Below are 57,671 nucleotides of genomic sequence, written 5' to 3'. Positions count from 1 at the left end.
AAACGCCGTGCACCGTTTCCTGGCTAATAAAGGCTTATCGCTTGAGCAAATCCACAATCAAGCCTGCTATGTCGGCGATTCAATGAATGATCAGCAGATGTTCGAATCACTTCCACTTACCGTTGGCGTGGCAAACATTCAACATTATTGGGATAAGCTAGAGCACCATCCAAGCAGGGTCATGTCGCAGCCTGGTGGCTATGGGTTTGCAGAATTTGTGGATGCGCTGCTGAGGCTTAAAAGTGAAGTAATTTAGATAATCGCTCAGACTTTGAAGCAAAAATCGCACAAGTTTTCACTCATACGATTTCATTCATGTCATGTCCATCGATTAAACGGGCTCAACGAACTTAGAGAATAATCATCCCATCTCGATAAGTCAGTGATGGTGCTACATCTTGACCAAGTAAGACTGGGCCATCGAGGTCGACGATTTCAGATTGAACGGCGATAGGCAGAGCTGCACGCATCGCCAGCGATGTACCGAGCATACAACCCGACATCAGCGTAAATCCTAGCCTTTGAGCTTCTTCAGCAAGTACCAATGCTTCGGTCAAACCACCTGTTTTATCGAGCTTGATGTTGACCATTTCATATTTGCCTAACAAAGATGAAAGTTGCGAAGTGGTATGACAGCTTTCATCAGCACACAGTGGTATCGGGTGCTTGATGTGCGCCAATGAGGCATCGTGCTGTTGGGGTAACGGCTGCTCGATCATCGCAATATCAAATTCTACCAGTTGATTGAACAACTCTTCGAGATTCAATCCTGTCCACGCTTCATTCGCATCCAATACAATTTGAACATCTGCCGCAGCTTCTCGTACCGCGCGAACACGCTCTACCACCTGCTCGCCGTCAAGCTTCACTTTCAGAAGTTTCGCACCATTCGCGACATAGTCTCGAGCCTGAGTCGCCATGGCTTCTGGCGTGCCAATCGAGACTGTCATTGCAGTCACGATTTGAGCAGGCAACTCAAACAAGCTATTCGGAAACGTCTGGTCGTTCTGCTGAGCTTCAAAATCCCAAAGCGCACAATCGACCGCATTGCGCGCTGCCCCTCCGGTCAATAAAGACTGAAGATGATCTCTTAGCTCTGCCGGATCAGTAACGCCTCGTTCAAACATAGCTTCAAGTGCGCTAGACGCTTGTTGGATTTGCGCTAACACAGACTCCGATGACTCGCCGTATCGTGGGTAAGGCGTGCATTCGCCCTGAGCTCGTTTGCCACCATGTTCAATGTAAACACGAACAACGTGACACTCAGTTCGACTGCCACGAGAGATGCGAAAAGGCGTTTGCATCGCGATAATAATGGGTTCAGCTGTAATCTTCATAATTTCACTCGGTTGATGTTCACTTTAACAAATGGAAACGTAGAAATGATGAAGTCGTTAAAGTGAATGTCGCAAATGATCAGTAATGTGTTGTACACCAAAGCGCACTGGGTCCGTCACTGGCACTTGATAGAGTGTGGTCCATTCTTGGCACAATGTCTCAGCCTCTTCAATGCTAATCGCCGACGTGTTCAAGCAGATACCCACCAGCTTCGCGTCTGGATTAGTCAGTCGCGCCGCTTGCAAGTTGGCTTCAATCGTCTGTTCTATGCTTGGTAATTTAGCATGAGGAAGGTTACGAATATGTGGTCGCCCAACTTCATGACACAGCACTAAGGCATCAGCTTGTGCGCCATGTAAAAGACCCAAACTCACGCCTGCAAACGAAGGGTTGAACAAAGAGCCTTGCCCTTCAATGATGTCCCAATCGTGGTCGGTAAAATCAGGGCTAATCGCTTCAACTGCGCCAGAAATAAAATCCGCAACCACCGCATCAATCGAAATACCGCTGCCTTCAATCAAAATACCTGTCTGCCCTGTCGCTTTAAACTGAGCGGATGTTCCCGCTTGTTTAAGCGACTTTTCAATCGCTAATGCCGAGAACATTTTGCCTACTGAGCAATCAGTTCCGACAGTAAGCAGGCGCTTACCTTGACGAAGCTTACCGTTACCAACATTAAGAACACCGTCAAAATGGCGCACATCATGAAGCTTAGTCAATCCTTGTTGCTGCATGTCAGCAAGCGGTGAAAATTCACTCAATCGTTGGTGCATGCCAGATGCAATCTCATATCCCATTTCTGCAGCGGCCATAATGGTTGACTGCCAAGAATCAGGAATAACACCACCCGGATTTGCGGTACCAATCACTAGCGTCTTCGCGCCCTGCGCTTGCGCCTCTTGCAGGGTCATATCCGTTAAGCCCAGTGAAACGGTATCACCCGTTAAACGCAGTTGACCTAGGCAGATTTCTGGTCGCCATTGATGAATACCGCGAGCTGTTTTTGCAGCGAGTGGGTCAGTAACATCCCCAAGAAAAAGAAGGTAAGGTTGAGCGATCGACATGAGTATTCCTAATTAATAAGCCCTTGTATGGGTTTACTTTAATTAAGAACTTCGAAGCTGCCGAATGCCTATTTATGGCGAGCCTATAACCTTAAGTTATAGGGTGAGTATGGATTTTCAATGAAGCGATAAATTGCTTAACGGAAATCGACTGAGGGGTGTGCTCTGCGCAAAGCATCGATACCGAAAATTGGATGTCTGGTTGAAGCGGCAACACACAGACCGCATCGTCATTTTGATATTGCTCTGCCGTCCACGGATCAACAATCGCAAACCCCGCTTGGTGCTTGACCAGTTCCGCAGCGGCGCTATACCCACGTACAGATATCGGGTGGTGATAATGCTGCTCACGTGCAATAAGGCGTTGATGTAACAGGAGGCCTAATGGATCGCGGCTATCGAGCCCGATGATTGGCAGCGGATAATTGATCAGATCATCTAACGTTAATTCCGCGGGGAAATGATCAACCGTATTGGAAGGAACCAAAACCTTTAGTGATTCGGTTAATAGCGTTTCACTTAATATCGCAGGCGGTGCTTCATCGCCAAACGCGATAGCAATATCAAGCTCATGCTTTAATAACCCAGCACACAGCTCATCACGGTTTGCAGTCAGCAACTCAAAAGAGAGCTCTTGTTCCCGAGACATTTGGGCTATTACCTGAGTTAGTAATTTAGTCGCCAGTATCGGCGGCGCACCAATGCGTAAATGCTGATGGCCTTGCTTCACTTTGTTGGTCAGAGATCGAAATTGCCCCAATTGCTGATACACCTTTTCCGCTTCTGGCAGTAAGGTTTTTGCCTCAACCGTTGGCACCAACCGCCCTTTAACTCGTTCGAATAAGCCAAACCCAAGTTGTTGCTCCGTGTGCGCCAAAATACGGGTCACGTTTGGTTGCGACACATGCAAGCTGCGCGCGGCTCCAGATACGGTTCCGGTCTGCATAATGGCGTAAAAGACTTCCAATTGTCTTAGGTTCACATTGATGTCCTTATGGTTCGCGAAACAAATCTAGGGTTTGGCTTTTCTTGTATTAGCTAAGCTGTTTATCGGTCTAGCTAGCGTTTTGCGTGAGTCTATTTTAGTAGCTCAGCTATCGTAGGTTGAAGTATCTCAGCCCAAGTTTGATAAGCCTTCGCATTCAAATGCAGATCATCACACGAGTACTTGTTCGACAACAGCTTATTAGGCGACAATACTGAATTCACATCTAAGAACGCAATGCCTTGCTGTGTACAGTACTCGCTTAGCTTGCTATTGAGCAGTTCAACCGACGGATTTAAACCTTGCAGTTTAGAGCCAACATAAAGCGTTGATTGCACCAATATGCGAATCTCATTTTCTTGCCACACCTTAAGCATATCAATGTAGTTCTGGTAGATATGGTCGACATCATAACCCTGAGCTAAATCGTTTATCCCTGCCATAAAACACACCAGCTTTGGCTTCACATTCAACGTGGTATCAATACGGCGCAACATGCCAGTTGTGGTGTCACCCGCTAAGCCACGGTTGACCATCGAGATATCACGGAAAATATCCGCCCACGGTGCCCACTCGGTGATCGAGTCACCAAACATAACTAAGTCTGCACTTGGAGAAAAATGGCGGTGATTATCTGATGTCATGATGTAACGACTCATACTGTGGCCTCGTTGCTGAATCTCAGACTGAAGAGCGACTGCCTTGAGGATCTCGCTATCTGGCGTGGCGCTATCAAATTGAGCTAGCAATCCTTCGATATGAGGCTTAAAAGGGCTAAGACGAGTACTCAGTTGATGATGTTCTTTAAGGGAAGATAACCTCTCTAGTAATGCATACAAAGAGCAGTTTTGACCAACTTCTTGGAATAACTGATAGAGATCGAGGACAGAGTGTTGCTGTAGCGCGGCAAGTAATTGCTTGTCTTCCATGGTGTTATCTAACCCTTCAATTATCTGATGATGAGCTCAAGATAATATCCGATTGCGTACGGGATAGATAACACTAGAAGCAGAGAATTACTTTTCTTTGATCAGCAGGTGATTACGGTTATCGCGGCTTTTCTTAATCAGCTCGTTGCTCTCATCCATTTCATCTGACTTAGCAAGGCGATCATAAAGCAGCACGTTAACTGTTGCAGCCAAGTTCATGCAGCCAACCGTTGGTACGTACACAACATGATCGGCTCTGTCGGCGACATCTTGAGAAATAGAGCCGTCTTCAGGGCCAAAGATATAAATGGCATTTTCTGGGTGTTTAAAACGCGGTAGTGGTGTTGCACCTTCTGCGAGTTCTACGCAAACGATCTTCGTTTCTGGATCAAGATTGTCTAAAAACGACTCAACACCAGTCAACGGGATAGTACGCGCAGCACTCTTAGTATCGGTGTGGAATTTTGCGGCTTTTTCGTAGCGTTGCCCTGTGTATTTAACTTCGTCGACTTGGTAACAACCAGCCGCACGCATAACAGCACCAACGTTTGTCGGGCTCTTTGGGTTAGTTAAACCAATAGTCACATGGCTTTTGTTCATGAATCTTTCTCACTTAACGAATAGACATAGCAGGGTGCTACAAAGCGTCGCATTCTAACAAAGCAGCGTCGAATTCAAAAGCATCGATACAAACTCACTTTTTCTCGCTTAAGCCTCTAGTTGCAAGGCTTCTCACCCCAAAAACCTAACCGTCATCATATTTATAAAACAAAAACACTCTAGGATAACAATTAAACAACAAGCCCATTTACATTTTGAAACCACATTAATAATGTGTTGAAAATTGCATGAGACAATCACACAGGAAGCGTGACATGACCCTAACCATCAAAAACCGCCTTTATATTCTCTCTTTTATTCCACTGCTACTGATGGCAATTGGGATGATGAGCGTGACGTATATGAAGAGCACCGAGCTAACCGCACAACAAGTAGAATCGACGCGTAGCAATATGATGGCGATGAAAGAAAAGGAACTTAAAGCGTATCTGCAAATGGCTCAATCTTCTATTAGCCCGTTCTTGGAAAGAGGTGCAACATTAGAAGAAGCCTTACCGACATTAAGAACTCTCGAATATGGCGAGTCTGGCTACATCTTTGGCTACGACTCTAAAGGCGTTCGAGTAGTTGTTGGGCAAAATAACGATGGCATTGGTAAAAACTACTACGACCTGCAAGACAAAAAAGGCAACTACCTGATTCGTGACTTGATCAAGAACTCAAAGCTTGGTGAGTTCACCACCTACTACTTTCCAAAACTTGGTCAATCAGAAGCTCTACCGAAACTGAGCTACTCGATATTCGTTCCCCAGTGGGACTTGATGCTAGGCACAGGTTTCTATACTGACGACATCGATGCTGTAATCGCAGAGATGAAAGAGAGCTCGAATGTCGCGTTACAAAGCTCATTGACGGCGATCGCTATATTCTGTGGTTTGATTGCCCTAGTAGTTGCTGCGTTTGCCGTTGCCGTCAACCGCACAATCATGCGACCACTCGAGCAGTTTGATCGTTCAATCAGCGCATTCGCGAGTGGCGAAGCCGATTTAACCGCTCGAATGGAAACATTTAAAGCGCCTGAGTTCACTAAGCTCAGCGAGAACTTCAACGCCTTCGTGGCAAGCCTTCAAACCATCATTCGCAGCGTAAGCGATGTCGGTCAGCAAGTCGTAGCCGAGACATCTAGCATGTCTTCTCGCGCTGCGCAGGTCGACGAGATTGCTACTGGGCAACGTGAAGAGACTGAACAAGTTGCAACGGCGATGACTGAAATGACCACAACGGCGCAAGAGATCTCGAGCAACGCTAGCCAAGCGGCGGATTCCGCTAAACTTGCAGAGGGCAATGCCAAAGAAGCGCAACAGATAGTAAACGCCGCTGCAGATTCGGTGGCAGGCCTAGCGAGCGAAGTATCAGAAGCCAACACTGTCGTGTCTCGTTTAGAAGGTGATGTGCAGAATATCTCCTCTTCGTTGGCGGTCATCCAAGACATTGCCGAGCAAACTAACCTACTCGCGTTGAATGCCGCGATTGAAGCTGCACGTGCAGGCGAACAAGGTCGTGGGTTTGCTGTGGTTGCCGATGAGGTTCGTAAACTGGCAAGCCGTACTCAAGAAAGCACTGGCGACATTCACAAGATGATTGAGCAACTTAAAGCTGCCTCAGATGCTGCTGTGAAAGCGATGGATTCAAGTCAAAACCGAAGTGCGCAAACCGTGGAAGAAGCGAATGCCGCAGCCAAAGCACTGGCGAAGATCCAAGCGTCGATTGATACCATCATGGACATGAACTCGCTTATTGCGACAGCCACTGAACAGCAAAATATTGTAGGACAAGAAATATCTCAACGCATCGTGGTGATTTCTGACCAAAGCTCACAATCGGCAGAACTCGCGAATCAAAACCGTACAGGTAGCCAAAACCTCAACAGTCGTGCAAATGAGCTGTATCACTTGGTGGATCGCTTCACCGTCTAATACATTTTCGGTCTAGTAAGCCGTAATCAAACGATAATTAATCCTAAAACACGTCGGGCTTCAGAATCTCTATTCTGAAGCCCGTTTTTATCGGTGGAGGTTTTAAGCCATACACTAATCCAATTGCTCAGAAAGGAAGTCCACCAGCAGGCGAACCTTTGAAGATAAGTTGCGGTTCTGAGGATAAAGCGCCCAGATCCCTTCTTTGTCATCTCGATAATCGGACAGCACCTCAACCAACTCACCAGAATCAAGGTCTTCACTCACATAGTATTCAGGCAACTGCACCAAGCCAATGCTCTGCTTAGCTGCGTCTAACAAGGCTAAACCACTGTTGCACTTAATGCGTCCGTTAACACGAACTGAGCGAGGGCGTCTATTTTCTTTGAAACGCCAATGTTCAAATCCACCGACTAAACATTGGTGATTATTTAATTCTGATAATGTATGCGGCTCGCCATAACGTTCAATATATTCAGGGCTTGCACATACATAAAGTTGGCGTTGAGACAGCCTCTTTGCCACAAGGCTTGAGTCTTCCAAGCGGCCAAGACGAATCGCAACATCAACACCCGAATCGATAAGATCGAGCTTTTGATTGGTCAGCATCAGCTCAAGCTCTACTTGCGGGTGAAGCTTTAAGAATTGATGCAGTATTGGGGCGAGTTGGCGCTCACCATAAGTCACAGGCGCGGTGACTTTCAGTAAGCCTTTGGGTGTGGATTGCATCTGCGTGACCGCAAGCTCAGCAATTTCTAAACCTTCGACCAACAACTTACATTGTTGGTAATAGAGTTGCCCAGCCTCTGTAAGAGACACCTTTCGAGTCGTTCGATTGAGCAGTTTCACTGCGAGTCGTTCTTCGAGGTTTGCTACTCTACGACTGATTTGAGCCACCGACGTAGCGAGCTTCTGCGCCGCACCAGTAAAGCTTTCACGCTCTGCCACTGCAACAAACTCACTTACCCCTTCCCAATTGGCCATGCCTTTACCTTATGCTGAACTTTGGTTACCCATACAGTGTATTGAAGTTAGATATCAGTGTCACCTTGCTTGATATGCGCTGTGCATTAATCTTCGGCACCTATAGTCATTCCCTTACAGAACCATATTTTTGTCCTAACATTAACCTCATCCCCTATTGCTAGGGTGAGAATCTCTAAAACACTGGTACAACAAAGTAAGGTATCCCTTTGAAGAAGTTAATCATACTTGCATCAACTCTTGTACTCAGCACCACTGCGTTTGCAGCAACTAAAACAACAATTCAAGAAACAACGCTAGAATCTGACACATATGCTAGTGAAGTCGAAGCATACGATGCAGGCACCAACCTTATGGATGAGTTACGCGCAAAAACACCTTTTGAGCTTTCAAGAGAACTGCCACAGTTCCAACAGACAACCAAATACGATTCGTTCAAGATTGATGATGCAAATATGGAAGTGAAAAAGATCACTAACATGAACGGCGACATCCACTACCAAGCGAACGTAAAAGTGGACTACCGTTACACATACAAAGACGGTCTTAGCAGCTAACACTGAGTGATTGATCAGGTCTAAAAACTGATCACCTAGTCAAAAGACTGATCACCTAGTCAAAAAGAAAGCCCGCACTCATAGAGTGCGGGCTTTTTGTCGTTCACCGCTGATTAATGGGACTCAATACGAGCAACCATTATCAGCTCATATTCGTCTGTCTAATTTTGAAAATTACACTTCAAACTGAGACACAAGGCTATCTAGCGCTTCACACTGTTCAGCCAATGCCATACATGCATTTTCTGCGCTGCTTGCCATCTCAACCATTTGCATGGTGCTTTCAGCGATGCGTTGAACATTCTTATTCACTTCTTCAGACACTTGAGACTGTTGCGAAGCCGCCGTAGCAATTTGTGTGTTCATGTCATTCATCTTGCCAATTGAGTTACGAATCTCACTCAGTGAAGATGCTGCAGTTCCTGCTTGAACAATGGTTTTCTCGCCACTCACTTTGCTTTCAGTCATCACACCAACCGCGTGTTTAGCACCCACTTCTAAGCGTTCAATCATTGATTGGATTTCGCCAGTGCTGTCTTGAGTTTTACTCGCAAGCGCTCGAACTTCATCAGCCACAACCGCAAAGCCACGACCTTGTTTACCCGCTCGTGCCGCTTCAATTGCCGCATTCAAAGCAAGTAGGTTGGTTTGCTCTGCAATGCCTTTGATAACTCCCAAAATAGAGGCAATGTTCTTCACGTCTGTGTCCAGCTCTTGAACAACACCGCCCGCGTTCTCGATATCTTGCGCAAGGCGTTCAATCGAAGTCACGGTCAAGCCAAGCGTGGTGTCTGCCGATTCCACTTCATGATTGGCAACATTACTGGCGGTTGCCGCATCTAATGCATTACCACTCACCACTTCACTGGTTGCTTGCATCTCATGAACCGCCGCCGCGACTACTTCACTTTCACGCTGTTGGTTCGATGAAAATTCAGCAACACTTTGCGTTAACGATTTAATGTTTTCCATCTCAGCGCGTACCGCATTCGATGTAAAAATAACTTGTTCGACGGTGACATGGATCTTGCCAACAAACTGGTTGAAAGCAGAACTTAAACGAGCGATCTCATCATTACCTTCGACCTTCATACGTTGAGACAAGTTACCGTCACCCGATGCGATCTCATTCATCGCTTTCTCTACGTTCTGGATTGGCTGAACGATAAAGCGATTGGATAACCACATAGCGAAAAGTGCAGCGAAAACAGCAACGGCCATACCCACTTCAATGATCAACTTACTCGATTCAATAGAGTCATCGGCTTGCTGGCGAAGCTCTTTCTGTTTCAATTCGATCAGAGTTCGGATATCGCGCAGTTGAGTACGAATGATCGCAAACTCTGCGTCAAGCGCTGGCGAGTAATCAATATTGTATTGGTCTGCGTTTGCTGGATCAGCGAACATTGGCTCGTGCAGTGCCACCCACTTGCTCATCGCGTTAACAAGCTTTGCTAACTCGCCACGTGAAGATGGGTCCAACACGCCCGCTTGATACAAGGTTTCGACACTTTGAAAACGAGGAACCGCTTTGTAAGCATTGTCTTTAAATTCAAACTTTTGGTACTCAATCGCCGCTTGGTCTTTCGAGAGTAATAGACCTTGAGCAGAAGCGATAACTTGATAAATGTCACGATACCCATCTTCCAAATTGTCTAACACGGGCTGAACCACATTATTGAGCTCATTATTAATCGCAGCTTGAGCATTTGATCTGATAACGTTGAGCACAGTAACGGTAGAAAAAACAATCACAATCACCAACAGCGGGATCGCGATTTTACTCTTAATCGAAAGATTATTGATATTCATTGGGATTAATAACCACACTTCAAATAGGGATGCGCGCGCAATATACAGCACACATATAAAATCCCGCTAAGCTTTTGTGAGCTTCATCTCATAGAAAACGATACCGTAAATTCGTGTGATGTTTTTTCAATCAAAGGTTAACTTTCGGCGACTAAAATACTCTCTGATTTAGACTTATTTGCTGCTGATACGCGCAAATACTGGAGAAGTGTTAGAAATAACACCATAATGTAGGGCTCTAAAATAAGTAGGTAAGAACATGAAAATTTGTGGTGTTGAAATCAAAGGTAACGATGCAGTCATCTGTCTTCTTTCTCTGTCAGACGGCGTATTTAACATTCCTGATTGCCGAGTTTCTAAGGTTGCGATTAGCGACGCAAACGACACACAGAATATGAAAGACTTTCAATTCTCTTTTGCAAAGTTAATGGAAGATTACCAAGTAGAAAAAGTTGTAATTCGCCAACGTCAGACTAAAGGCAAATTTGCTGGCGGTGGTTTCGGCTTCAAACTTGAAGCAGCAATTCAGCTAATCGACGGCCTAGATGTAACCGTTGTGTCTCCAGCTGAAATCAAAGAAAGCCTTAAGCGCAACCCTCTTATGATGAAGTTCAAAGAGACCGGCCTTAAGCAATACCAAGAAGCACCGTTTACAACGGCTTACGCTTGTTTGATGAAACGCTAATCAAAAGTCGCTAGCCAATATTTTATATAGAACGAGCCTGAATATTCAGGCTCTTTTTTGTTTCTAGTCATCGATTTTTAGTAGGATGAGTTTTGGTATACAAACTACCGCTCTAACACTGTTCGACTGCGAGCCTTAATCCATTCTGGCTTCCTCACCACCAAATAAACTGCAGCTGCCGACAACGCAAAGCCCATTGCACCATAGATATCGAATGATTCACCGAAAATAAGCCACGCTTGGATTGCTGTCGTCGGTGGCACCAAGTAAAAGACCGAAGCCACACTTGAAGATGCACCGTGCTCTACCATGTAAAGCAGCAAGAGGATGGCAACGCAAGACAGAACGACCACCAGCCAAATTAGAGTCAACGTGAATTCTATCGTCCAGTTTACTTGCATAGTTTCGTAACGCATTGCGAACGGCAGAAACAACGCGGCAGAAGCCAAATATTGCACCATCGCACCGCCGACCATATCTGTCCCCTGACAGAAGCGCTTCTGATACAAAGTGCCGCAGGTAATACCCACCAAAGAAACCAAACACAATAACGTTGCCAAACCCTTTTGGTCGTCAGACTGCCATTCAATATTGCCCATCAACACCAAGCTAATACCCGTAAAACCGAGCGCTAATCCCAACCACTGTGCAAAATTAAAACGCTGTGAAGTACAGCTGATCATAATCAATGCGGTAAGAATCGGTTGTAAGCCAACCAGTAAAGAACTCAACCCGGCAGGCATACCCATATCAATCGCCAGATAGGTGCCACCAAGATAAAAACCATGAATCAAGATGCCGACCACACAAGCATGGAAGAATGCGCGACCACGAGGGATACGACGCTTAAGGATTGCAATCAAGACTAAGAACAACGCCACGTTGGCTACCATCCTCAATGAAAGTAATGTTGCGGGTTCGGCATATTCAACACCAAGACGTGCGCCGACAAAACCTGACGACCACAATATTACAAACACAAACGGAATCATTTTAATCAGCATTACAAACCTCTGGTCAACTCTTCATCAATGCTGTTACCTTAGTTGGGTACAGATAACTAATAAAGATACAGATATAACACTTTGAATGGTTACAGATTGAGAGTGAGCAACGAGGGAGAAAAACGTGGAAGCAGGCCTCAGCGGCAATAAATACCTTGCTACCGAACAACATATTAAGGCTCAGATCGATAAGGGACTCTTTCATCCAGACGATCGTCTTCCCTCAATCCGTCAACTAAGCGAACAGCTTGGCGTGAGCAAGAACACCGTGATTCGCGCCTACCAAGAACTGGAAGCGACAGGCTGGGTATATTCAGTACCTAAATCTGGCTATCGCGTGAAAGCACCGAACACCACCAGCTGGGATGCATCAAGCCAACCTCAAAAAGTCGATCTGTTGTCTGTCACCAAATCGGTACTCTCTCGTCCAAAAGGTCGCCTGAAACTGTTGGCAGGCTCCGCGCACCCGAACATCAACAATCCTGCGATTCGTAGCTTGTATGCCGAGATTGGCCGTCACAGTCGATTACAAACTCAGCTTCCCGGTTATTACCAATTACCCCCCGGCGACGAGCAATTAGTAAAGCAATTGTTAAAGATCACTCATGATCTTGGTGTGCCTGCGGGATCTAAAGAGATTGCGATTACTCATGGTGCTCAACAGGCTATCAGTTTGGCTTTACGTGCGCTCACCAAGCCCGGTGACATCGTGGCGGTCGAGTCACCGTGTTACTTCGGCAATCTACTTTTACTTGAATCGCTTGGCTTACAAGCCCTTGAAATACCAAGCAGCGTTAGCCACGGTATTGACATTCCTTCGCTACAAAGTGCACTGGATAAATGGGAAGTGAAAACCTTACTGCTAACACCAAACTTTACCAACCCAACCGGCTCAAGAATGCCATTGGCGAATCGAAAAGCATTACTGGAGATCACCGGATGTTTGCCAATTATCGAAGACGATGTGTTCGGTAGCTTGGCATTCGATACACCAATCGCTAGCCTCAAAGAGCTTGATGACCAAGATAGAGTCATCTACGTCAATTCATTGTCTAAAACCTTAGACTCACGCTTGCGAATCGGCTGGTTACTATCGGGTCGCTACCAACCTTTAGTCGAAAAGTACCTTTTATGCGACAACATGGGCAGCTCAAACCTGATGCAATCCGCGGTGGGGCAATTCCTCACTACCGGTAAATATCGCAGCCACTTATCCAAAATGAAACGGCTCTACCAAACCAACCAAAAGCAATTCCAAAGCCTGTTAATACAAGCACTAGATAGCCACCCACACCTTGTCGGGCAATACCACCTATCAAAACCGGAAGGCTCTTTTTTAAACTGGATAACACTGCCTGAATCGGTCGATAGCTACGCGGTCTATCAAGACTGTTTAAAGCATAAGTTGGGGATTTTACCCGGAACAGTATTTGGCACCAACGACCAATATAAACACTGCTTGCGCTTTACTGTTGCCAACATTGAAGAGAGCAAAGAGTGGAAAGAAGGGGTTGTGACACTAGCGAAGATAATCGCTAAGCACGTGCGTTAGGTTACCTTTCTAATTACCATTTAGACCAAAACAACAAAGCCCCATTCAACTGAGTGGGGCTTTCATCATTATCATATCTTGAGTTGCTTAAATACGATGGTTAGTTAAATACGATTACCCTTGCCAAGCGAACTGTTCAAAAACTTTGTCGACTGGCGTTTTAGCAACGTGGTTTACGTAATTACTGATCACTTTCTGAGACAGGCCAAGAATCACTTCTAGCACTTGTTGCTGACCGTAGCCCGCTTCGAAAAATGCTGCCATTTCACTTTCAGGCACATTGCCGCGGTTACGTACCATGCTCAGCGTAAAATCATGCAGGGCTTGCAGCTTTTCAGTGGGTAAAGCTGTGCGATTACGCAGTGCTTCGGTGATTGCAGGATCAACCTTCATTGAATGTGCAATGCCAGTGTGTGCAGGAACGCAGTAGTGGCATTCGTGTTCAACGTTGATGGTTTGCCAAACAACCGTTAGCTCTTCAGCATCGAAAGATGAGTCACTAAACGCCTGATGAAGCTGAGTGTAAGCCTTAAGTGTGTTTGGAGATTCAGCCAACACACCAAACAAGCCCGGCACTCTGCCCATCTGCTTTTTAGCGCCCTCAAGAATAGGTTGGCTTTGCTCTGGCGCGGATTCTACTGAGTGAATTTTGAAGTTGCTCATTGCTCTATCCCTATCAATTTTCGGTTCTAAAGTTATTCAATCACGGAGCAATTAATGAATGTTCTCCGTTGGTGTAAAAACAATATAGATCAAACAAGAACGATCGTTCAAGTGTTATTTTGAACAGTTGTTCAATTTATACATTGAAGCCAGAAGAATGTCTTCGTTCATAACAAGAAAGCCCAACAGGCAACACCTGATGGGCTTTCTCTTTTTCTCAATTTTTTTGCAAGCGGCTACCAATATTCTGCGTGGGCCAAGCCTTTAACACAGCTCGACTTGCCACTTGTTACTTTAATTTCACCACCAGTCAACGATTGAGCCAACCAACCGTGAGAGAAACTCAATTCAAAGGGCGCAGGGATTTGCTCAACGGTAATTTGCTCAAAGCCCACTTTTGAATAGTAGTTAGGATCACCGTACGTCACTGCAAGCTCAATACCCTGCTCTTTTAGGAGCTGCAAACCGGAGTTAATCAGGCGCTGACCAATACCACGCTTTTGTACCTGAGTGCTCACCGCGACTGGCGAAAGCAAATATGCCTTGGTTTCATCGTCAAATGAAAGCGACGTAAAGATAATCGAGCCTACAATCGTACTATCCGCATCCGACTCACTAGAATCATCTTCAACAACAAAGCAAAATAGCTCTGTCGGAGCTGTGGTCGTTAAAAGATCGTTGGCAAGCTCACCCAAAGTTTTACCTTCGTTCTCACCTTCTGAATCCGTAAAGGTTTGAGTGAAAACTTGAGTGATCGTTTCGATTTCATTTGAATTATATTGCCTAAATTTCATGGTGTTACTCATTTACTTTAATTTCTTGAGCACAAAGAACTGATAATCAAAATCACGTTGTTCAGAACCTTTCGAAGGCTCTTGACCCAAACCGTTCTTTGATGTGCTGCTATCGAAAAATTGTTTAACTTCATTGTCGCAATCGACGAGCGCTTTTGAGTTCGGCATCGTTGCTTTAAGCGCTTCTATTCGCTTTTGAAAGGGCTGGTAATACGCAAGCCAACCAGCGTCACTCATTGCAAAGTGATCCAAAACTTCATAACCCGCTGCTTTTGCCTGTTTAATACGCTCGGAAACCGTCGTCATGTCCGGGTACTCTTTCTGCCAGAACGCTTTGCTCGATTCGTTAGGTTGTTCGGTATTCCACACCAAATCATTAACGACCAATATGCCGTCATCACTGAGTAAATTTCGCCACTGCTTTAGCGCCTTTTCAACACCCATGATGTAAGCGCTGCCTTCCGACCAAATTAGGTCAAACGACTTAGCTTCAAACGGCAGATCCATCATGCTCGCGCATACGGTTTTGACGTTGCTTTCTAAGCCAAGAACCTGTGCTTGCTGAGTCAGAACATCTAAACTCGGTTGATCATTATCTACCGCCGTTATTTGCACATCCACTTGATGTTCTACTAAGGCTTTCGCTAACACAGAGGTGGCAATACCTTTACCACAACCGATCTCAAGCACACGTTTAGGAGAAACCGAAACGTGTACCAACGCCGCTAAAGTATCTTCCGCTGTTCCTGGCCCTAAACGCTGTAAACCCTCAAAGATCACCTCAAAATCCGCCATGTACTGGTCATGATCGTTCATGTCTTTTGAAAGCCATTTCAGTCGCAGTGCTTGCTTCTCATCAAAGCCTTGCTTAATGAGCCAATCGAGATGCGCATCAGGCGCCACCTTGTCCATCGATTCATGCCAATCTTGCAAACCACTCTCGCCTAACAAGGCCGATAAAAGATCTCTCGAACGCTGTTTCTGAGCGATCTCTTCGTCCAATTGTTCGAGTCGGTTTTGTAACAAGGAGCGGTCAACCTTGGCATCCAAACACGCCTGACACTCTTTCAACGTCAGTCCACCCGCTTGTAACTGCTGCAACAATTTCACACGCTGCAAGTCGCGTTCGGAATAACTTCGATAACCATTATTGGTGCGTTGAGCTTCTATCAAACCCAACTTTCCATAGTACAAAAGCGTTGAACGGCTCAGGCCAACGAGCTCCGCTAATTCAGATATGCGATACATCCACTTCTCCCTCATTTCAGTAGTAAAGATAAACTATGAAGTTGTAATCAGGTCAACAGAATTTTCGACACTTTTCTCGTTCTTTACCTATTTACCTTCAAATTGATAAAGCGATCTGAGCGTGTCTTTTACCCATAGAACGGTTAGTCATCGACATTGCCTGAACGGGATTCAGGAAAGGAGAAGTATTAAACTTGATGAATTGAAAACAATTAGCTCATAAACATACTTCTTTTTAACTGAATTTTGCCAATTTCTAAATCATTCAATAATGGACGAACGTTAACTAAACGATAAATAAACTCACCGAGTGAATACTTAAATCAACCACACATATACACCAGAAATTCCTGCTTAAATTTTTTAGAAAAATTCAAAATTTATTAGAAATTAACCCCTAACTTTACTGAGTAATTTGTTAGGCTTGGCAACAAATATTTACAATCCAACAAAAAATTAATTGGATACTTTGAGGTTGCTTTCTTGAATATGAAATTATTCGGCAGTTCTTTGATTCTGTCAGGAACTGCATTAGGGGCTGGCATGCTTGCTATTCCCATGGTGTTGGCTCAATTTGGCTTCATGATCAGCTCAGTGCTGATGCTACTTATCTTTATCGGCACCACTTACTCTGCACTCCTACTGGCAGAAGCGTGTACTAAAACCAAAGACAACAGTGGCATGAGCAGTGTTGCTTACCTCACTCTGGGCAGCAAAGGTAAACACTTTATCAATGCACTTTTTTACCTACTGCTGGTGTGCATGCTCATCGCTTATATCTTGGGTGTCGGTGACATCATCCACAAGCTACTGCTCGATGTTGGTATTGATGTATCGACCTCTGCAGCTTACACAGCTTTTAGCCTATTAACGGGTGTAATTGTAGTGGCGGGCAAGTCTTACATAGACAAACTTAATCGTGGCTTATTCATCATGATGGTGGTGATGCTGTTTATTGTTATCGCGTCGTTGTTTAGCAACATTCGCCTTGATTACCTTACTCAAACCAGCCAATACACAGCCAATGATGTGGTGCAATACAGCGCGGTTATCTTTACCAGCTTTGCCTCTATGGTGGTGATCCCATCACTGGTGATCTACAACCGTGAAGCGACTCAAAAGCAGATCCGCAATATGATTCTGCTTGGCTCAGTGATTCCATTAATTTGCTACCTGACTTGGTTATTCGCGATTATCGGCAACCTCGGCACAGACGCGATCAGCCAGTTCCACAATATCTCTGAGTTGATCTCTGCGTTCAGCGGCCAATCTGCTTGGTTGAAAGTGGTGATCGCTCTGTTCTCTGCTCTGGCCTTGGTGACTTCTTTCCTCGGCGTGTCGATGGCGCTTTACGACCAAAACAAAGATGCGGTGACCAACAACAAAGCGTTGGCTTATGCGCTAACCTTCATCTTACCTTTGGTATTAGCTGAGCTGTTCGCTAGCCAGTTTGTAAGCATGCTGGACTATGCAGGTATGGTGCTGGTGTTCCTAGCTATCTGGGGCCCACTCGCAATGGTAGTTAAGGTTCGCAGACCTGACTTCCCTCACCTACAAACCGAAGGCAGCTACACAGCAGCCGGTGGCGACACGGCATTAATGGCGACATTTGGTTTTGGTGCGTTGATTTTCGTGTCTTGGTTTATGGGGTAGATCACCATTGAATGGACTATCTGTTGCCATTTAGAAGACAGCAGATACAAATAGCCCGTTAGTCCTGCTATTAAAAGTAGAGACTAACGGGCATTTTACTTCTTATTGGAGTGCTTGCTAGTTAGCTCTTAAACGTACTCGCAATATCTTTCAATGAAGCTGCTAACTGAGCTTGTTCTTTGGCTGTTGCAGCTATTTGCGTTGCACCTGTCGTAGATTCTGTCGACTTCTGCTCTACTGCCATGACGTTTTGAGCAATATCTTGAGTCACTACCGCTTGCTCTTCGGTAGCGGTTGCGATCTGCTCAGTCATGCTAAAGATCTCGCTCACCGATGCTGAGATACCTTGTAAGGTGTGTTCCACCTCTTTTGAATCCTCAACCGCTTTAGACGACATCTTCTGACTGTTATCAATCACATTAAACGCGGTTTGCACATCAGACTGTAACGAGCTGATGAAACCTTCAATTTCAGCTGTCGACTGCTGAGTACGCTGTGCTAACGTGCGAACTTCATCAGCCACTACCGCAAATCCACGACCTTGCTCACCCGCTCTTGCCGCTTCAATTGCCGCGTTCAATGCTAACAAGTTAGTCTGTTCAGCGACGGACTTAATCACATCAATCACACTGTTGATGTTATTACTGCTCTCGTGTAAGTGCGTGATCTTTTCCGCTAGATCATTAATTTCAGATGCCAGTTTTTCGATAGAGTGGTAAGAGTTTTGAACCGTACTCAAACCTTCTTGAGACTGCTCATCGACCAGTTTAGCGGAACTTGCTGTCTGCTGAGTTTTAGCCGCCACCTCATTTACCGTTGCTGATAACTCTTCTGTCGCCGTCGCAACCAAGCCAATTTGGTCTTGTTGTTGCACTAGCGTGTTCGAATTGTAGTGACAGGTTTGTGAGGTTTCTTCAGCGGCTGAAGCTAAGGTCAGACTCGACTGAGACAGGTTGTCGATAACGTTTGAAAACTTCTCTAGCGTTTCGTTGAGTGCCGAAGAGATCTGTCCAAGCTCGCTGTTGCCAACGAACTTAGCGCGAACTGTTAAGTCGTTGTCATTACGAACCTTAGACAACATCACTGTAAGATCTTTTACTCTCATCGTCAGGTCGCTGATCGCCTTATAGCTCACGAAGGTCGCGAACAAGGTTATCAAAGCAAACAGACCAATACTCATCATCATCGCAGACTGCGCCTCTGACATTTTTTTCTCTGTCAGTGCGATAAGCGACTCTGCTAGGCGGTTTTCTGTTTTCTTTAGCTGAACAATACGAGCGGTAGATTGCGAGAACCAGTACACAGGATCAACATCAAAACCGCTCATCTTAGATTCAGCCAAACCACGAAGCTTTTCTACTTCTGCCACCGAACGATCATTCAATTGCTGTTCAAAGAAACGAACGTTAGCTGGGTTACTCAATACCTCAAAGTTTGAGAAATAGGTATTTTGCTCAGTCACCAAAGAGATGAATTTAACCAACATGCCTGGGCCAAATTCATTTTTAGAGAAGGTATTATTTAGGACAGCACGCTCGATACCCGCTCGCTCTTTACCTTGTAAAAAGTTGTAGTAAGCGATGGTTTCAGTGGTGATGGCAGCATCAGAGCTAAGCTCAGCAATTAACGCCGATACGCTCAGCAGCTTTGCATTCAGTTTGGTGTAGTAACCCAAAGCTTCAGACAGAGGAATCGATTGAGAATCCACTCGATTTCGAATAGAAGTAATTTGATTTAGGCTTTGGCTTATTTCAGTGTTCAGCCGAGTGATCTGCGGTAAATCGATTTCAGCAGATTGCCAGTATTCGGTTTTCAGATTACGTCTATTATCTGCACTGGCTCTTTGTGCACGTAGTTCACTGACAAACTTAGTGCCCTGTGAGCCGATAAACCCAGCCGTCATTCCACGCTCTTTTTGTAACTCATGCACAAGTTCACTGTACACAACCGACAAACGGGTAAGTTGGTTTAATGAAGACAATTCACTGGTGGTTTCTACGCCTTTTGAAATCGCAGAAACGCTAAGCCATAGAAATCCCAAGATCGGTAAAATAAGCAAAGCGATGATTTTTTGCTTAAAAGACATATCGGTTAATTTCATTATCATTTCCCTAGCAGCTAACAAATCTTTTCAGTCATCTAACTCGCACACCCTTAATAAGATGCGCCTCAATTGTGACTGTATAATTATTCAACTTGATCAATGTGCATCAATTACCGTGCCACACAGATCGCGATGCGATGAAGGTAACATTTAACCTTACAAAATTCATTGATTTACCGATAAAACTGTTAGCTAAGCGACCTAACGATACCCAAAACACATGCGACAACATTTTATTGACGTAAGCGACTGAAATCTGACACACTTTAACTACCCAAAAGGGGTAGGCCTGCACCAATTATGTGCTCAGAGAAAACGATATATTCAGAACTAACTATAGATTCAACGCTCACCAGCGATTGATTCACAACTAATCAACTCCCTATTCTGCGCTGATTAACTGTCTATTCCTCGTTAACTAAATATGTATAATGCCGAATTATCAAAGTAGAGATTCGCAATAAATATGCGACAACAACTGAGAGATATTGTATGGATTGTCCCGCTTGCGAAGAACATATCGGTTGGGAATGGGTAGAAGAAGCGGCTATTGAACCCAATGAGGAATTCGATTGTCCAGAGTGCGAAGCAACATTGATGTACACCATCGATGAAGGCACCTACTACGGCGCTCAGCACAAGACCGTAGAAGTTATTGATGATTAAGATTATTTCCTGATGATCTGGATGTTTTATTAACTCTTTGATGTTCTAAGCCTGCGCAAAGCAGCTAAACACACCTTTACTAGAACGGGCGTTCAGCATAAAATATTGAACATATGTTCAGATTAATGAAGTAGATGTTATGGCTAAGACCGCTAAGTTCGATAGACAAGACGTAGTAGATAAAGCAACGAACCTGTATTGGGAAAAGGGCTTTCATGCGACTTCTATGCGCAACCTGCAAGACGTGATTGATATGCGTCCGGGCAGCATCTACGCGACGTTCGGCAGCAAAGAAGGTTTGTTTAAAGAGACGCTTGCTCGCTATACCGAACTTGGCATCCTGAATCTGAACCGCTTCCGCAGTGAAACAGACTCTCCAATCAAAGCGCTCGAAAGCTTCGTCAAACGTGCTGTGGTCGACTCAAAACAAAGTTCGCCAAATGGCATGTGTATGCTGGCAAAAACGGTAGCAGAACTGACTGATGAACACGCCGAATTATTAGAAGAAGCAAAGAAATCACTCAAAATCATGGAAGGTGAGTTCGCTAAGCTGATCGCAGAATCACAAGAATTGGGTGAGATAAGCAAAGAGCGTGAACCGACTCAGCTTGCTCGTCATGTTCAGGTTCAAATCGCAGGCCTGCGTACCTACGCCAAAACCTGTGACGATATCGATTTACTCAACTCAATGGTTGAAGACGTATTTAAGTACCACCCTTTTTAGCGTTTGACCTGACTGATTGGGCACAATACAAAAAGACTCCACTTTCGCCTTAACAGGTCTGAGCGGAGTCTTTTTAGTTTTGATCTAGTTAACTTTATAGATGATAAACTTTGCGGTTTAAAGAGTTACACCTTTCTCATGATCAACGCCTGAGCATTAAGCATTGCTTCCTTAGTACTGACATCCAAGGTTTTCACGTTCGCAAAGCGTTCAACTTCTTTAATCGCCACATCGTGAGCAAAGATCACCAACCTCGCCCTTTCAATGTCTTTCTGGGTAATGCGATTACCTATTCCGTTGGCACCTTGGGTTTCGACTTTAATCCGAACCCCAAGATGATGCGCCGCCTTTTCTAAAGACTTAGCCGCCAAGAAAGTATGAGCAACACCAGACGGGCACGAAGTGATCGCCAACACATCCGCTTGCCCTTCTTCTGTTACCGAACCACCTGCAGACTGATAAGAAAGTTCGTCACCTTCTACCACATTCTTTTTAAGCAGTATCACGATGAATGCCGTGGTTAGCGCCCCCGCAAGTGTGCCAATAATGTAGCCAAGTTTGCCATCAACCACAGGCAGAACAATCCAACCGCCCCATGGTGCATGGTTTACCACATGGAACATAAAACCAACCACATTACCGACAATGCCACCAGCAACCACAGCAGGCAGCACTCGCGCAGGGTCGGCGGCAGCAAAAGGAATCGCGCCTTCACTGATGCCAATCATGCCCATGATGCCCGCCGCTTTACCTGCTTCACGTTCGTCTCTTTTGAATTTCTTTGGCGATAAGAAAGTCGCCAGTGCCATGCCTAGTGGTGGTGTACAAATCGCAATACCAACACCGCCCATCAACCATGGTTGAGTATTCACCTGAGTTTGGGCAAACAGCGTTGCTACTTTATTGATCGGGCCGCCCATATCAAAGGCCGTCATTGCACCTAAAATACTGCCCAATACCATTTTTCCGGAGCCTGCCATGCCCGTGAGCATTTGGTTCATCTCAAGCATTACTTGAGCTATCGGAGAGCCAATCACCCACATCACCGCACCACAGGTCACGAAGGTGCCGACTAATGGATAGATGAAGATAGAGCTCAGCGAGATCATGCTGTCTGGTAGTTTGATCTTCTTAAGTAGATTCACCACAAAACCAGCGAAGAAACCGACCACAATTGCACCGAGAAAGCCGGTATTGTATTGATTCACCGCAACCCAAGAACCAATCATACCGGGCGCTAAACCCGGTTTGTCAGCCATTGAATACGCGATGTAACCACCGAGCACCGCAGTAAACAAAGTCAAACCCGCGATGCCCATTTGTGCGATGTCAGCCAGAACGCCACTCTCAGGCACTGCGCCATGACCCGACATCATTACCGATAAAGACAAAAGCACACCACCCGCGACCACGAATGGAATCATATGTGAGGTGCCGTATAACAAGTGTTCTTTAAGGCGATTAAGAGATTGTGCCCAAGGGCTGAGTGGCTCGACATACACTTCATGATGGCTAGAAGCGTAGCTGTCGAAGGAATCTGAATTGGCTTCGAGAAACAGCTCTTGAGCCTCTTCGACCGACTCGACTGCCTTTAATTTTGTAACAAAGCCATCTTCGATAAGTCTGGTCGAAATCTGAGCCAGTACCTCGATATGATGGTCGTCGTTGTTGTCTGGTGAAGCGAGCATAAAGAACACATCGGAGAGTTCACCGCCATCAGCACCATAATCAATGCCCGTTCGGCTAATGCCTACTGCGACAGCAGGTTTAGCGACGGCAGTACTTTTCGCATGTGGAATCGCAATACCATCATCAAAGCCCGTATTACCAATGGCTTCACGCTTCCAGATATCATCAAGGAATACACTTTTATTAGAGAGCTTACCGGCACGGTCGAGCAGTTCGACAAGCTCTTCAAATACCGCCTGTTTAGAGTCTGCTTGTAGTTCCAAGCAGATAATCTCGGGCTCGATAATATTGGTGATATCCATATGTTGCTCTGCCTCGCCTGCATTCAGACTGAAGTAATTAGTGTCTGTTAACCTAGGAATAAGGTTAATAAGATGAAAAGATTAACGGTGTGAAGGCACTCAATATATAGGACGAAAGGTGCATTAACTGGATTATTGTAACCAAGAGCTCAGAGTGTGACTTTCACCTTGGAATAAAAAACGGCAATCCATAAAATCCCCAGAACCCATAAACATATCGTCCCTCCTCTATGCGAGCTTTCTATACTGAAGTTCCCATACAAGATAGCTTTTCCAAGGTAGCTTCTGAAAGGTAGCTTTTGTAACGTAACAGGGACGAGATTAAGCCGAGAATAATAATGAGAATTGTAGCGGTAACTGCGTGCCCTACAGGCATTGCGCACACCTATATGGCAGCTGATGCTCTAAATAAAACAGCCCCTAAGTTCAACGTTTCAATCAAGGTTGAGACGCAAGGCGCTATGGGTATTGAAAACTTACTGACAGCCCAAGATATTACCCTCGCAGACAAGGTGTTGATCGTCTCTGATATCGACATCGGACAACTAAGCCGATTTGACCCAGCTAAAACCGTATTTGTTCCAATGGAAGAGGTGTTGTTGAGTGTCGATAAAGTTTTTATTAAGCATTGTCGAACTTAAGCTTTTGATGAACGAATACCAGATCACCTTCTTCGTTAACGATCCTGCCGCGAACTCACATGTCGCACAGCCGCTGACTCGCTTAGCGAAGAAGTTCAAAAGCAACATCCGCATTATCAACATCACTCAAAATCGAACCGCTGATCTCTCCAAATCCGTTGCGATGCTGCAAGTAGGTTTACTTCGTGGTGATTTGTGTCAGATAACCGCGGTTGGGATTGATGCGGAGCTGGCCTGTTTCGTTCTCAAAGATGTAATTGCTGAGCATTACGACATGGTTGGCTCACAAGTGAACCATGAATTCTCTAAAGATTTAATCCAGCGAATGCCACAAATATGCCCGCCTTGTGACATCAAATGGCACCACGCTAAGGCGCAAACCCAACTGACCAAATTTGAGTGCTTAAAAGGGCTCGCTCACCTTGTTTATCCAGAAGATCCAGATGAACTGATTCTGGCATTTATTAAGCGGGAGGAACGCTCTTCAACCTGCGTGTCACCGGGTATTGCACTGCCGCATGTGATGTTTGAATCGACTCAAGATCTCTCGATTGCGGTTATCGTCAGTGACGACCCGATTGACTGGGCATCACGTATCGGCGAAGTGCATGTAGCCATTGCTCTTGTTCTGCCAACCAAGCCACAGCGTGAACACATTGTCGCGGCGACCAACCTAACCAGAAACCTGCTTCACGATCAGGTCAATGAGCGTCTGCAAAAGACTCGAAGCAGTGTCGACCTACAAGCCTTGTTGATGTACATCTCGTCACGCCTTATCTAATTCATCTCTTCTGGTCAAACTCAAAGCATCCATTAATCCCCTGTTGTGACACCTATCCAATCGTTATAAGCTCATTTTCTCATACAATAAAAAACGGCTGAGCATTAGAGCTCAGCCGTTTTATGTTTAATTACTTGTTTAACTGGTTAGCTAACTTAAGCTGTTTTTTTCGCTTGTTTCGCATCCTCAACCGAGTCGTCTACAGCTTTCACCAACAGCAAACCAACTACGAATACGATACCGCCACACAGTACGAACATCATTCTTCCCCAGAATGGGTTCGGTAGAGCAAACATCGCCATCACTGCCACACCAGACACTGCGATCAGTGAGCCCAGCATGTGACGTTGTTTGTTGTCCAGTTTCTTCTGTGCTGTTGATTCAGAAACCAATGGTGTCGCAAGGTTGTTGAAGAAGGTATCAACATCTTTCTGACGAGACGCTTCTAGTGGTTTGTAGAACAATGTCGAAAGAACAAAGAAGCCGCCAGTAAACACTAGGTGCGCAATCAGACCTACTGCAACTTTCAAGTCAGACCATTCGCGGCCTGTTAGAGGCTCTAGGTTGAACAAGTTTTGTAGCATTTCAGCGGTAATCACGAAACCAACGATGTAAGACACAATCGCACCGACCACTAGCGTACCCCAACCTGCCCAGTCCGGAGTCTTCTTAAGGAAGAAGCCACAGAATGCTGGAATGGTCATTGGGAAGCCAATAAGTGCACCCACGTACATCATGGTGTCGAACAAGCTCAAGCCTTTTAGCGAATTGATAAACAGCGCGATAAGGATGATAGCTAGACCGAAGAAGGTAGACATCAACTTAGACACAATCATCAGCTCTTTCTCTGTCGCGTTTGGACGAAGAATCGGTTGATAGAAGTTGATTACAAAGATACCAGAGTTACGGTTTAAGCCTGAGTCCATAGAAGACATAGTTGCCGCAAACATCGCTGCGATTAGAAGCCCCACCATACCCGCTGGCATGTATTGCTCTACGAAGTAAAGGTAAGCGAAGTCGCCTGCTTTAGAGCCTGCGTCTGGGTAATGTGCTGCAAGGTCAACGCCTTGTCCTGCAACGAACCAAGGTGGCATGAACCAAATGATTGGACCGATGGTCATCAGAATACATGCCAACAGTGCCGCTTTCTTCGCGTTCTTTGAGTCTTTTGCCGCTAGGTAACGGTAAGAGTTCAACATGTTGTTGGTGATACTGAACTGTTTGAAGAAGATGAAGAATGCCCAAATTCCGAAGATGCTTACGTAGTTCAGATTGTTACCAGAAACGAATGATGCGCCTTCTGCTACAGGGAAATCGTTGATGATTTCAGTAACGCCACCACCTTGTACGATAGCCACTGCAGCACACGTTACGGTTACCGCCATGATAATAACCATCTGCATGAAGTCAGACGCGATAACCGCCCAAGAACCGCCTGTCACCGACATAACAAGTACAACAAGACCAGTCAGAACGATGGTTGTCGTCATGTCGAAGCCAAAGATGCCCGATGCGATGATCGCCAAACCGTTCAGCCAGATACCTGCAGAAACAATACTGTTCGGCATGCCAGACCAAGTAAATACTTGTTCGTTGAAGCTACCAAAACGCATACGAATCGCGTCAATTGGCGTTACCACACGCAGTTGACGGAATTTCGGAGCGAAGTACAGGTAGTTCATCAGGTAACCAAATGCGTTCGCTAAGAAGATAACCGCGACAGCCATACCATCGGCATACGCTTTACCCGCTGCGCCAGTGAAGGTCCAAGCACTGAACTGTGTCATAAACGCAGTCGCGCCAACCATCCACCAAAGCATGTTACCGCCCCCGCGGAAATAATCACTGGTTGTACTGGTGAACGTTCTAAACATCCAACCTATTGCTATAAGGAAAAGGAAATAAATTCCTACGATCAGAGTATTGAGTTCCATGTATAAGTCTTCTTTATGATGAATATCTGAAGATCATATTATCTATAGAATTTTTAATTTGTAGTATTATAAGTCAAGGTTGTGATGGGGCGTATAAACCTGAATATTTGATTTCGAGACATGAATTACACGTTAGTAAACAAAGAATAAGCCGAAGCGAAGTAAGCATTTAAAATCAATAACTTAAAAACATTTAAATCAGTAAGCCGGACAATAACAACAAGATTTTATCGTCTCGATAAGTGGTTTTTAATTTACTTATCATCCATTAAATGCATCGCGTTAATACATCAACTCTCACACGTTTAATTCAATAAACAGGCAACGAAAAACAATAAGCAACTCGCAAAGCGAAGCCTTAATGTTATTAATTGGGTTTATTTAGTGAAACGGGATAAATAGAGAACGTGCCTAAAGATAGGTTTGGAAATAAGGTATAGAAATAAACAGCAGAGGAAAACACAAAGCAAATTGATCACCACAACACAGAGCTCACTGTGGTGATCTAGTCATACAAATTTCGGTCGTATAAGCTCTGGTCAAAAATGGCAATTTGAAGGGATATTAGATTGAACCACGATATTCAGTCGGGGTTCTTCCGGTGCGGTTTTTGAAAACTCGACAGAAGTAGTTCACATCCTTAAAGCCGCAACGTAATGCCACTTCATTGAGCTTGAAGTTGTACTTCTTAAGCATGAACTTGGCACGATCGACTCGCACGCGCGTGATGTACTCGGCCAGCGTCATATGGCCTTGTTGGCGGAACATTCGTGACAAATGGTTAGATGAAATACTAAAGCGTGAGGCGATGCTATCTCGAGTGATCTGGCGGTGGAAGTTCTCTTGAATGTAGATGCAAATCCCCTGATACACATCCTGTACTCGGCTGTGAGATTTCTCGACAGGTGCATCCAACATGGTCTTACTGTATTGCAGCAGCGCTTGTAGTAACAGTTCATCCATAGGCTGCTTGTTACTCTCGCGCGCTAACGAGCTGAGCGCCTCCAAAATGTTATCAATCGCAAACCCAGAGCGAGTCTGAATACTGTGCTTTTGAATATCGTAAAAACTCTCTTCCCCTTTGCGCTTACTCACCAAACTTAAGCCAAGCTGACGGCGACCAAACAACATGCTCAACACCGAGCAGTCAGTATCCCAGTTGGGTTTGTTCCAGCAGTTCGGCGGGATGAAAATCGCATCGCCCGCTTTCGCGACAACGTTGGTGATCTTACGATCATGACTCTCCATCTCATTGACATACTCTCCGTCGAGCACCAGCTCTAAGCGTGGAAAGTTCACCTGATAACTGCATGCTGAAGGCGTGTGAAAATCCCCCGCAAACCAGATGTTATGAAATGGTTCTCGCTCATTTAATACCGACGAGATTAGGTCATGAAATATCATTTATTCGAACTCTTAAAAGCAGCAATAACGCTACGGGAATAGATATACTCCTTAGTGAAACATAGCGCTATTGAGCAAAATCACAATTTGAGATCTAGGTTACAAAAATCCAGTAGTGGAAATAAATCTCCAGTCAAAAACCTGATATAGCACATTGTTCCTTCGATAACTCTACACGCCGAACCCCATGCAAATAAAAGCCTCAAGCAGGCTCAACCTATGTCAATAGAGGCCGAAAAACGCGCCACTAAACGATCAAAATCACACTCTACTTATAACGCAACAATCATCCAGTAAATGCGTTTTTTCTTCACTACAGAAGGCAAGCCGTAGATTCCAGAATACCTCTAACAAAATAAAAACAAGTAGGGGTTCATTATGATCACAACATTGATCAATCAAGATTTGATTAAGCTTTCGCTTAGCGCTGATTCAAAAGAAGAAGTATTCAAAGAGCTGATAGACGTGCTTTATGCACAAGGCAGAATTTCAGACAAAGCACAGTTTCTTGCCGACATTAAGGCTCGTGAAGAACAAGGTAATACCGGATTTGAAGAAGGTATTGCTCTGCCACACGCGAAAAGTGCTGCGGTCATCAAACCTGCGGTTGTTATCGGTGTCCATCAACAGGGTATCGAGTACGGCGCGGATGACGGTCAGCCATCAAAACTGTTCTTTATGATTGCCTCTCCCGATGGTGGCGATAATCATCACATCGAAGTACTGGCAGAGCTTTCTTCAAAACTGATTGAAGAAGGCTTTATCGAAAGCTTCATGAATGCTCAATCTGAACAAGAAGCATTAGAACTACTGCTTACCAAACCTGAGCATTCGGAAGCGGAAACCAACGTTGAGAAACAAGGCTTCATCATTGGTGTGACAGGCTGCCCAGCAGGCGTTGCACACACTTATTTGGCAGCTGAAGCGCTAGAGAAAGGCGCGGCGGCTCTTGGCTACGATGTGAAGGTCGAAACTAACGGCTCTATCGGCGTTAAAAACAGCCCGACTCAAGAAGAAATCGAACGTGCAGACGCGATTATCGTGGCTTGTGACAAGCAAGTAGACATGGCTCGCTTTGCCGGAAAACGCGTTATCAGCACCAACGTAAAAGCACCAATCAAAGACGCGCAAGGCTTGATTAAGCAAGCTCTCAATGCACCGAGTTACCAAGCTGAACAAGCACCTACCAATCAATCTGTTGCTGAGAAAGCCTCGCAAGCACGTTCAGACCTTTACCGTTACTTGATGAATGGCGTATCTCACATGATCCCATTCGTGGTGACTGGCGGTCTTTTGATTGCCCTAGCACTAGCCATTGGTGGTGAGCCGAGTGAATCTGGCATGGCAATTCCTGCTGGCAGCATGTGGAACCAAATCCTAGAGGTGGGCGTGGTTGCCTTCACTCTAATGATCCCAATCTTGGCTGGCTACATTGCTTACGCGATTGCTGACCGCCCTGCTCTAACCCCTGGCTTGATTGGCGGCTGGATTGCCAACAACGGTTCTTTCTATGGCGCTGACGCAGGTACTGGCTTCATTGGCGCAATCATCGCGGGTTTATTAGTGGGTTACTTCGTTAAATGGATTACTTCGTTTAACTACCACAAATTCGTTCAACCGCTTGTGCCTATCATGATCGCTCCGATCACTGGCTCTTTGTTCATCGCAGGTTTGTTCATTTTTGTTATTGGCGCACCTATCGCTGGGCTGATGGATGCTCTTACTGCACTGCTAACCAGCATGAGTACAGGCAACGTGGTTCTGCTTGGTATTGTCCTTGGTGGCATGGCCGGCTTTGATATGGGCGGCCCGTTCAACAAGGTGGCGTTCCTATTCTCAGTCGGCATGATTGCCAGCGGTCAAACTCAGTTCATGGGTGCAATGGCGTGTGCAATCCCTGTCGCTCCCCTTGGTATGGCTATCGCAACCAGACTTGGCCGTAAGTTCGACCTATTCGAATCTTCTGAGATTGAAGCAGGTAAAGCAGCAGGCGCGATGGGCTTGGTGGGTATCTCTGAAGGTGCGATTCCATTCGCGGCTCAAGATCCAATGTCAGTTATCCCAGCCAACGTGCTTGGCTCAATGACTGCTGCGGTAATGGCGTTCTCGTTTGGTATCACCAACAGTGTTGCTCACGGTGGTCCAGTGGTCGCTCTACTTGGCGCAATGAACTACCCACTGCTAGCACTGTTGTGCATGGCGTCTGGTGCAGGCGTAACTGCGGTTACTTGTATCGCACTTAAAAATCTACGCAAAGCCAAGCTAGCAACAGCAGCGGCTTAAGCCATTTCAACTCCAATGGCTTGAGCCCACTCTAGTCTCGCATTTCATTAAGCCGAGTAGAGCTCAAGCCATGTTTCCCTTCATGGTGATTTCGATGTCTGATTTTTCTTTAGCGAACGATTCGTTCGTCCAACGTTTTTTCTACCCTATGACCAACGTGATTCAGAACTACGCATGGGGTAGCCCTTCTTCGTTCAGCCAACTGTTTGGTACTGATAACCAGTCTGGTGAGCCGCAAGCGGAGATCTGGATGGGTGCTCACCCTAATGGTTGTTCGATGGTCACTGACAATGGTCAGCAAACCACGTTGTCGAACCTTATTTCCAAGAACCTAAACCTGTTTCTAAGTGAGAAAGTCGCAAGTCGTTTTGGTGAACTTCCGTATCTGTTTAAGGTATTAGCGGCTGAGAAAGCGCTCTCTGTTCAAGTTCACCCGAACAAGCAGCAAGCCGAATCTGGCTATGCTCTTGAAGAGCAGCAAGGCATTCCGATGACGGCTGGCAACCGCAACTACAAGGATCCCAACCACAAGCCGGAGCTGGTGTATGCATTAACCGACTACACCGCGATGAATGGCTTTAGGTCGATCAACGAGATCCTTGAACACTTCCATTATCTCGACATTGCAGAGCTTCATTCGATGGTTAACGATCTCGCGGGCGACCAAACGCCCAATGGATTAGCCAGCTTCTTCGCGAGCTTATTGTCTTTGCAAGGTGAACAAAAAGGCATGGCGCTGACCATGTTGCTGATGAAGGCCAAGCTTTCTGATGCACCCGTGTTCCAGTTGATTTCAGAATTAGAACAGCAGTATCCAGGGGATGTCGGCCTGTTTGCTCCGCTGCTATTGAACGTGCTCACCTTAAAGCCCGGACAAGCCATGTATCTGGATGCCGAGACACCTCACGCTTACATTAAAGGTACGGGCTTAGAAGTGATGGCGAATTCAGACAATGTACTCCGCGCAGGGTTGACGCCTAAGTACATGGATATCAATGAATTAGTCTCTTGTACTCAATTCAATGAAAAGCCTGCGGATAGATTACTGCTCAGCCCGATTGAGCAAGGTGATGTGATGGAATATCAAATTCCAGTCGAAGATTTTAAGTTCTCTATCGTGCAAAACTCACATCAGAGGAAGATCACTACCGAAGGTGCCGAGATCCTACTGCCACTCGATGAATCCATGGTGCTAACCCATCAATGTGGTGAAACCTGCGTAATAGAGAAAGGCCAATCGGTGTTCATTCCCGCTTACGCTGAGAGTTACAAACTCGATTGCGTTGGACGCGTGGCGCGTGCTTACAGTTAGCTCTCCCGAGTAGATACAAACACTGATCATGCCCTGCTTTGCGGGGCATTTTTCTTCCTACAGAAAGTTATTTCAACACCGAAGTACACCATTAAATATGACTCATCTCACACTGGATGAATGATGCAAATCACACTTAATTTTGCTTGGTACAAATGTACAGTGAAGGGCTTTTATTTGCTATTTCGCGAATCGGGTTAATCCATTAATTTTAATTCAAGAACTTCAATAGTGAATGAGTTAATAAATGATCACACAGCTAACTAACGTCAACTTAATTAATAACAACCTTCAAGCGAATAATAAAAAAGAACTGTTTGAAGAATTGGCAAGCATGTTATTTGAGAACAACCGAATCAGTAATAAAGAAGCCTTCTTGGCAGACATCGAAATTCGTGAATCTCAAAGCATTACCTCGATGGACGGCATCGCTTACCCACACTCAAAAAGCAAGGCGGTCACTGAGCCGGCAATCGCTGTCGGTGTAAAGTGCGAAGGCATCGAATATGGCGATGAAGACGGCATTAATCCAACCGTATTTTTTATGATTGCTTCACCAGACAACGGTGCTGACCATCATATTTATGTATTACAAGAACTATTTGGAAAATTCAGCGATGAATTTATTCAAGATATCCATAACGCAAAAGACGAACAACAGATCCTTAATATTTTAATTAATTCATAAGGCATAGAAAATTATGAGCACCCTAACAACTCAAGCTACGAATACTAATAATAAAAACAGTAGTAGCGACTTTAAAAAACTCCTTAGTACCATGAAAGGCCACCTGCTTTTCGGAACCTCACACATGCTGCCTTTCATCGTAGCCGGTGGTGTTCTGTTGGCGTTAGCGGTAATGGCATCAGGCAAAGGTGCCGTACCAGCAGACGGCTTGCTGGCAGACATCTCTAATATCGGTATCAAAGGCCTTGTTCTTTTCCCAATCATTCTTGGCGGCTTTATTGGTTACTCAATTGCAGATAAACCAGCACTAGCACCTGCGATGATCTCTTCTGGCATCATGGCTGACATGGGCGGCGGCTTCCTTGGCTGTATCGTGGCAGGCTTTATCGCCGGTGGCGTGGTGTTCCAACTTAAGAAGATCCCACTTTCTGCGAACATGACGGCTCTAGGTGCGTACTTCATCTACCCGCTTCTAGGTACGTTAATCTCTGCAGGTATCGTACTGTGGGGCATCGGTGAGCCAATCAAACTGTTCATGTATTCAATGAACGAGTTCCTAGCTTCAATGGCTGGTGCATCTAAGATGGTTCTGGGCACAATCCTTGGCGGTATGACGGCGTTTGATATGGGCGGCCCTATCAACAAAGTCGCGACCCTATTTGCTCAAACTCAAGTAGACACACAACCTTGGCTAATGGGCGGCGTTGGCATCGCGATTTGTACTCCACCTCTAGGCATGGCGTTGGCAACTTTCCTATTCAAAAACAAGTTCTCTAAACAAGAGCAAGAAGCAGGTAAAGCAGCAGCAATCATGGGCTCTATCGGTATCTCTGAAGGGGCTATCCCATTTGCAGCGAATGACCCAATGCGCGTACTTCCTTCAATCGTTGCCGGTGGTATCGTGGGCTGTGTATTCGGCTTCATGACAGACGTTCTACTGCACGCACCGTGGGGCGGTCTAATCACGGCGCCAGTATCAAGCAACATTCCAATGTACGTCGTCGGTATTGCGCTTGGCTCGCTAACCACAGCCGTTATCGTAGGCTTCTGGAAACCGGTAGCGGTAGAAACAGAAGAAGACATGGTTGAAGCACCAGTACAAGCTCAAGCAGCTCCTGTAGCAGGCGAAGGCGAGTACGACATCGTAGCAGTAACATGTTGCCCTTCTGGTGTTGCACACACCTTCATGGCAGCCAAAGCACTAGAAAAAGCAGGTGCGGCAGCGGGTCTGAAAATCAAAGTAGAAACTCAAGGTCAAAACGGTATTCAGAACCGCATCACCGACCTAGATGTGGCGAACGCGAAGCTGGTTATCTTGGCTCACGATATTCAAGTGAAAGACGCTCACCGCTTTGCTAACGCGAACGTGATTGAGTGTTCAACCAAAGAAGCAATGAAGAAAGCCGCGACTATGGTGGCTATTTAAAACCTGAAACAAGTTAGAAGATAAAATTACTACCCCCTAGTAACTAAAATCCCCATTCGTTTTGTCAGCGAATGGGGATTTCTTATAGTTAGGCCAACAGCATCCTTCTCGATACAAGTCATCTGTATCTCTGTAGCCTAGATGAAAAAGTATTAAGTTATGTTGTTGAACATGGTTCTATTTCAGAGGTGAGACTTTCTTTCAACTGCTTATATGGCATCGGGTAGCCCAGATAATAACCTTGGGCTTGTTCGCAATTTAACGTTTTCAAAATTGACAGTTGTTGAGCATTTTCAACCCCTTCAGCCACAACACTAATGCCAAACCCTCGCGCTATATCAATGATACCAGACGTTATAGCTCTAGAACGATAATCATCTTCTAACCCACTGATGTAACTGCGATCGACTTTGATTTCATCTACATCCAATTTGCTAAATATACCAAAAGACGTGTAGCCAACACCAAAATCATCTATCGAAAAGGACACCCCTTGTTTTTTTAACTTCTGAACAGCGATTGCACACTGATCTATATCTTTCAAAATAGCGGTTTCAGTGATTTCCAGACAAAGTAAGCGAGCAAACTCGGGATCCTTTCGTAGATATTCGTCCAGATGGTTCATGTCATCAACGCTATTTAGCTCTACCGCTGAAATATTGACCGAGACACTATTAAGCTCATTCCCTAGCAAGCCATTAGCCCTAAGTTGTGACGCAGTCTTCTCTAGAACTAACGTAGTCAAATCACGACAAAAATAATTCTCTTCTGCTAGCGCGACAAAGATATCCGGTGAAACGACACCATAGCGCTCATGCGTCCAACGAGACAACACCTCCACACCTGCGACGAGTCTACTTTCAATGTTGAATTTAGGCTGAAACACAATATCAATCGCTTTGTCATCAATCGCTTTACGTAATTCTTGCACCATTTCTTGACGTTGACGTTCAAGCTCAGTGAGTTTTGGGTCATGAAATTCAATCGTGTCCTTGCTTTTCTTTGCTTCAGTTAAGGCGTGGGTAGCAGATGCCATGAGTTGCTTGGCATTATTCCCATCCGAGGGGAATAGAGCAGCGCCAATACAACAAGTGGCGTGGATATCATAACGATAAGCACACTGGTTAAATCTACGATGTACGAGGGCAATGTAGGATTCAATATGCTCCGTGTGGTTGAGTTTAACCAAGCACGCGAAGCCATCTGAGTGCACTCGTGATGAAAGCGGTTGATGCTCTATAGGAAGTTCAATAGATCGTGCGATATCTTTTAAAAATGAATTAGTATTCTCGAATCCGATCTGGTCAGCGACAGATTTGAAGTTATCAATGTCTAATAAGAAGAGGACATAATGGTCACTGGCTTGAGAATTTTTCAGTCTTTTATTTAAATATCGATAAAAGACTGAAGGGCTATGAAGTCCGGTGACACTATCAAGATCGTTGGCGCTCTCTAAATCGCGATTATTTTTCCGAACCATTACCCATAACAGAGCAGACGTTAGAATGATAAATACCAGACCTTTGACTGTCTGTGCTAAGGCATGTTCACGCAAGTCATTTGATAATGATTCAACCGCGAGATCAGAAAATAAAACCCATAAAGATGAAAGTATTAGGTAGCTGAATACTATGCTGGCCGGATATCTTTTTGTCTTGTTCATCGTTAGCTGCTATCTCTCAGTCTAATGTGTCATGACTTATATGTTATAAATTGCTCATAACGTAGCACCAACATAAATCGCAATCTACCGCTCGCGTTTTTATTTTTGACTTTTATTTACCGATTTTCGTCATCACTTTGCACGACGAAAGCCTTTTAGGGCTAAACATGCCAAAAATAATTTGTGTGGATGTTGGCTCTTAGTCAAACTAAGAGCTGCCGATCGCTTTTGTTGATGCCGGGTATGACTCTTCAATCACAATTGTATTTCGTCCTTTTAGCTTTGCTTGATAAAGCGCGCGATCGCACAGTCTTTCCACTTTTCCTTTTCTGATAGCAAGCTAATACCAAAACTAGACTTAATTGTTAGAGTTGGTTGTTGCTCAAGTTTGATCTTCTGAATTGCTGAGCGTAATTTCTCTGAAAGGGCTGCACACCAGTTACCAATGTTCTTGAAACAATCGCTCGCAATGAGTGTCTTCGCTTTCGACCTTGCCGTTGGTCAGCTCGATATCGACATTCTGACAAGGGTTAGTTGATGGCCAGTCCACCAGCTGAATATTAAGCCTGATAAAAGAGTATTTTTTATAAAAGGATGGCAGGCGAGGAAGGTTTCTAAACTTTTGAGCTGTTGGCTAACCGCCGCTTGCGTGACACAAAGCTCTCGGGCAGCCGCGCCAATGGAACCAAGACGAGCAACAGCTTCGAACGCAACAAGAGCACGTAGAGGGGGTAACATGGCTTCACCTGATTGAAATAAAAGTGAAAAATACTTCAATCAGGTTTCAGTTTTTTGCGCTTACCGTTACAGATTAATGACGAAGGGACGTTGATCAGATATTTATGATCAACGTCCCTTTTCTTTATTTCATGTTCTTAGCGGTGTGTCGCCGCGTGAATCAAACGCCATTACTCTTTGATATAGAGGTCCTTAGAATAGATACGCCCTTCCACGTTGTTCTTCGCAAAGCCGCCAACACTTGGTCGCACTAGGCGAGCCTGCATGTAGTAATAAATTGGCGCGATAGGCATATCTTTAGCCAGTAACTGCTCGGCTTGATCATAGAAACCTTGACGATCTTGCTCATTGGTTGCTGACAGTGCGCTGTCCATTGCAGCGTCGTACTTGTCATTGTTGTAACGAGCAAAGTTACCTGAAGATTCAGAACGCAATAAGCTCAAGAAGGTCGATGCTTCATTATAATCACCACACCAAGAAGCACGCATCACGTCAAAATCACCTTGGCGACGTGATACTAGGTAAGACTTCCACTCTTGGTTTTCCAGCTCAACTTGCGCGCCTAGGTTGCCTTTCAGCATGGAAGCGATCGCCACTGCAATCGACTTGTTCGACTCACTGGTGTTGTAGAGCAACTTGAAATCCAATGGATTAGCTGCATCGTATCCCGCTTCTTTCAATAGCTCTTTTGCTTTTTGATCACGTTCTTTCTGAGTCCAAGTGCTGTATTCAGGTTGTGTCGCATCAAAACCAGCCGTGTACTCATGAGCAAAGGTATAAGCAGGTAGGTTACCCACCTGAGTGACGCCATTGGTGATAACGTCACGCATCATCGAATAAGACACCGCTTTACGCACTCGCGCGTCATCAAATGGAGGACGTGTAGTATTGAATGCATAGTAGTAAGTACATAGCAGAGGCACCGCGGTAAACGCATCTTGGTATTTGGTTTTAAGCTGCTGCGCCATGTGTGTCGGCACATCAGACGTGATATCCACCTCACCCACCGCATAACGGTTAATCGAGGCATTCTGGTTCTCAAACGGGATGTAAGTCACTTGGGTTAGATTGGTATCTGAACTAGCCCAATAGTTAGGATTCTTCTTCAGTTCGATGCGTTCGTTAATCACCCACTCGTCCAATACAAACGCACCATTACCAACAAATTGCTTAGGATCGCTCCACGGCTTGTCACTACTTTCTAGGGTTGCTTTGTGCACTGGCATCATGGATGTGTGGCCCGTCATCGCCACAAAGTAAGGCACTTTACTATCGAGTTCGAACTTCACCGTGTGCTTGTCGACAGCGGAAATACCGAGTTCTTCAACTGGCTTTTTGCCTTCGGCTACGTCAGCGATATTGTTGATTTGAGTAAGCTTTAGGTACCACACATTTGGCGATGCCGTTTTAGGGTCTACCGCGCGTCTTATCGCATACACGAAATCATCGGCCATCACCGGATCGCCATTCGACCATTTCGCGTCTTTACGCAGGTGGAATACAAACGTCTGGTTGTCTTCGGTTTCCCAAGATTCCGCGACACCTGGAGTAATATTGCCATCGCGATCTTGAATCACTAAACCTTCAAATAGGTCACGTAGAATGTGCATTTCTGGCAGGCCTTCTGCTTTCGCAGGGTCAAGCGTCGCCGCTTCTGCATCATTAGCACGAACTAAGTGTTGGTCTTTTGCCAGCGAAACACCAGCAGGTAAGGTTTCAGCAGCGGCAGTCACTGATATAAAAGGGGTCAATAAAAATGAAATGAGTAAAGCCGTTGAATGTTTTTTAAAATCCATGTTTGTTTGCTCTCCTAGCCTATCTTTGAAGCAAGTAATAAAATTAACAATGCGACGGTTGACGAGTTTTGACGCTATGGTTTATTTAAAGGGGTTCATCTAATGGACTTAGTTAATGATTAATATAGCCAATAGTGAATACTTGATAGTACTTGATCAATCAGGAGATTAAGGTGAGTTTAATTCCAAGAACGGAAAGAGCTGCGTTTTCAATAAAGCCGCTGTCATATGGGAAATCGGTGTTGGGTGCGCCTATGCTCTATTTCCCCGCGCAAATAGAAAGCGAGTCTCGCGGGCTGATCTTAGCAGGCACACACGGTGATGAAACCGCTTCTATTGCGGGATTATCTTGTGCGCTGAGAAGCTTGCCAGCCGCCAACTTGCGACACGATGTGATTCTGTCGATGAACCCAGATGGCAATCAATTAGGCACTCGCGCCAACGCAAACCAAGTCGATCTGAACCGCGCCTTTCCAACTCAAAACTGGACAGAAAACGGCACCGTCTATCGCTGGAGCTCCCACACACCAGTCAGAGATGTAAAAGTGAAAACCGGGCAAGCCGAACAACTTGAACCTGAAGTGCAATCGCTCATAAACCTCATCGAACAGCGCCAACCTAAATTCGTCATCTCTTTTCACGAACCACTCGCCATGGTCGATGACCCCGATCGATCAGAACTCACCACTTGGCTAGGTAAGCAATTCAACCTGCCGCTCGTTGAAGACGTCGATTACGAAACCCCAGGCTCATTCGGCACATGGTGTCAGGAAAGAAACCTACCGTGCATTACTGTAGAACTACCGCCCGTTTCTGCGGATTTAACTATAGAAAAGTATTTGGATGCGTTTGTCGCAGTGTTGGGGTGTGAGGGAAATTAGTCTGGAGTAGGCTACATATACACATGCGAACAGTAATTCATCCTAATTACTAGTGAATCATATATTCCGTCTACTGGATCAATCCCATTCATAATCTATGCCGAATTCTTCCTTTGCATCATTTCAACTTATCTTTAGAGAAAGGCAATCGACATGATTAGCGCGATGAAAACTTCACTATCAATGAACTTCGGGGCTCGTCGCTATGAATCTAACTCGTTATAAAAAATCATGACAAGTGTCTGGACAAAAACGTTCCAAGAAAATGATCCTAAAACAGCACTATTTCTAAATTAATATTTATCGTTAGAGGTGATGGCGATTGGGGTTTACACGCAAGTTACTACAAGTAGTGTAATAAAGGCTCCAGCAAAGCACTAGAGCCTTAAATACCATTAGAAATTGAATCTAATTAGTAGCCTCAAGCTCTTTCTCTGCAACCGACAGCATCTCAAACTCTTCCTCAGCGGTCGATGCGACCAATTTATTACGGCTATATAGGCCATAATAAGCACCACCAATCACAAAGAGTCCCATAGTCATAAAGAATGCAGATGGGTCAAAAGCATAAACACCCGTCATTGCAATAAGCGACAGCACTAGTGAAGTGCCGGAAGTCAGCATGCCACCCGGTGTTTTGTATGGACGGTGAAGCTCTGGTTGCTTGATACGCAACAATATATGACTAAGCGACATTAATGCATAAGACACTGTCGCCCCCACTACCGCCATCGCCAAGATCAGGTCGCCTTCTCCGGTCAATGACACAGCAAAACCAAACACACCCGGCACCACTAAAGCACGAGCAGGCACTTTGTTTTTGTTTGTAAGCGACAAGCTTTGAGGCAAGTAACCCGCACGAGACAATGCAAACACTAAGCGGCTATAACCGTAGATAATCGAGAAGAATGAAGCAATAAGTCCTGCAAGTCCTAGTATATTAACAGCCGTTGCAACGGTTGGATTACCGGTCAACTTCAAGGCATCGACTAGAGGAACGGCACTATTCGCAATCGCTTCAGAACCCACAGCGCCCGCAAGCAGCAGAACGACTAAGGTAGCGGTGACCAGTAAGAATAACATTGCGCCGATAATACCTTTGGGTACATCCTTGGCCGGGTTTTTCGCCTCTTCAGCAGCCAGTGGAACCCCTTCTACCGCAAGAAAAAGCCACATTGCAAACGGTAGTGCCGCCCATACACCATACCAACCAAAAGGAAGTAGTTCTGTGGCTTGTGCGGTTGCCGGAGCGATATCAAACAGATTATTAGCATCAAACTCACTAACCAATACGCCTGCTGTCATAAGAATTGCTAGTACGGCTAACCCACTGATGACCATCATGACTTTCAGAGCTTCTCCTACCCCTGCCATATGAATACCGATAAAGATGGCATAAAAGATCGCGTAAACAAGAGGACCATCGATACCCATTAGTTCATTCACCGCTGAGCCAATAAAAATGACAATCGCGGCAGGTGCAAGGGCATACTCAATTAAGACGGATAAGCCGGTAAAAAATCCCCCCGTTGGTCCCATGGCTTGTCGAGCAAAACTATAGCCACCTCCTGCAGCGGGAATAGCCGCAGACATCTCCGCCAAAGAAAGGACAAGGGTAAAGTACATCACCGCCATAGCAATTGCAGCAATAAGAAAGCCTCCCCAACCAGCTTGACCGATACCAAAGTTCCAGCCTGCAAAGTCACCAGAGATCACGTATGAAACGCCTAACCCTGCTAGCAAAATCCACCCAGCAGTGCCCCTTTTAAGTTGTCTTTGCGCCAAATATTCCTGATGTTCTGACATTGTAAATCCCTCTATTTTTGTCTTTTATCCAATTAAAAAATTGCCTGTGTGCTTGTCTTCTAACTGCTCACCACCTTCTTCCTCGATACTCGAACGGTCTTTAAGGTTGACCCCAGAAAGCTCTAGCCGACGAGCTTCCTTCAATAGGTATACCGCTCGCTTACACGCATCTTCATAAGCCAACCCCTGTGGGCGAATATTAGAAATGCAGTTCCTATCAGAGTCTTTTGCTCCTCTTCTTGCCTGCCAAGTCAGGTACATACCCATGCTATCTGGAGAGGTCAGTCCCGGGCGTTCACCAATCAAAACCACCACAATCTTGGCTTGTAAGCACTCGCAAACATCATCTCCTATTGCCACTCGGCCCTGCCTCACAACAGTAATAGGAGCAACATGCCACGGCACTTCGTCTTCCCCTAATAAAGAAAGCAGATGCTCAATGACTGGATTTGCATGATTTTGAATGGCAATTGAAGACAAGCCATCAGCCACTACTATCGCGAGATCAAACGGGGGAGACTCTGAATGAAGAACGGCTTGCAACTGATTCCAACAGACGTCATCAAGCTCGCGACCAAGATCCGGCCTTTGCAAATACATGAATCTGTCTGTCGCTTTGCTGTGCGCCTTAATTGGTGCCTGAGAAGTGTGTTGAATGACCGAGTTTGATTGAGCGATGAGCTCAACCAATGAATCCACATCTAAAGCACAATGAACGGCATCCATCGCCTGTGCATGGTCGAGTTGAAATGAAAGCAACTCTTTAGTTGGAACGCTATTTCCACTTCGACCCAGTGCAATACGTGCCGATGTAAAACCTTTAAGCTCGTGCCAAGGGTTTTGAGTTACCAACTTAGAAGCAGAATGTTTTGCCATAGAGACCACCTTACCCATGTGCGGGGCCTCCATTAAGTTGTGCTAGAGCGCCAGCAAATGAGCCGGAGAGTCGTTCATTTAGGCGCACATCTTTTACATCATCAAAAATCTGCATCTGAGTTAGCCACTCCTCAAACTCCGGCGCAGGTTTTAAACCCAACACCTTGCGTGCATAAAGTGCATCATGAAACGAGGTTGTTTGATAATTGAGCATGATGTCATCGGAACCCGGAATCCCCATAATGAACGAGCACTCAGCGACACCGAGCAATGTCAGTAAGTTATCCATATCATTTTGATCGGCATAGGCATGGTTGGTATAGCAGATATCACACCCCATCGGCAGGCCAAGCAATTTGCCACAAAAATGGTCCTCAAGCCCTGCTCGAATAATCTGTTTTCCATCAAAGAGATATTCAGGGCCGATAAAGCCGACCACGGTATTAACCAACAATGGATTAAAATGACGCGCTACGGCATAAGCCCGTGTCTCACAAGTTTGTTGGTCCACACCATGAAAAGCATTGGCAGAGAGAGATGTTCCTTGCCCTGTCTCAAAGTACATGACGTTACTTCCAACGGTGCCTCGGTTCAGCGAAAGCGCCGCTTCGTTTGCTTCTTTAAGGATCGAAAGGTTAATACCAAAGGTGTCGTTCGTACCTTGAGTGCCACCAATAGATTGAAAGACGAGATCCACCGGAGCGCCCATCTCAATCGCTTCAATCGTGTTGGTAACATGGGTTAATACGCAAGATTGGGTCGGGATCTGGTAGTGTTGAATGACCTCTTCCATCAGATTCATCAACTTAATTGCCTGTGGTACATTATCTGTTGCGGGATTAATGCCGATCACAGCATCACCATTGCCATACATCAAACCATCAAAAATACTGGCGGCAATGCCATTGAGAGAATCGGTTGGATGATTGGGCTGTAAACGGGTGGATAAACGACTAGGCAAGCCAATGGTGTTACGAAACGCAGTCACTACCCGACATTTTTTGGCGACTTGGATCAAATCCTGATTACGCATGATCTTACTCACTGCAGCCACCATTTCTGGAGTTAAACCAGGACGCAGCTTTGCAAGCGTGAGACTATCGGCTTCATCACTTAGCAGCCAGTTCCGAAAGTCTCCCACTGTAAGGTGATCAATCGCTTTAAACGCCTCTCTATCATGGCTATCAATGATTAAACGAGTAACTTCATCACTTTCATAAGGGATCACCGCTTCATTTAAAAACGTCTTTAGGGGCAAGTCTGCCAGTGTCATCTGAGCTACAACACGCTCTGCAGCAGAAGTCGCAGATACACCAGCCAAAACATCCCCTGAACGCTCTGGCGTAGCCTTTGCCATCAGATCTGCTAACGACTCAAAGTTAAAAACCAGGTGCCCTTGTTGTCGGCGATAAGCTGCTGTCATAAATTCCCTCTTCATAAACTGGTTCAGTTCTTGCTCAATAACCTTTTGTATATATGAGTAATTAAGCGATTTTTGAACCGAATGAATATCAAGAATCGGCAAACATAAAAAAGCATTAATAAACATAAACTTAAAGACACACTGTACTAATATGGGTCACATGGGTAGGTCATGGAATGATGAGAAAGGATGAAGAATTGATGCGTTATGCACCTAATTTGTGCACATTCAACACATTTGATGCAAATCAGCAGGCAGCCAGCCTCTTTAACTGGCAGCAAGAATATGACCAACTGAGTCAAGGAAGTTTTCTAGGTCAGATCCGTGAACGAAAATTTTCTCACGTGCACCTATTTCGAGAAGACAGCAACCGAAAACTCAAGCAGCAATGTCGTATTAATGAAGGGATTTGGTTAGGGATCAGTGCTAACGATAGACCTTTACACATCAATTACGCACAAGGTAATCCTGATAGTATTTTGATCCGTGAGGCTGGGGCGGATTTTGAGCTACTTACGCCAGAAACCTTTTCTATTTATGGGTTAGTCATAAGCCCTTCACTGGTTGAAATGATTCAGCAACAGCTAGAGATTGAATCATTAAACAGCAAGAGCCACTTTCTTGGTTGCTCTCAACACTACACCCAACAAATAAAAGCTTACTTGAGCTTACTACTCTCCCCGAGTCAATCTCGCTGGTCTTTTCAAACTCATCAATCCATTGTTCAAGATATGTTGGTCGAATTGTTCGCTCAATCGTCTAATCAAAATATGCAAAAAACCAATGCCTCACAGCGTGAGAACACAATGCGTCGAATTAGGCAGTACCTAGATAACTCGCAGTACCGTAAACCCGTCACCGTGTCTGAACTGTGCGATGCGGTTTATGTCAGTCGCCGTACGCTGCAATACACCTTTGAGTCCTGTTGTGACATATCACCAAAACAATTTATACAAAATGTACGTCTCAACCAGGTACGGCGCATTCTGCAAAATCCGAGCGAACAACGGTGCATCAATGAAATCGCCTTTGACTTTGGTTTTTTTCATCTGGGATATTTTTGCCAAAGCTACAAGCAGTTGTTTGGTGAGTCGCCCATGCAAACACGTTCTAATGTCTAAAACCCAAAAAGTGTCGAGGGACAACTTAAAAAAATGTAGTTAGACGATATGAAAGACGAATAGATTAGTTGACTATCCTGCCTCAAGATCACAACGCATGAACTTCACTTCAAGTGCCTGCCGCCATCAAGGTGCAAAGTCCTTCCTGTCATATAGTGACTAGCCAAAACAAACTTAATGCCATCTATCACTTCTTCAAAGCCTGCCTCTGCGGGAATCAGTGCTTTTTTCAGAGCTTTAGTTTTGTACGCCTCGTCGTCATGTTCGTTGAATTTGATCATGGCAGGAGAGAGAGTATTGACTTTCACCTTGGGAGCCAGCATCGCTGAGAACGACAGCGTCAAGTTGTTGAGTGCGGCTTTACTGGCCGCGTAAGCGATGTGTTTTTTACTGCCTTTTTCCGCAACGTAATCACTGATGTGGATGATGTCCGACGTTTTATCGCCAGACATTAATTGGTCTTTGAGCATTAAATTAACCAGATAAGGCACGGTAGCGTGAACCGTCATCATCTGGTTCATGATTTGTAATGCGTTTTCACTGGGATTTTTTTTGTTCTCCGGTTGCCAGTCGGAAGCGTTATGGATGATGGCTCGAATCGCCTTATATTCTTGACCAACATAATGCAAAAAACCCTCTAAGCTACTTTGTTGATAAAAATCTACCTGTTGCAAGTCGGCTCCACTGTCGCGCAGTATTTTCAGCTGGGGATAGTCGCTTCGGTAAGTGCCAACGACTTTGTATCCGTCAGATATAAATTGCTGCGCCAGAGCGAATCCTAAACGCTTCCCCACTCCAGTTATTAGAATCGTTTCACTCATCGTAAAAACTCAGCTCTAGTTTGAGGGTTAGTTTTGAAACTGCCACCAAGCGCGGTTGTGGTGGTTTCAGAGTTAGCGTCCATAACGCCTCTCGATTTAACGCAGTAGTGAGTTGCTTTAATCGTCACAGCCACATTTTCTGTTTCAACCAGAGCCTGTATCGCGACCAGGATTTGTTGAGTAAGGCGTTCTTGAACCTGCGGACGCTGAGCAAAGAATCGAACAATACGGTTTATTTTAGATAGCCCAAGAATCTTGGATTCTGGGATATAAGCCACTTGTGCTAAACCATCGATGGTGATGAAGTGATGTTCGCACGTCGAAGTTAAATCTATATCCGATACCTTAACCATTTCATCAACTGACATTTTGTTGTCGATAACACTAATTTTGGGGAAGTTATTGTAGTCGAGCCCTGAAAATATCTCGTGAACGTACATCTTTGCAATGCGATGAGGTGTTTCAGCGAGACTGTCATCGGTTAAATCCAGCCCGAGCGTACTGACAACTTCCGTCAAAAGCCCTTTGATGCGGTTGTACTTCTGGTCGGGGTTCATTTCGCTCGATGTCATCGGGGTTTCAAGCCCCTTTTCGAGCAAAGCTTCTCTTACTTTTTCAGCTTCTGTGGTTAGCATTGAGTCGCTCCTTATGAGTTAATCTTCAAGTTCTGCTTCATAGCTCAGGGTGAGCGAGACGGAATCGGCGAAACGTAGAGCATGAGGCTTGTCAATTCTCACCTGAGCGTATCGAACCCATGAATGGTCGATACAAATACCGAGTACGTCGCTGGTTAACTTTTCTAAAAGCAGAAACCGTCCAGATTCAACATGTTCAATAATTTTTTTGCAGATATTTTTGTAGTTAAGTGCGTTCTCCACATCATCAGAGAGGCAAAGGTTGTTCGCGGGATAATGGATCTCCGCATTTATGACGATGTCTTGCTGCTTGGTTTTTTCTTCTTCGTTGAAGCCGATGAAGGTTCTTAATCTGAGATTTGTGATGGTGATAATCGCATTGTGATTCATAACAGTTTCCGATCCTTAGAAGGTAGAGTGAGTTACGTGCCTGTTAGAAGAAAAGATCAATAAAGCTCAAGCGTTCTGTTTAAAGCAGTTACAGGGACTAAGTGAAGCTGACCTCGAACGGTATAAGTTCGGTTTTCTGACTCAGCTGATCGAAGTTGTTCCAGAGATGCTGAAAAGAGATATCTAGAGTGGGATGAAGTTCTTGCGCGGCAACATCAACTAACGGTCGAAGCACAAAAGCGTACTCGGTGATTTCACCTCGAGGCAGTTCTACTCCATCAATAATGCCTACTTCGTTACCGTAAAGAAGGATATCGATATCCATCGTGCGCGAGGCATATTCTTTAGTTTCACGCTTGCGGTCATTCTCTAATTCGATTTGATGCAGAACCTTAGCCAGTTCAGCGATAGAAAGGTCACATTCAAACCCAACGACTAGGTTTAGGAAGTTGTCTCCTTCAAAACCAACAGGCTCACAATCGTAAAAATTAGAGATGTGTAGAGGTGCAAAGCGGCTATTCAATGCTTTGAGAGATTCTGTGACGTGATATTCGCGGTTAATGTTGCTTCCGATGCTGACATAAACGGTGGCCATAATTTTTTCTCCCTTTTAATCGGCCTCTTACGTTGTAAGTCGCTAGGAAGATCAGCTATGGATCCGTTTGATGTAGGGAGGGTAAAAGAAAATCTCCCGACAACTCATATAGAGTTCGGTTCTGAGTCGGAAAGGAGGACTTTTGAACTAGAAAATGCCACGGGCGAAAATTCAGCTTATGAAGGTTCTGGACAATTCCGTGTCAGTGACTTTTCTAAATTAGTATTTAATGAATAACTACAGGTATAACAAAGTAATTGTTGAGCGCTAATGGGAAGAATTGGTTTATGGTGCGAAAGCAACTGAATTCATATAAAATAGCATAACTAATTGATTCCTATATTTATCAGAGGCAAAGATGAAAAAAACTTTAATTGCAATCAGCTGTACAGCGATCATCGGTGGTGGTGCCTTGGTTGCCAATAACATGTTGATTAAGAATGCAGCAGAAACTGTGACCAGTGAAGTTGAAAGCTCACTAATTGGACTAAAAAACCAATTCATTGATGCCCAACTGATCGATACGGAAATCAACAATAACAATATCAAGCAGAATTTCGCTATCTACATAAACAATGGTTCAAAAAGACTTCCTGAACCAATCTACCTAAGCCACACAGCAACGGTTGCGCCATTCGGACTTAGCGTTGAAGGTAATTTTAGTCTCCCGAAGGATAAAGGACTTACCTCAACGTTAATCAGAGAGGTAGCAAGCTTAAATGAAAGCATAAAATACACATTCGATACCAGCAATCAGTCTTTAGATCTACAAAGCAACTTCTCACTTGGAGAAATCAATACAGGCCGCTCAAGCAACTTCAAACTTGGCGATGTTGAGATTCTGTTTAAAGGCAATAAAGAAGCCTTCACTACATCCACAAAAATTGACGGAATTAGAATCTCTGAAAGAAGAGAACAGGCCTATATAAACGGCATTGAGCTTAAGTCAAATATCACTAATGACACCCATAATACTGAAATAATTGCAAATGATGGAGGTTTCAACGATCGATCTGGTGGATTTAGCTTCAAAGACGCGAAGTTTCATTCAGCAATTACAATTGAAGACAATACGAGCCTGAAGCTTGATTGGAAAGTTGACTCACTAGATCTTCAATCTCCAAACATCACCCAACTATCGAACAAACTTGGCTTAAGTGGTGAGATTAAAGGAGTTAATACTCAAGAGCTTAATAGCTTCATCGGTTTGATTGAAAGAAATCCTACAGAGGAAACAATTGAGGCTGCTTTTAAATCCATAATAGGTAATGGGATCAAATTCGAGAATATCAACATCTTCGTTAATGACTCAAGTTCCGATGGAGAAATTGAAATAATGCCTAAAAATTATAAAGGCTTAACTAACCGAGAATCAGAAGAGGCATTTGAGAAGTCCCTTAAAGTTGACTTCAATGTCACTATCACACCAAAGCTAGTTAAATTACTTGAAATCAACCAAAACGCATTGGACAGACTGTGGAACGAAGAAGAGTCAGGTAACTACACCACAACGATCAAGCAATCACTTGGGAAGACATTCATCAATGGCGTCGAAGCGAACTAACATTTCGTTCAAAAGTCTATTGCCGCCTTGCTATTTGAACATGCTAGGCGGCATGAATTCTCAGCTAAAGTACCAAAAGTACTCCATATATAGTAACGCCTTTCTTCACCGCATAAAATTAACTCAAAAGTTTTAAATATCCCTATGGTCGATACTGCATATCTGAGAAATTCTGAAGGGTAGACTCGGTCGGATTACCTCTTATAGGGTTAATATATATAAACACGATATTTACTATCTCGAACTCTAACCAACAATGGGGCAAAGACGTGTTTGCCGAGATCGACGCCAGCACGTCTTTGGACATAAGTTTTCTACACACCCTTTCTTTAAGGGTCACACAGAATGGTAGTTTTCCATCCACGAATGCAACTGCTTGGCTTTGTTTAGAGCAATACTGATTTCTTCTAATACAGAGTCAAAACTCTGTTCTGCGATTAATATTTCAGGCAATGGTGTTTCTATATTTACTGATTTTCCCGACTTTATGATTCGATATCCACTGGATTCCAAACCTTCAAAGTGACTTTTGATATCGTCAAAGTTGTCTGCTTGGCCTAGAAACTGCAACTTAATGACTTTGCCGTAGATCTGGTGAATGATTCGTACTTTTTTATTTACTGGAGCGGGATAGAAATGAATCCAATCGTGCCCATTAGCTCGAGGTTTTGATTGCTCAGGATTCAATTGAGGAAAATGTTCTGAGACATAAGCTAAGTATTGCTGTGCAAATTCTGTTGTTTTGGGGCAAACAGTAGCAACGTAACCTCTTCTATTTTTTTTAATAGCATCTCTTAATGTCTGTGCCTTATAGAGTCCTCGCTTATCACCTTGGGCAGCAAGGTAAACCATTATTTCTTCATATGAAATGGCAGCGTCGTACGGCTCAGAATTTCGAGCGATATATGCTTTTGGGGCAATAATACATGTTCTAAAATCTTGCCAAAAACCATCTTCTAGACCTCTGTTACCCCTAAGCCTGTATCTATCTCCTTGTTGGGCCTGAGCTGAAGCATCAATCTTGTTTTCAATAAGTATTGCTTGGGAAGATAAGTCATCTGATTGATAGATATAAACTAAGTCTGACTCACCTAGATTAGTATCTATGACAGAGTGCCAAGCACCGAGCGTTTTAACTGAGGTTATTTCTTCTCGAACACGACAAACAAACCATTGAGCAAATGAGTCGGAAACATTGAGCTCCTCTAGCACTAATAGATCAACATCACGCTCATTAATACTCTGAAATGTATTTAGTTCTTTCATTAGCCATAGCTTTCCTATCGTTGTTATCTGGTAAACGTCTACTAACCTAGACATTACATAGATAAGAAAAAGTAGGTCAAATCACCTCACTATGATTTGTGAGGTTGAGCTCGGCTAGCAAGGTAAGGGGCAAAGATAAGTTAGAGCTCCTAGTGATCTCTGACATAAAAAACAAGCGAATCCCCCCAAAAAAAGCATCAAAGTAATTCCAATCACCGCGTAAATATCGGTTTTGCCCGTATACCAACCAAGACAACACGGCGACCAACAATATAGGTGCCCCATACTCCACGCACAAAAAAGCGCGAGAGACGGATGTCATTCTCGCGCTTTTTAGGACCGTATAACTTGAAGTTTACGGTTAGATCTTAGCAGTAAACGTACGGCTAATTACATCTTGTTGCTGCTCACGTGTTAGCGAGTTGAATCGTACTGCGTAACCCGAGACTCGGATGGTTAACTGTGGGTATTTTTCTGGATGTTCGACGGCATCCAACAACATGTCACGGTTAAGCACGTTCACGTTAAGATGTTGCCCACCCTCAACACGAATCGAACCTGCATTTTCCTCGTGGTGGAAGTAACCATCCATTAGTGCTGCTAGGTTCACTTTTTGGCTTAAGTCATCTTTACCTAGTGCATTTGGTACGATTGAGAAGGTGTAAGAAATACCATCTTTAGCGTACTCGAACGGCAGTTTGGCAACTGAAGAAAGTGAAGCCACCGCCCCTTTCTCATCACGACCGTGCATTGGGTTTGCGCCCGGGCCAAATGGCATACCAGCGCGGCGACCATCAGGCGTATTACCGGTTTTTTTACCATATACAACGTTTGAAGTAATCGTAAGGATAGATTGAGTTGGAACCGCTTCACGGTAGGTGTTCCTTTTCTGAATTTTCTTCATAAAACGTTCAACCAAATCACAAGCAATATCATCGACACGTGAATCGTTGTTGCCGAATTTTGGATATTCGCCTTCAATATCAAAGTCGACAGCGATGCCATCTTCGTTACGTACTGGTGTTACCTTCGCGTATTTGATAGCCGCAAGCGAGTCAGCAACAACCGACAGCCCTGCAATACCACAAGCCATTGTGCGATGAACATCGCGATCCATTAACGCCATTAACGATGCTTCATAGCTATAACGGTCATGCGAGTAATGGATCACGTTCAGCGCAGTGACGTATTGCGTTGCAAGCCAATCCATCATGTCATCAAAGCGAGGCATTAAGCGGTCAAAATCGAGAACTTCATCTTCGATACGAGCAACTTGAGGACCAACCTGCATGTTAGATTTTTCATCAACACCACCGTTAATGGTGTAAAGCAACGCTTTAGCAAGGTTTGCACGAGCACCAAAAAACTGCATATGTTGGCCAACCACCTGCGGGCTTACACAACACGCAATCGCGTAATCGTCGTTATCAAAATCCGCACGCATTAGATCGTCGTTCTCATACTGAAGTGATGAGGTTTCGATAGACACTTTAGCCGCGTATTGTTTAAACGCGATAGGCAGTTGTTCAGACCATAGAACCGTCATGTTCGGCTCTGGTGCTGGGCCCATCGTGTGCAATGTGTGCAAGTAGCGGAAAGTCGTTTTGCTAACCAGAGTACGACCATCAACGCCCATACCAGCCATTGCTTCTGTTGCCCAAATTGGGTCGCCAGAGAACAATGAATCGTATTCAGGAGTGCGTAAGAAACGAACCATACGAAGCTTCATGATGAAATGGTCAATCAACTCTTGCGCTTGTTTCTCATCAATCAGACCAAGTTTAAGGTCACGTTCGATGTAAACATCTAGGAAGGTTGATGTGCGGCCTAGCGACATCGCAGCACCATTTTGAGACTTAACCGCAGCTAAGTAGCCAAAATAGGTAAACTGGATTGCTTCTTGCGCAGTACGAGCAGGAGAAGACATATCAATGCCGTACTTCAAACCCATTTCTCGCATTTCATCAAGGGCACGAATTTGATCAGTAAGCTCTTCACGTAGACGCAATGTCTTATCTAAATCACCACCCGTTTCAAGCATCTTCTGAGTCGATTTGAATTGCTCATTTTTGTCTGATTTTAGGAAGTCGATACCGTACAAAGCAAGACGACGGTAGTCGCCGATAATGCGTCCACGACCATAAGCATCCGGCAGACCAGTAATAATACCAGAGCGGCGACATGCTTTAATTTCGTCGGTATAAAGATCGAACGCTACTTGGTTATGCGTTTTGCGGTACTCAGTGAAGATCTTTTCGATCTGTGGCTCTAATTCACGACCGTACACTTCGCACGACGTTTTCACCATTCGAATACCACCATTAGCGATGATGCCGCGTTTCAGTGGTTTATCGGTTTGTAGACCCACGATTTTTTCGAGGTTTTTTGCAATGTAACCTGCATCGTGTGAGGTAATAGTGGAAACGATATCAGTATCAAAATCGACAGGGGCATGAGTGCGGCTTTCTTCTTTAATACCTTCTAGCACAGATTCCCATAGCTGTGTCGTCGACTCCGACACGTCCGCAAGAAAAGATTCATCGCCTTCATAAGGGGTGTAGTTTCGCTGAATAAAATCACGTGCATTAACGGATGTTTGCCAGTCGCCAGCTTGAAATCCCGTCCAAGCTTCCATCATATCGGTTGTCGGAATAGTCATAATGACCCCCTAAGTTATTGATAAACAGATAATATCTATGATTATTTATAATCATAGGTTTCTGCTGGCTATACTAAACCGACCAATCTATGAGTAAAGTGAGCTGTTTTCATAAAATACATGCACAAAATGCATTTATTGGAATTACTATATTATATTCAATACCTTAAGTTGAAGGCTAACTACTCTAGATTCCAATTAGTTTGTTCCTTCAGAAGTAGGAAATCGACTCTTAGTGACTCACCGACGTTGAAAACAGGTTAATGACCACCACACCAGACAGAATCAAAGCGATGCCAATGATCGCGTAGATGTCTAGCTTTTGCCCGTAGACCAACCAAGACAACGCCGCGACCAACACTATCCCTGCGCCACACCAAATCGCATACGCCACACCCAAAGACATGGTTTGAACCGTGAGAGACAACAGATAAAAAGCAAAGCCATAACCGACGAGTACTGCGGCGGTCGCAGGAAGGGAAGTAAATTGCTGCGTTTTAGGCAATAAAGAAGTCGCGACAACTTCAAGCACGATGGCAAGTGACAGCATCACTGGAGGCGGAAGAGATAAAAGCATGTATGAGTCCACAACATTAAATACGGCGCTCAGAATATTGTAGTTTTATTTCCAATTCATGTGATTTTCAGTAAGCAATTATTATGACGTACCTTAAAAATTCTTAAATGTGATGGTTCATTCATCGAAGAACAGAAAGACAAAAAGAGCCCTACAACATCATGTGTAGAGCTCTTTTTAAATCAGCTAATAGGTTAATCCGCTAATAATCTGAGCCGCTTAATTTGCTGATGATGAACCTCTTAGGATATCGCGCTTCACTTCACCTTTAAGATCGGTCAGAGTTTGTTGGTCGATATCAATCAAGAAGTGGTCACTTGCTTGGCCTGTTGCGAATTTTTCAAGAATCACGAACAAGCTACCAAAACGAGAGCGGAACACTTCACCAACGGTATATTGTCCAAGGTCACCCAATTCTGAATCGACAGTGCCATCGAACTCTGAAAGTTCTCGGCTTAACAACTCATATTGGCGCAATTGTGTTTCACCGATATCACGGAATGCCAGTTCGTCTGCGTTACGTAAACGGTAGAAGTCGGTCGCTAACAACTCACCACTCCACTCTGCAAATTCAGCTAACTCTAGTCCCTCTAAAGAAGCCAGTTTCTCAGCGACAACTTTAGCTGTTTGCCAGTCTTGTTGGAATTGATCGTAGTCATCAACACCATTTTCCACACAAGCGCCAACATCGTAACCCAGTTCATTAGCTAACTGACACACGGTAAAGTTGGTTTCTAACTGAGACATGATCATCATCTCTTCGCCATTCATTTCCATGATCATAGCGCGCATCTCTAACGGCCAGTCACCCGGAAGGAAACGTAGGCGTGTTAGTTCACGGATGTGCCAATCAGTCAGTTCGTAGTAACTCTCTGAATTCAGAATATCTTTGTTCCAAATCTTAGCTTCTGCATCAGGATCGCCATTCGCAGCTTGAGTAAGGTATTCATGCTCTTCTTCATAGTGACTGAATAGCTCGTTGTAACGCTTAACTTGATCGATGACCACCGTCTCAACTTCAATCTGATTATCAGGACGAATGTTCAACAGTTTATACGCGGGAATGTAACCCGCTAACGACGGCGCTTGAATATTGAAGAGTGTGTGCTGAACTCCATCGATATTGAAGCTCTTCTTACCCGTATCGTTAAAGTGCATGTGGCCACCAACGTGGATATTTAGACCAGTAGCAGCTAATGCGCGGCTGGTATCGTCATCCGGTTCACGAGCCAGCTGATGGCTTCCTTCACCAAACAGATCTTCAATCTCTTCAGAAGCGCCGTTGTAGAAGTCGGTCATTGGGAAGTGCGAGAAAGAGACAAGCGTCTTGTTCTGCTCTTTCGCTGCTTTTACAACATCAGAGATCCAATCAATTACGTGTTCTTTGTGAGTCAGCATCATGTTGTAACCAGCACTGCTTGAACCATCGAACGTGTTTCCATCTACAGAGCTATCAGACGAATTTTCTTTCGGGCGATAAACGTTCGCGTCGATCGCCAACAACCAAAGCCCTTTCACTGGCTCTACTAAGTAACTGGTATCCGGCACTTCAGAACAGCTTGAGTAACCACTTTCTTTGTAGCTACCACCCGTACCTTCATAACAGATCTCGTACATGCGCTTATCAAAAGCCGCTTCTTCTTTCGCTAAATCATAGCTGTAACTAGCTCGAGCTTGGTCGCTGCTGTAAGGCGTTTCAAAGTAGAGATAGTCTTGCTGAGGGTAGAAGCCGTGAGTGCCTAGGATACTCATGATCTCTTCATAGCCCCATTCACGTACTTCTTCAGTACAGATGGTTGCTAAGTTGTCACCTTCACCGGGAATAGTCGTCCACTCATCGTCATAACCAACACACTCTTCTTTACCGCGGCTATAGATACGCTGCTTCTTACCACCCTCGCCTAGGTAATCAGATTTACCCGCAGGGATTGTAAATGGACGCACTGGATCGTGGTTGCCTGGCGCTGCAAAAAACTCAAGACCATGAGTCTCGCGGTAGTGATCAAAGATGCTAACTAAGCCACGCATATGAATCGGCTGGCCGTCGTCACTAAAGTCACCTGGCAAGGCTACGTATTTCACGCCACGCTCAACCACATCATCAAGCGCCGCTATCATCGCAAAGTAGTTTTCATTGAATAGACGAGTGGAGTTCATCTGAGACTCCATCGTTCGAATTGTCGCATACTCGCCACTATCCGAGCTGTAGAGTCCCGCGAACGAACCATCTTCAAATTTGCCGTAAACATCATGGAAATGGATATCAGGCATGAATGCGACTTGCACTGCGCTATCTAGATTGCCGTTGTCGTCACTTGGTGAACTTGAATTACAACCAACTAATGTGGCTGCTATTAAGCCTGACAGTACGGTCAATGTACTCTTTCTCATTTTCTCTTCCCAAAAAGTTAGAACTCAAAATTTGGCGAGGAGACTAGATGAGAAAAATGACACTATTGTTTCTGATATCTTACAAAACGTCGCACAACGTACGCTTATGCGACATTGCTTCAATCGTTAAAATTCAACAAGTTACCATCCATACTAAAAGCTGATAGCTCAACAACACGAATTGAAGGTTAATATATAAATCGCCATAAAACCTCCACCTAAACATCAGTAAAGGCAATGTATTCAGACCGTTTGGATAAGTCGCCTGTCCTCAAACCTGAGTCGCTCTAGCTAAGATAGTTGCCAATAAGAAAACTGACCGCTCCATACTTATTATTACAAATAAGTAATAATCATTTTCTATTTAAGGGGATTATCAAAACATGCACTCACACCTATACTAGCTCCAACAAAACGAGAGAGCGGAAACAATTAAGCTCAACTACGCTTAACGGGTTGAAGCTAATTGCACGGTTATCCGCTGTACTGACATATATAGGAAACATCCAATGACAATCGAAATTAAACCTGGTCAAACTCATATCAAATCAAAAGCAATGGTTGCATGGGCAGCTGGCGAGCCACTAAAAATGGAAGAAGTTGATGTACAACTTCCTAAAGCTGGTGAGGTTCTAGTTCGCATCGTTGCTACTGGTGTTTGTCACACTGACGCATTCACATTATCAGGTGACGATCCAGAAGGTATCTTCCCTTCTATTCTTGGTCACGAAGGTGGCGGTATCGTTGAGATGATCGGCGAAGGCGTTACAAGTGTTGAGATTGGCGACCACGTTATCCCACTTTACACAGCTGAATGTGGCGAATGTAAGTTCTGTAAATCTGGTAAAACTAACCTATGCCAAGCCGTTCGTGAAACGCAAGGTAAAGGCCTAATGCCAGACGGTACAAGCCGCTTCTCTATCAATGGCGAAACGATTTTCCATTACATGGGCTGCTCGACTTTCTCTGAGTACACAGTACTTCCAGAAATCTCTCTAGCGAAAGTAAGCAAAGAAGCACCACTTGAAGAAGTTTGTCTTCTAGGTTGTGGTGTAACAACAGGCATGGGCGCGGTACTTAACACAGCTAAAGTTGAAAAAGGCGACAACGTTGCTGTATTCGGCCTAGGCGGTATCGGTCTTTCTGCAATAATTGGTGCTCGCATGGCTGGTGCTAACCGCATCATCGGTGTTGACATCAACGAGAGCAAATTCGAGCTAGCGAAACAACTTGGCGCGACTGACTGCATCAACCCAATGAACTACGACAAGCCAATCCAAGACGTTATCGTTGAGATGACAGACGGTGGTGTTGAGTACTCTTTCGAATGTATTGGTAACGTAAACGTGATGCGTCAAGCGCTTGAATGTTGTCACAAAGGTTGGGGCGAATCTGTAATCATCGGTGTTGCAGGCGCAGGTCAAGAGATCTCAACTCGTCCATTCCAACTAGTAACAGGTCGTGTATGGCGTGGTTCTGCTTTCGGTGGTGTTAAAGGCCGCTCTGAGCTTCCAGAAATCGTAAACCGTTACATGGCGGGTGAGTTTGGTCTTCAAGAGTTCATCACTCATACAATGGGTCTGCAAGACGTAAACGAAGCATTCGACCTAATGCATAAAGGTGAATCTATCCGTACTGTTCTACACATGGATAAGTAACACATCTTGGCCTCGATTCTTTCGAGCATCGAGGCCACAGCTACAAATGAATAGCAACAAACTGTCTTCACCACCTCCTGCCCGGTGGGTGGTGAAACTTTATGTAATATAGACAAATTTACTCCCAAACCATCAACCTAACGGAGCACAATAGATGACAATCGAAAACATTAGCCAAGCAAAGGTTGCTGGTGGTTGGCACAAACAATACACCCACTTTTCTGCAACGCTTGACTGCAACATGCGTTTTGCGATTTTCTTGCCACCTAACGCAAGCAAAGAAAACCCAGTTCCTGTTTTGTATTGGTTGTCAGGCTTAACCTGTACCGATGAAAACTTCATGCAAAAAGCCGGCGCTTTCAAAGCCGCGGCTGAGCAAGGCATCGCGATTGTTGCACCAGACACTAGCCCACGTGGCGAAGGTGTTGCCGACGATGAAAATTACGATCTCGGCCAAGGTGCAGGCTTCTATGTGAATGCCACTCAAGCGCCATGGGACAGCCATTACCACATGTACGATTACGTGGTAACAGAGCTCCCTGCACTGATTGAGTCGTTCTTCCCTGTTACATCCGTAAAATCGATTTCTGGTCACAGCATGGGCGGACATGGTGCCCTAACGATTGGCATTAAAAACGAAGATAGCTACCGTTCTATCTCTGCATTCAGCCCAATCACCAACCCAATGCAATGCCCTTGGGGACAAAAAGCCTTCAACCAATACCTAGGCTTGGATATTGAAGAGTGGAAACACTACGATGCCTCTGAGCTTCTAAAAACCAAAGGCACTAAACTGCCAATGTTGGTCGACCAAGGTGAAGCCGATAACTTCCTGATTGAACAGCTTAAACCTGAGCAATTAGTCGAAGCCGCTAAGGTAACCAATGCCGATTTAGATCTACGTATGCAGCCTGGTTACGACCACAGCTACTACTTCATCTCTAGCTTTATTGATGAACACATTGAGTTCCACGCTGCTTACTTAAACAAGTAGCCAGATGAATTTAGCCCGCACTTTGTAAACGCAAGGTGCGGGCTTTTTTATGGTTCAT

The 57,671-nt window shown here is 44.8% G+C and carries 48 protein-coding genes and 2 pseudogenes (1 of these 50 running past the window's edge); 20 read left to right on the top strand and 30 right to left on the bottom strand.

All coding sequences use genetic code 11. The annotated features are described in order from the left end of the window. Nucleotides 1-256: the 3' end of an HAD-IIB family hydrolase gene (locus AB4329_RS00250; RefSeq protein WP_102393449.1), read on the top strand. 533 nt of this gene lie to the left of the window's left edge; the window shows 256 of its 789 coding nt (coding positions 534-789); the start codon falls outside the window, past its left edge; it ends in the stop codon at nucleotides 254-256. A gap of 94 nt (nucleotides 257-350) precedes the next feature. Here AB4329_RS00250 and dgcA read toward each other — a convergent pair whose 3' ends face one another. The 5 genes from dgcA to AB4329_RS00225 form a co-directional block, all read right to left on the bottom strand. Beyond that, complete coding sequence (gene dgcA, locus AB4329_RS00245) at nucleotides 351-1,337, bottom strand: N-acetyl-D-Glu racemase DgcA (RefSeq protein WP_017066889.1); 987 nt, start codon at nucleotides 1,335-1,337, stop codon at nucleotides 351-353. Nucleotides 1,338-1,394: 57 nt separating this feature from the next. After that, nucleotides 1,395-2,402, bottom strand: a complete 1,008-nt coding sequence (dgcN, locus tag AB4329_RS00240) for an N-acetyltransferase DgcN (RefSeq protein WP_017061677.1) — start codon at nucleotides 2,400-2,402, stop codon at nucleotides 1,395-1,397. Nucleotides 2,403-2,493: 91 nt separating this feature from the next. After that, nucleotides 2,494-3,384 carry a LysR family transcriptional regulator gene (locus tag AB4329_RS00235; RefSeq protein ID WP_017066887.1) on the bottom strand — a complete coding sequence of 297 codons (891 nt, stop codon included), beginning with the start codon at nucleotides 3,382-3,384 and terminating at the stop codon, nucleotides 2,494-2,496. A gap of 95 nt (nucleotides 3,385-3,479) precedes the next feature. Next, nucleotides 3,480-4,316 (bottom strand): SGNH/GDSL hydrolase family protein, encoded by an 837-nt coding sequence (locus AB4329_RS00230; protein WP_372112832.1) that lies wholly within the window; start codon nucleotides 4,314-4,316, stop codon nucleotides 3,480-3,482. An 87-nt stretch (nucleotides 4,317-4,403) separates the two neighbouring features. After that, nucleotides 4,404-4,916, bottom strand: coding sequence for an RNA methyltransferase (locus AB4329_RS00225; RefSeq protein ID WP_017061674.1), 513 nt, complete (start codon nucleotides 4,914-4,916; stop codon nucleotides 4,404-4,406). A gap of 275 nt (nucleotides 4,917-5,191) precedes the next feature. Here AB4329_RS00225 and AB4329_RS00220 point away from each other — a divergent pair, with 275 nt between their 5' ends. Next, nucleotides 5,192-6,853 (top strand): methyl-accepting chemotaxis protein, encoded by a 1,662-nt coding sequence (locus tag AB4329_RS00220; RefSeq protein ID WP_017064932.1) that lies wholly within the window; start codon nucleotides 5,192-5,194, stop codon nucleotides 6,851-6,853. A 114-nt stretch (nucleotides 6,854-6,967) separates the two neighbouring features. On the opposite strand, the gene AB4329_RS00215 is transcribed toward AB4329_RS00220, so the two are convergent. Continuing rightward, nucleotides 6,968-7,837: a LysR family transcriptional regulator gene (locus AB4329_RS00215; protein ID WP_017064933.1), complete on the bottom strand. Its 870-nt coding sequence runs from the start codon at nucleotides 7,835-7,837 to the stop codon at nucleotides 6,968-6,970. A gap of 209 nt (nucleotides 7,838-8,046) precedes the next feature. On the opposite strand from AB4329_RS00215, the gene AB4329_RS00210 reads away from it, so the two are divergent. Then, nucleotides 8,047-8,394 (top strand): DUF3316 domain-containing protein, encoded by a 348-nt coding sequence (locus AB4329_RS00210; protein WP_372137553.1) that lies wholly within the window; start codon nucleotides 8,047-8,049, stop codon nucleotides 8,392-8,394. Between the two features lie 174 nt (nucleotides 8,395-8,568). On the opposite strand, the gene AB4329_RS00205 is transcribed toward AB4329_RS00210, so the two are convergent. Continuing rightward, complete coding sequence (locus AB4329_RS00205) at nucleotides 8,569-10,206, bottom strand: methyl-accepting chemotaxis protein (RefSeq protein WP_372137552.1); 1,638 nt, start codon at nucleotides 10,204-10,206, stop codon at nucleotides 8,569-8,571. Between the two features lie 259 nt (nucleotides 10,207-10,465). Between AB4329_RS00205 and AB4329_RS00200 the strand changes: the two genes are divergently transcribed. Then, nucleotides 10,466-10,891 (top strand): DUF3010 family protein, encoded by a 426-nt coding sequence (locus AB4329_RS00200; RefSeq protein ID WP_017061669.1) that lies wholly within the window; start codon nucleotides 10,466-10,468, stop codon nucleotides 10,889-10,891. 104 nt (nucleotides 10,892-10,995) lie between these two features. On the opposite strand, the gene AB4329_RS00195 is transcribed toward AB4329_RS00200, so the two are convergent. Next, a complete protein-coding gene (locus AB4329_RS00195; protein WP_137002445.1) occupies nucleotides 10,996-11,895 on the bottom strand; it encodes a DMT family transporter in 900 nt (299 codons plus the stop codon). A gap of 124 nt (nucleotides 11,896-12,019) precedes the next feature. Between AB4329_RS00195 and AB4329_RS00190 the strand changes: the two genes are divergently transcribed. Next, nucleotides 12,020-13,447 (top strand): PLP-dependent aminotransferase family protein, encoded by a 1,428-nt coding sequence (locus AB4329_RS00190; protein ID WP_137002444.1) that lies wholly within the window; start codon nucleotides 12,020-12,022, stop codon nucleotides 13,445-13,447. Nucleotides 13,448-13,561: 114 nt separating this feature from the next. Here AB4329_RS00190 and AB4329_RS00185 read toward each other — a convergent pair whose 3' ends face one another. From AB4329_RS00185 to AB4329_RS00175, 3 genes are all read right to left on the bottom strand, one after another. Continuing rightward, nucleotides 13,562-14,110 (bottom strand): carboxymuconolactone decarboxylase family protein, encoded by a 549-nt coding sequence (locus AB4329_RS00185; RefSeq protein WP_017061666.1) that lies wholly within the window; start codon nucleotides 14,108-14,110, stop codon nucleotides 13,562-13,564. Nucleotides 14,111-14,346: 236 nt separating this feature from the next. Further along, on the bottom strand, nucleotides 14,347-14,916 hold the full coding sequence (locus AB4329_RS00180; RefSeq protein WP_137001678.1) for a GNAT family N-acetyltransferase: 570 nt from the start codon (nucleotides 14,914-14,916) through the stop codon (nucleotides 14,347-14,349). Then, complete coding sequence (locus tag AB4329_RS00175) at nucleotides 14,917-16,152, bottom strand: MerR family transcriptional regulator (RefSeq protein WP_017069793.1); 1,236 nt, start codon at nucleotides 16,150-16,152, stop codon at nucleotides 14,917-14,919. 489 nt (nucleotides 16,153-16,641) lie between these two features. On the opposite strand from AB4329_RS00175, the gene AB4329_RS00170 reads away from it, so the two are divergent. Beyond that, nucleotides 16,642-17,805 carry an amino acid permease gene (locus tag AB4329_RS00170; RefSeq protein WP_017066045.1) on the top strand — a complete coding sequence of 388 codons (1,164 nt, stop codon included), beginning with the start codon at nucleotides 16,642-16,644 and terminating at the stop codon, nucleotides 17,803-17,805. Between the two features lie 121 nt (nucleotides 17,806-17,926). Here AB4329_RS00170 and AB4329_RS00165 read toward each other — a convergent pair whose 3' ends face one another. Beyond that, on the bottom strand, nucleotides 17,927-19,906 hold the full coding sequence (locus tag AB4329_RS00165) for a methyl-accepting chemotaxis protein (protein WP_017064939.1): 1,980 nt from the start codon (nucleotides 19,904-19,906) through the stop codon (nucleotides 17,927-17,929). Between the two features lie 495 nt (nucleotides 19,907-20,401). Between AB4329_RS00165 and AB4329_RS00160 the strand changes: the two genes are divergently transcribed. Beyond that, nucleotides 20,402-20,575 carry a hypothetical protein gene (locus AB4329_RS00160; protein ID WP_017061661.1) on the top strand — a complete coding sequence of 58 codons (174 nt, stop codon included), beginning with the start codon at nucleotides 20,402-20,404 and terminating at the stop codon, nucleotides 20,573-20,575. 139 nt (nucleotides 20,576-20,714) lie between these two features. Beyond that, the gene (locus AB4329_RS00155) at nucleotides 20,715-21,299 is read left to right on the top strand and encodes a TetR/AcrR family transcriptional regulator (protein ID WP_137001680.1); all 585 of its coding nucleotides are present in this window, start codon (nucleotides 20,715-20,717) and stop codon (nucleotides 21,297-21,299) included. 125 nt (nucleotides 21,300-21,424) lie between these two features. Here the strand turns inward: AB4329_RS00155 and AB4329_RS00150 are convergent, their stop codons facing one another. Then, nucleotides 21,425-23,290 (bottom strand): fructose-specific PTS transporter subunit EIIC, encoded by a 1,866-nt coding sequence (locus AB4329_RS00150; protein ID WP_372137551.1) that lies wholly within the window; start codon nucleotides 23,288-23,290, stop codon nucleotides 21,425-21,427. A 338-nt stretch (nucleotides 23,291-23,628) separates the two neighbouring features. On the opposite strand from AB4329_RS00150, the gene AB4329_RS00145 reads away from it, so the two are divergent. Both AB4329_RS00145 and AB4329_RS00140 read left to right on the top strand, forming a co-directional pair. After that, nucleotides 23,629-23,931, top strand: coding sequence for a PTS fructose transporter subunit IIB (locus tag AB4329_RS00145; RefSeq protein WP_136979973.1), 303 nt, complete (start codon nucleotides 23,629-23,631; stop codon nucleotides 23,929-23,931). Nucleotides 23,932-23,938: 7 nt separating this feature from the next. Beyond that, nucleotides 23,939-24,712, top strand: a complete 774-nt coding sequence (locus AB4329_RS00140) for a PTS sugar transporter subunit IIA (protein WP_017070486.1) — start codon at nucleotides 23,939-23,941, stop codon at nucleotides 24,710-24,712. A gap of 155 nt (nucleotides 24,713-24,867) precedes the next feature. Here the strand turns inward: AB4329_RS00140 and AB4329_RS00135 are convergent, their stop codons facing one another. Both AB4329_RS00135 and AB4329_RS00130 read right to left on the bottom strand, forming a co-directional pair. After that, entirely contained in the window at nucleotides 24,868-26,646 is a 1,779-nt protein-coding gene (locus tag AB4329_RS00135) for a sodium:solute symporter family transporter (RefSeq protein WP_029236500.1), read from the bottom strand. A 564-nt stretch (nucleotides 26,647-27,210) separates the two neighbouring features. Next, on the bottom strand, nucleotides 27,211-28,050 hold the full coding sequence (locus AB4329_RS00130) for a helix-turn-helix transcriptional regulator (protein ID WP_102431991.1): 840 nt from the start codon (nucleotides 28,048-28,050) through the stop codon (nucleotides 27,211-27,213). Between the two features lie 378 nt (nucleotides 28,051-28,428). On the opposite strand from AB4329_RS00130, the gene AB4329_RS00125 reads away from it, so the two are divergent. The 4 genes from AB4329_RS00125 to AB4329_RS00110 all read left to right on the top strand — a co-directional run bounded on the left by AB4329_RS00125 (nucleotide 28,429) and on the right by AB4329_RS00110 (nucleotide 33,759). Beyond that, nucleotides 28,429-30,333, top strand: coding sequence for a fructose-specific PTS transporter subunit EIIC (locus tag AB4329_RS00125; RefSeq protein WP_372137550.1), 1,905 nt, complete (start codon nucleotides 28,429-28,431; stop codon nucleotides 30,331-30,333). Nucleotides 30,334-30,427: 94 nt separating this feature from the next. Next, nucleotides 30,428-31,645 carry a mannose-6-phosphate isomerase, class I gene (gene manA, locus AB4329_RS00120; RefSeq protein ID WP_102393943.1) on the top strand — a complete coding sequence of 406 codons (1,218 nt, stop codon included), beginning with the start codon at nucleotides 30,428-30,430 and terminating at the stop codon, nucleotides 31,643-31,645. Between the two features lie 247 nt (nucleotides 31,646-31,892). Continuing rightward, the gene (locus AB4329_RS00115) at nucleotides 31,893-32,333 is read left to right on the top strand and encodes a PTS sugar transporter subunit IIA (protein ID WP_017071406.1); all 441 of its coding nucleotides are present in this window, start codon (nucleotides 31,893-31,895) and stop codon (nucleotides 32,331-32,333) included. A gap of 13 nt (nucleotides 32,334-32,346) precedes the next feature. Continuing rightward, nucleotides 32,347-33,759 (top strand): fructose-specific PTS transporter subunit EIIC, encoded by a 1,413-nt coding sequence (locus tag AB4329_RS00110; RefSeq protein ID WP_137001684.1) that lies wholly within the window; start codon nucleotides 32,347-32,349, stop codon nucleotides 33,757-33,759. Between the two features lie 157 nt (nucleotides 33,760-33,916). Here AB4329_RS00110 and AB4329_RS00105 read toward each other — a convergent pair whose 3' ends face one another. The 4 genes and pseudogenes from AB4329_RS00105 to AB4329_RS00090 all read right to left on the bottom strand — a co-directional run bounded on the left by AB4329_RS00105 (nucleotide 33,917) and on the right by AB4329_RS00090 (nucleotide 37,956). Further along, the gene (locus tag AB4329_RS00105) at nucleotides 33,917-35,422 is read right to left on the bottom strand and encodes a bifunctional diguanylate cyclase/phosphodiesterase (RefSeq protein ID WP_102393945.1); all 1,506 of its coding nucleotides are present in this window, start codon (nucleotides 35,420-35,422) and stop codon (nucleotides 33,917-33,919) included. Between the two features lie 208 nt (nucleotides 35,423-35,630). Continuing rightward, nucleotides 35,631-35,854, bottom strand: a pseudogene (locus AB4329_RS00100) (GGDEF domain-containing protein); the annotation flags it as partial. Nucleotides 35,855-35,864: 10 nt separating this feature from the next. Next, nucleotides 35,865-36,160 (bottom strand): annotated as a pseudogene (locus AB4329_RS00095) (LysR family transcriptional regulator); the annotation flags it as partial. Nucleotides 36,161-36,330: 170 nt separating this feature from the next. Further along, a complete protein-coding gene (locus AB4329_RS00090; RefSeq protein WP_372137549.1) occupies nucleotides 36,331-37,956 on the bottom strand; it encodes an ABC transporter substrate-binding protein in 1,626 nt (541 codons plus the stop codon). Nucleotides 37,957-38,129: 173 nt separating this feature from the next. Between AB4329_RS00090 and mpaA the strand changes: the two genes are divergently transcribed. After that, a complete protein-coding gene (mpaA, locus tag AB4329_RS00085) occupies nucleotides 38,130-38,837 on the top strand; it encodes a murein tripeptide amidase MpaA (protein WP_372137548.1) in 708 nt (235 codons plus the stop codon). A 408-nt stretch (nucleotides 38,838-39,245) separates the two neighbouring features. On the opposite strand, the gene eat is transcribed toward mpaA, so the two are convergent. Genes eat through AB4329_RS00070 form a run of 3 tightly spaced genes read right to left on the bottom strand, consistent with a single transcriptional unit; the run spans nucleotide 39,246 to nucleotide 42,942 of the window. Then, nucleotides 39,246-40,643: an ethanolamine permease gene (gene eat, locus AB4329_RS00080; RefSeq protein WP_017061647.1), complete on the bottom strand. Its 1,398-nt coding sequence runs from the start codon at nucleotides 40,641-40,643 to the stop codon at nucleotides 39,246-39,248. 24 nt (nucleotides 40,644-40,667) lie between these two features. Continuing rightward, a complete protein-coding gene (gene eutC / locus AB4329_RS00075; RefSeq protein WP_372073848.1) occupies nucleotides 40,668-41,537 on the bottom strand; it encodes an ethanolamine ammonia-lyase subunit EutC in 870 nt (289 codons plus the stop codon). Beyond that, on the bottom strand, nucleotides 41,530-42,942 hold the full coding sequence (locus tag AB4329_RS00070) for an ethanolamine ammonia-lyase subunit EutB (protein ID WP_017061645.1): 1,413 nt from the start codon (nucleotides 42,940-42,942) through the stop codon (nucleotides 41,530-41,532). Before AB4329_RS00070 ends, eutC begins: the two co-directional genes overlap by 8 nt. 200 nt (nucleotides 42,943-43,142) lie before the next feature. On the opposite strand from AB4329_RS00070, the gene AB4329_RS00065 reads away from it, so the two are divergent. Beyond that, a complete protein-coding gene (locus AB4329_RS00065) occupies nucleotides 43,143-44,063 on the top strand; it encodes a helix-turn-helix domain-containing protein (protein WP_017067657.1) in 921 nt (306 codons plus the stop codon). 104 nt (nucleotides 44,064-44,167) lie between these two features. Here the strand turns inward: AB4329_RS00065 and folM are convergent, their stop codons facing one another. From folM to folK, 4 genes are all read right to left on the bottom strand, one after another. After that, nucleotides 44,168-44,884: a dihydromonapterin reductase gene (folM, locus tag AB4329_RS00060; protein WP_372137547.1), complete on the bottom strand. Its 717-nt coding sequence runs from the start codon at nucleotides 44,882-44,884 to the stop codon at nucleotides 44,168-44,170. Then, nucleotides 44,881-45,519, bottom strand: a complete 639-nt coding sequence (gene folE / locus AB4329_RS00055; RefSeq protein WP_048611743.1) for a GTP cyclohydrolase I FolE — start codon at nucleotides 45,517-45,519, stop codon at nucleotides 44,881-44,883. The genes folM and folE overlap by 4 nt, the downstream gene beginning before the upstream one ends. 18 nt (nucleotides 45,520-45,537) lie before the next feature. After that, entirely contained in the window at nucleotides 45,538-45,909 is a 372-nt protein-coding gene (gene folX / locus AB4329_RS00050) for a dihydroneopterin triphosphate 2'-epimerase (protein WP_017067658.1), read from the bottom strand. Between the two features lie 97 nt (nucleotides 45,910-46,006). After that, entirely contained in the window at nucleotides 46,007-46,504 is a 498-nt protein-coding gene (gene folK / locus AB4329_RS00045; RefSeq protein WP_137001688.1) for a 2-amino-4-hydroxy-6-hydroxymethyldihydropteridine diphosphokinase, read from the bottom strand. Nucleotides 46,505-46,561: 57 nt separating this feature from the next. Here folK and AB4329_RS00040 point away from each other — a divergent pair, with 57 nt between their 5' ends. Continuing rightward, nucleotides 46,562-46,741, top strand: coding sequence for a hypothetical protein (locus tag AB4329_RS00040; RefSeq protein WP_137001689.1), 180 nt, complete (start codon nucleotides 46,562-46,564; stop codon nucleotides 46,739-46,741). Between the two features lie 121 nt (nucleotides 46,742-46,862). Next, nucleotides 46,863-48,068: a hypothetical protein gene (locus AB4329_RS00035; RefSeq protein ID WP_017068538.1), complete on the top strand. Its 1,206-nt coding sequence runs from the start codon at nucleotides 46,863-46,865 to the stop codon at nucleotides 48,066-48,068. Between the two features lie 336 nt (nucleotides 48,069-48,404). Here the strand turns inward: AB4329_RS00035 and AB4329_RS00030 are convergent, their stop codons facing one another. The 4 genes from AB4329_RS00030 to AB4329_RS00015 form a co-directional block, all read right to left on the bottom strand. Then, on the bottom strand, nucleotides 48,405-49,334 hold the full coding sequence (locus tag AB4329_RS00030) for a PD-(D/E)XK nuclease superfamily protein (protein WP_102398049.1): 930 nt from the start codon (nucleotides 49,332-49,334) through the stop codon (nucleotides 48,405-48,407). 361 nt (nucleotides 49,335-49,695) lie between these two features. Then, a complete protein-coding gene (gene pflB, locus AB4329_RS00025) occupies nucleotides 49,696-51,993 on the bottom strand; it encodes a formate C-acetyltransferase (protein ID WP_137002407.1) in 2,298 nt (765 codons plus the stop codon). A gap of 232 nt (nucleotides 51,994-52,225) precedes the next feature. Further along, nucleotides 52,226-52,570, bottom strand: coding sequence for a multidrug efflux SMR transporter (locus AB4329_RS00020; RefSeq protein WP_017061635.1), 345 nt, complete (start codon nucleotides 52,568-52,570; stop codon nucleotides 52,226-52,228). Nucleotides 52,571-52,789: 219 nt separating this feature from the next. Next, nucleotides 52,790-54,961, bottom strand: coding sequence for a metallophosphoesterase (locus AB4329_RS00015; protein ID WP_372137546.1), 2,172 nt, complete (start codon nucleotides 54,959-54,961; stop codon nucleotides 52,790-52,792). A 509-nt stretch (nucleotides 54,962-55,470) separates the two neighbouring features. Between AB4329_RS00015 and AB4329_RS00010 the strand changes: the two genes are divergently transcribed. Beyond that, a complete protein-coding gene (locus AB4329_RS00010) occupies nucleotides 55,471-56,619 on the top strand; it encodes an S-(hydroxymethyl)glutathione dehydrogenase/class III alcohol dehydrogenase (protein ID WP_017061634.1) in 1,149 nt (382 codons plus the stop codon). Nucleotides 56,620-56,773: 154 nt separating this feature from the next. After that, nucleotides 56,774-57,613, top strand: a complete 840-nt coding sequence (gene fghA, locus AB4329_RS00005) for an S-formylglutathione hydrolase (protein ID WP_017061633.1) — start codon at nucleotides 56,774-56,776, stop codon at nucleotides 57,611-57,613. The last annotated feature ends 58 nt before the right edge of the window (nucleotides 57,614-57,671 follow it).

It is taken from the genome of Vibrio sp. 10N.261.54.A5 (genome assembly GCF_041471145.1).
GTDB lineage: Bacteria > Pseudomonadota > Gammaproteobacteria > Enterobacterales > Vibrionaceae > Vibrio > Vibrio crassostreae_C.
This window is presented reverse-complemented; position numbering and strand designations above follow the sequence as displayed.

Coding starts and splice junctions, on each gene's coding strand:
- dgcA (WP_017066889.1), bottom strand. CDS start 1,337: ATGAAGATTACAGCTGAACCCATTATTATCGCGATGCAAACGCCTTTT.
- dgcN (WP_017061677.1), bottom strand. CDS start 2,402: ATGTCGATCGCTCAACCTTACCTTCTTTTTCTTGGGGATGTTACTGAC.
- AB4329_RS00230 (WP_372112832.1), bottom strand. CDS start 4,316: ATGGAAGACAAGCAATTACTTGCCGCGCTACAGCAACACTCTGTCCTC.
- AB4329_RS00225 (WP_017061674.1), bottom strand. CDS start 4,916: ATGAACAAAAGCCATGTGACTATTGGTTTAACTAACCCAAAGAGCCCG.
- AB4329_RS00220 (WP_017064932.1), top strand. CDS start 5,192: ATGACCCTAACCATCAAAAACCGCCTTTATATTCTCTCTTTTATTCCA.
- AB4329_RS00215 (WP_017064933.1), bottom strand. CDS start 7,837: ATGGCCAATTGGGAAGGGGTAAGTGAGTTTGTTGCAGTGGCAGAGCGT.
- AB4329_RS00205 (WP_372137552.1), bottom strand. CDS start 10,206: ATGAATATCAATAATCTTTCGATTAAGAGTAAAATCGCGATCCCGCTG.
- AB4329_RS00200 (WP_017061669.1), top strand. CDS start 10,466: ATGAAAATTTGTGGTGTTGAAATCAAAGGTAACGATGCAGTCATCTGT.
- AB4329_RS00195 (WP_137002445.1), bottom strand. CDS start 11,895: ATGCTGATTAAAATGATTCCGTTTGTGTTTGTAATATTGTGGTCGTCA.
- AB4329_RS00185 (WP_017061666.1), bottom strand. CDS start 14,110: ATGAGCAACTTCAAAATTCACTCAGTAGAATCCGCGCCAGAGCAAAGC.
- AB4329_RS00180 (WP_137001678.1), bottom strand. CDS start 14,916: ATGAGTAACACCATGAAATTTAGGCAATATAATTCAAATGAAATCGAA.
- AB4329_RS00175 (WP_017069793.1), bottom strand. CDS start 16,152: ATGTATCGCATATCTGAATTAGCGGAGCTCGTTGGCCTGAGCCGTTCA.
- AB4329_RS00170 (WP_017066045.1), top strand. CDS start 16,642: ATGAAATTATTCGGCAGTTCTTTGATTCTGTCAGGAACTGCATTAGGG.
- AB4329_RS00165 (WP_017064939.1), bottom strand. CDS start 19,906: ATGAAATTAACCGATATGTCTTTTAAGCAAAAAATCATCGCTTTGCTT.
- AB4329_RS00160 (WP_017061661.1), top strand. CDS start 20,402: ATGGATTGTCCCGCTTGCGAAGAACATATCGGTTGGGAATGGGTAGAA.
- AB4329_RS00155 (WP_137001680.1), top strand. CDS start 20,715: ATGGCTAAGACCGCTAAGTTCGATAGACAAGACGTAGTAGATAAAGCA.
- AB4329_RS00150 (WP_372137551.1), bottom strand. CDS start 23,290: ATGGATATCACCAATATTATCGAGCCCGAGATTATCTGCTTGGAACTA.
- AB4329_RS00145 (WP_136979973.1), top strand. CDS start 23,629: ATGAGAATTGTAGCGGTAACTGCGTGCCCTACAGGCATTGCGCACACC.
- AB4329_RS00140 (WP_017070486.1), top strand. CDS start 23,939: ATGAACGAATACCAGATCACCTTCTTCGTTAACGATCCTGCCGCGAAC.
- AB4329_RS00135 (WP_029236500.1), bottom strand. CDS start 26,646: ATGGAACTCAATACTCTGATCGTAGGAATTTATTTCCTTTTCCTTATA.
- AB4329_RS00130 (WP_102431991.1), bottom strand. CDS start 28,050: ATGATATTTCATGACCTAATCTCGTCGGTATTAAATGAGCGAGAACCA.
- AB4329_RS00125 (WP_372137550.1), top strand. CDS start 28,429: ATGATCACAACATTGATCAATCAAGATTTGATTAAGCTTTCGCTTAGC.
- manA (WP_102393943.1), top strand. CDS start 30,428: ATGTCTGATTTTTCTTTAGCGAACGATTCGTTCGTCCAACGTTTTTTC.
- AB4329_RS00115 (WP_017071406.1), top strand. CDS start 31,893: ATGATCACACAGCTAACTAACGTCAACTTAATTAATAACAACCTTCAA.
- AB4329_RS00110 (WP_137001684.1), top strand. CDS start 32,347: ATGAGCACCCTAACAACTCAAGCTACGAATACTAATAATAAAAACAGT.
- AB4329_RS00105 (WP_102393945.1), bottom strand. CDS start 35,422: ATGAACAAGACAAAAAGATATCCGGCCAGCATAGTATTCAGCTACCTA.
- AB4329_RS00090 (WP_372137549.1), bottom strand. CDS start 37,956: ATGGATTTTAAAAAACATTCAACGGCTTTACTCATTTCATTTTTATTG.
- eat (WP_017061647.1), bottom strand. CDS start 40,643: ATGTCAGAACATCAGGAATATTTGGCGCAAAGACAACTTAAAAGGGGC.
- eutC (WP_372073848.1), bottom strand. CDS start 41,537: ATGGGTAAGGTGGTCTCTATGGCAAAACATTCTGCTTCTAAGTTGGTA.
- AB4329_RS00070 (WP_017061645.1), bottom strand. CDS start 42,942: ATGACAGCAGCTTATCGCCGACAACAAGGGCACCTGGTTTTTAACTTT.
- AB4329_RS00065 (WP_017067657.1), top strand. CDS start 43,143: ATGCGTTATGCACCTAATTTGTGCACATTCAACACATTTGATGCAAAT.
- folM (WP_372137547.1), bottom strand. CDS start 44,884: ATGAGTGAAACGATTCTAATAACTGGAGTGGGGAAGCGTTTAGGATTC.
- folE (WP_048611743.1), bottom strand. CDS start 45,519: ATGCTAACCACAGAAGCTGAAAAAGTAAGAGAAGCTTTGCTCGAAAAG.
- folX (WP_017067658.1), bottom strand. CDS start 45,909: ATGAATCACAATGCGATTATCACCATCACAAATCTCAGATTAAGAACC.
- folK (WP_137001688.1), bottom strand. CDS start 46,504: ATGGCCACCGTTTATGTCAGCATCGGAAGCAACATTAACCGCGAATAT.
- AB4329_RS00040 (WP_137001689.1), top strand. CDS start 46,562: ATGGATCCGTTTGATGTAGGGAGGGTAAAAGAAAATCTCCCGACAACT.
- AB4329_RS00035 (WP_017068538.1), top strand. CDS start 46,863: ATGAAAAAAACTTTAATTGCAATCAGCTGTACAGCGATCATCGGTGGT.
- AB4329_RS00030 (WP_102398049.1), bottom strand. CDS start 49,334: ATGAAAGAACTAAATACATTTCAGAGTATTAATGAGCGTGATGTTGAT.
- pflB (WP_137002407.1), bottom strand. CDS start 51,993: ATGACTATTCCGACAACCGATATGATGGAAGCTTGGACGGGATTTCAA.
- AB4329_RS00020 (WP_017061635.1), bottom strand. CDS start 52,570: ATGCTTTTATCTCTTCCGCCTCCAGTGATGCTGTCACTTGCCATCGTG.
- AB4329_RS00015 (WP_372137546.1), bottom strand. CDS start 54,961: ATGAGAAAGAGTACATTGACCGTACTGTCAGGCTTAATAGCAGCCACA.
- AB4329_RS00010 (WP_017061634.1), top strand. CDS start 55,471: ATGACAATCGAAATTAAACCTGGTCAAACTCATATCAAATCAAAAGCA.
- fghA (WP_017061633.1), top strand. CDS start 56,774: ATGACAATCGAAAACATTAGCCAAGCAAAGGTTGCTGGTGGTTGGCAC.